51 protein-coding genes are annotated in these 57,671 nt (G+C 45.0%); 8 read left to right on the top strand and 43 right to left on the bottom strand.

Annotated elements, in window-relative coordinates:
- Positions 1 to 581 precede the first annotated feature (581 nt).
- The 12 genes from lysS to pth all read right to left on the bottom strand — a co-directional run bounded on the left by lysS (position 582) and on the right by pth (position 15,942).
- Positions 582 to 2,069 (bottom strand): lysine--tRNA ligase, encoded by a 1,488-nt coding sequence (lysS, locus tag LDK34_RS10600; protein WP_420871572.1) that lies wholly within the window; start codon positions 2,067 to 2,069, stop codon positions 582 to 584.
- A 77-nt stretch (positions 2,070 to 2,146) separates the two neighbouring features.
- Positions 2,147 to 3,160: a tRNA dihydrouridine synthase DusB gene (gene dusB, locus LDK34_RS10605; protein ID WP_161002332.1), complete on the bottom strand. Its 1,014-nt coding sequence runs from the start codon at positions 3,158 to 3,160 to the stop codon at positions 2,147 to 2,149.
- A 12-nt stretch (positions 3,161 to 3,172) separates the two neighbouring features.
- Positions 3,173 to 4,057 carry an Hsp33 family molecular chaperone HslO gene (gene hslO / locus LDK34_RS10610; RefSeq protein ID WP_178942107.1) on the bottom strand — a complete coding sequence of 295 codons (885 nt, stop codon included), beginning with the start codon at positions 4,055 to 4,057 and terminating at the stop codon, positions 3,173 to 3,175.
- Positions 4,058 to 4,196: 139 nt separating this feature from the next.
- Positions 4,197 to 6,320, bottom strand: a complete 2,124-nt coding sequence (gene ftsH, locus LDK34_RS10615; protein ID WP_178942106.1) for an ATP-dependent zinc metalloprotease FtsH — start codon at positions 6,318 to 6,320, stop codon at positions 4,197 to 4,199.
- A gap of 216 nt (positions 6,321 to 6,536) precedes the next feature.
- The gene (hpt, locus tag LDK34_RS10620; RefSeq protein WP_161002329.1) at positions 6,537 to 7,082 is read right to left on the bottom strand and encodes a hypoxanthine phosphoribosyltransferase; all 546 of its coding nucleotides are present in this window, start codon (positions 7,080 to 7,082) and stop codon (positions 6,537 to 6,539) included.
- On the bottom strand, positions 7,075 to 8,460 hold the full coding sequence (tilS, locus tag LDK34_RS10625; RefSeq protein WP_178942105.1) for a tRNA lysidine(34) synthetase TilS: 1,386 nt from the start codon (positions 8,458 to 8,460) through the stop codon (positions 7,075 to 7,077). The genes hpt and tilS overlap by 8 nt, the downstream gene beginning before the upstream one ends.
- A 242-nt stretch (positions 8,461 to 8,702) precedes the next feature.
- Complete coding sequence (locus tag LDK34_RS10630; protein WP_161002327.1) at positions 8,703 to 9,221, bottom strand: S1 domain-containing RNA-binding protein; 519 nt, start codon at positions 9,219 to 9,221, stop codon at positions 8,703 to 8,705.
- A 108-nt stretch (positions 9,222 to 9,329) separates the two neighbouring features.
- Positions 9,330 to 9,713: an FtsB family cell division protein gene (locus tag LDK34_RS10635; protein WP_161002326.1), complete on the bottom strand. Its 384-nt coding sequence runs from the start codon at positions 9,711 to 9,713 to the stop codon at positions 9,330 to 9,332.
- Positions 9,714 to 9,868: 155 nt separating this feature from the next.
- On the bottom strand, positions 9,869 to 10,144 hold the full coding sequence (locus tag LDK34_RS10640; RefSeq protein ID WP_017260487.1) for an RNA-binding S4 domain-containing protein: 276 nt from the start codon (positions 10,142 to 10,144) through the stop codon (positions 9,869 to 9,871).
- Positions 10,145 to 10,196: 52 nt separating this feature from the next.
- Positions 10,197 to 11,816, bottom strand: coding sequence for a putative polysaccharide biosynthesis protein (locus tag LDK34_RS10645; protein WP_236941826.1), 1,620 nt, complete (start codon positions 11,814 to 11,816; stop codon positions 10,197 to 10,199).
- Positions 11,817 to 11,818: 2 nt separating this feature from the next.
- A complete protein-coding gene (mfd, locus tag LDK34_RS10650; RefSeq protein ID WP_236941827.1) occupies positions 11,819 to 15,355 on the bottom strand; it encodes a transcription-repair coupling factor in 3,537 nt (1,178 codons plus the stop codon).
- 29 nt (positions 15,356 to 15,384) lie between these two features.
- Positions 15,385 to 15,942 (bottom strand): aminoacyl-tRNA hydrolase, encoded by a 558-nt coding sequence (pth, locus tag LDK34_RS10655; RefSeq protein ID WP_178942102.1) that lies wholly within the window; start codon positions 15,940 to 15,942, stop codon positions 15,385 to 15,387.
- Positions 15,943 to 16,233: 291 nt separating this feature from the next.
- Here pth and LDK34_RS10660 point away from each other — a divergent pair, with 291 nt between their 5' ends.
- Both LDK34_RS10660 and cbpA read left to right on the top strand, forming a co-directional pair.
- Positions 16,234 to 17,196, top strand: coding sequence for an L-lactate dehydrogenase (locus LDK34_RS10660; protein ID WP_017260491.1), 963 nt, complete (start codon positions 16,234 to 16,236; stop codon positions 17,194 to 17,196).
- Positions 17,197 to 17,394: 198 nt separating this feature from the next.
- Positions 17,395 to 18,033 (top strand): cyclic di-AMP binding protein CbpA, encoded by a 639-nt coding sequence (gene cbpA / locus LDK34_RS10665; protein ID WP_017260492.1) that lies wholly within the window; start codon positions 17,395 to 17,397, stop codon positions 18,031 to 18,033.
- Between the two features lie 809 nt (positions 18,034 to 18,842).
- Here the strand turns inward: cbpA and LDK34_RS10670 are convergent.
- The 6 genes from LDK34_RS10670 to LDK34_RS10695 form a co-directional block, all read right to left on the bottom strand.
- Positions 18,843 to 19,205: a type II toxin-antitoxin system PemK/MazF family toxin gene (locus tag LDK34_RS10670; protein ID WP_017260494.1), complete on the bottom strand. Its 363-nt coding sequence runs from the start codon at positions 19,203 to 19,205 to the stop codon at positions 18,843 to 18,845.
- A 68-nt stretch (positions 19,206 to 19,273) separates the two neighbouring features.
- On the bottom strand, positions 19,274 to 19,528 hold the full coding sequence (locus LDK34_RS10675) for a hypothetical protein (protein WP_017260495.1): 255 nt from the start codon (positions 19,526 to 19,528) through the stop codon (positions 19,274 to 19,276).
- 115 nt (positions 19,529 to 19,643) lie between these two features.
- Complete coding sequence (gene alr, locus LDK34_RS10680; protein WP_178942101.1) at positions 19,644 to 20,798, bottom strand: alanine racemase; 1,155 nt, start codon at positions 20,796 to 20,798, stop codon at positions 19,644 to 19,646.
- A 1-nt stretch (position 20,799) separates the two neighbouring features.
- Complete coding sequence (gene acpS, locus LDK34_RS10685; RefSeq protein ID WP_178942100.1) at positions 20,800 to 21,168, bottom strand: holo-ACP synthase; 369 nt, start codon at positions 21,166 to 21,168, stop codon at positions 20,800 to 20,802.
- Between the two features lie 200 nt (positions 21,169 to 21,368).
- The gene (gene cshA, locus LDK34_RS10690) at positions 21,369 to 22,928 is read right to left on the bottom strand and encodes a degradosome RNA helicase CshA (RefSeq protein WP_178942099.1); all 1,560 of its coding nucleotides are present in this window, start codon (positions 22,926 to 22,928) and stop codon (positions 21,369 to 21,371) included.
- 229 nt (positions 22,929 to 23,157) lie between these two features.
- On the bottom strand, positions 23,158 to 24,555 hold the full coding sequence (locus LDK34_RS10695; RefSeq protein WP_178942098.1) for a UDP-N-acetylmuramoyl-tripeptide--D-alanyl-D-alanine ligase: 1,398 nt from the start codon (positions 24,553 to 24,555) through the stop codon (positions 23,158 to 23,160).
- Positions 24,556 to 24,818: 263 nt separating this feature from the next.
- Between LDK34_RS10695 and LDK34_RS10700 the strand changes: the two genes are divergently transcribed.
- Positions 24,819 to 25,286: a low molecular weight protein-tyrosine-phosphatase gene (locus LDK34_RS10700; RefSeq protein WP_178942097.1), complete on the top strand. Its 468-nt coding sequence runs from the start codon at positions 24,819 to 24,821 to the stop codon at positions 25,284 to 25,286.
- Between the two features lie 206 nt (positions 25,287 to 25,492).
- On the opposite strand, the gene LDK34_RS10705 is transcribed toward LDK34_RS10700, so the two are convergent.
- Positions 25,493 to 26,215, bottom strand: a complete 723-nt coding sequence (locus LDK34_RS10705) for a class A sortase (RefSeq protein ID WP_178942096.1) — start codon at positions 26,213 to 26,215, stop codon at positions 25,493 to 25,495.
- 161 nt (positions 26,216 to 26,376) lie between these two features.
- On the opposite strand from LDK34_RS10705, the gene LDK34_RS10710 reads away from it, so the two are divergent.
- Positions 26,377 to 27,600: a multidrug efflux MFS transporter gene (locus LDK34_RS10710; protein ID WP_236941828.1), complete on the top strand. Its 1,224-nt coding sequence runs from the start codon at positions 26,377 to 26,379 to the stop codon at positions 27,598 to 27,600.
- Between the two features lie 98 nt (positions 27,601 to 27,698).
- On the opposite strand, the gene LDK34_RS10715 is transcribed toward LDK34_RS10710, so the two are convergent.
- From LDK34_RS10715 to LDK34_RS10740, 6 genes are all read right to left on the bottom strand, one after another.
- Entirely contained in the window at positions 27,699 to 29,108 is a 1,410-nt protein-coding gene (locus LDK34_RS10715; RefSeq protein WP_178942094.1) for a DHA2 family efflux MFS transporter permease subunit, read from the bottom strand.
- A gap of 136 nt (positions 29,109 to 29,244) precedes the next feature.
- Positions 29,245 to 29,490 carry a type B 50S ribosomal protein L31 gene (locus tag LDK34_RS10720; RefSeq protein ID WP_017260504.1) on the bottom strand — a complete coding sequence of 82 codons (246 nt, stop codon included), beginning with the start codon at positions 29,488 to 29,490 and terminating at the stop codon, positions 29,245 to 29,247.
- A 246-nt stretch (positions 29,491 to 29,736) separates the two neighbouring features.
- Positions 29,737 to 31,020 (bottom strand): UDP-N-acetylglucosamine 1-carboxyvinyltransferase, encoded by a 1,284-nt coding sequence (murA, locus tag LDK34_RS10725; protein WP_017260506.1) that lies wholly within the window; start codon positions 31,018 to 31,020, stop codon positions 29,737 to 29,739.
- 460 nt (positions 31,021 to 31,480) lie between these two features.
- Entirely contained in the window at positions 31,481 to 33,094 is a 1,614-nt protein-coding gene (gene pyrG, locus LDK34_RS10730; RefSeq protein WP_161003709.1) for a CTP synthase, read from the bottom strand.
- Positions 33,095 to 33,304: 210 nt separating this feature from the next.
- Complete coding sequence (rpoE, locus tag LDK34_RS10735; protein ID WP_017260508.1) at positions 33,305 to 33,901, bottom strand: DNA-directed RNA polymerase subunit delta; 597 nt, start codon at positions 33,899 to 33,901, stop codon at positions 33,305 to 33,307.
- Positions 33,902 to 33,945: 44 nt separating this feature from the next.
- A complete protein-coding gene (locus LDK34_RS10740) occupies positions 33,946 to 34,377 on the bottom strand; it encodes a YwiB family protein (protein WP_026017008.1) in 432 nt (143 codons plus the stop codon).
- Between the two features lie 302 nt (positions 34,378 to 34,679).
- Here LDK34_RS10740 and LDK34_RS10745 point away from each other — a divergent pair, with 302 nt between their 5' ends.
- From LDK34_RS10745 to yidA, 3 genes are all read left to right on the top strand, one after another.
- Entirely contained in the window at positions 34,680 to 35,504 is an 825-nt protein-coding gene (locus tag LDK34_RS10745; protein WP_161003712.1) for a lipoate--protein ligase family protein, read from the top strand.
- Positions 35,505 to 35,566: 62 nt separating this feature from the next.
- Entirely contained in the window at positions 35,567 to 36,940 is a 1,374-nt protein-coding gene (locus tag LDK34_RS10750) for an HD domain-containing protein (RefSeq protein WP_178942093.1), read from the top strand.
- Positions 36,930 to 37,739 (top strand): sugar-phosphatase, encoded by an 810-nt coding sequence (gene yidA, locus LDK34_RS10755; protein ID WP_178942092.1) that lies wholly within the window; start codon positions 36,930 to 36,932, stop codon positions 37,737 to 37,739. Before LDK34_RS10750 ends, yidA begins: the two co-directional genes overlap by 11 nt.
- A 551-nt stretch (positions 37,740 to 38,290) precedes the next feature.
- On the opposite strand, the gene LDK34_RS10760 is transcribed toward yidA, so the two are convergent.
- The 8 genes from LDK34_RS10760 to LDK34_RS10795 all read right to left on the bottom strand — a co-directional run bounded on the left by LDK34_RS10760 (position 38,291) and on the right by LDK34_RS10795 (position 45,994).
- Positions 38,291 to 38,659 carry a DUF3899 domain-containing protein gene (locus tag LDK34_RS10760; protein WP_178942091.1) on the bottom strand — a complete coding sequence of 123 codons (369 nt, stop codon included), beginning with the start codon at positions 38,657 to 38,659 and terminating at the stop codon, positions 38,291 to 38,293.
- Positions 38,660 to 38,758: 99 nt separating this feature from the next.
- Positions 38,759 to 39,712 carry a hypothetical protein gene (locus LDK34_RS10765; RefSeq protein ID WP_178942090.1) on the bottom strand — a complete coding sequence of 318 codons (954 nt, stop codon included), beginning with the start codon at positions 39,710 to 39,712 and terminating at the stop codon, positions 38,759 to 38,761.
- Between the two features lie 365 nt (positions 39,713 to 40,077).
- On the bottom strand, positions 40,078 to 41,064 hold the full coding sequence (locus LDK34_RS10770) for a ribose-phosphate diphosphokinase (RefSeq protein WP_017260515.1): 987 nt from the start codon (positions 41,062 to 41,064) through the stop codon (positions 40,078 to 40,080).
- Between the two features lie 91 nt (positions 41,065 to 41,155).
- Complete coding sequence (glmU, locus tag LDK34_RS10775; RefSeq protein ID WP_236941829.1) at positions 41,156 to 42,538, bottom strand: bifunctional UDP-N-acetylglucosamine diphosphorylase/glucosamine-1-phosphate N-acetyltransferase GlmU; 1,383 nt, start codon at positions 42,536 to 42,538, stop codon at positions 41,156 to 41,158.
- A gap of 12 nt (positions 42,539 to 42,550) precedes the next feature.
- A complete protein-coding gene (purR, locus tag LDK34_RS10780) occupies positions 42,551 to 43,387 on the bottom strand; it encodes a pur operon repressor (protein ID WP_178942088.1) in 837 nt (278 codons plus the stop codon).
- Positions 43,388 to 43,529: 142 nt separating this feature from the next.
- The gene (locus LDK34_RS10785; RefSeq protein ID WP_178942087.1) at positions 43,530 to 44,327 is read right to left on the bottom strand and encodes a metal ABC transporter permease; all 798 of its coding nucleotides are present in this window, start codon (positions 44,325 to 44,327) and stop codon (positions 43,530 to 43,532) included.
- A complete protein-coding gene (locus LDK34_RS10790; protein ID WP_178942086.1) occupies positions 44,320 to 45,072 on the bottom strand; it encodes a metal ABC transporter ATP-binding protein in 753 nt (250 codons plus the stop codon). Before LDK34_RS10790 ends, LDK34_RS10785 begins: the two co-directional genes overlap by 8 nt.
- Positions 45,062 to 45,994 carry a metal ABC transporter solute-binding protein, Zn/Mn family gene (locus tag LDK34_RS10795; protein ID WP_236941830.1) on the bottom strand — a complete coding sequence of 311 codons (933 nt, stop codon included), beginning with the start codon at positions 45,992 to 45,994 and terminating at the stop codon, positions 45,062 to 45,064. Before LDK34_RS10795 ends, LDK34_RS10790 begins: the two co-directional genes overlap by 11 nt.
- 603 nt (positions 45,995 to 46,597) lie before the next feature.
- Here LDK34_RS10795 and abc-f point away from each other — a divergent pair.
- Entirely contained in the window at positions 46,598 to 48,061 is a 1,464-nt protein-coding gene (abc-f, locus tag LDK34_RS10800) for a ribosomal protection-like ABC-F family protein (RefSeq protein WP_178942085.1), read from the top strand.
- Positions 48,062 to 48,150: 89 nt separating this feature from the next.
- Here the strand turns inward: abc-f and LDK34_RS10805 are convergent, their stop codons facing one another.
- From LDK34_RS10805 to LDK34_RS10850, 10 genes are all read right to left on the bottom strand, one after another.
- Entirely contained in the window at positions 48,151 to 49,083 is a 933-nt protein-coding gene (locus LDK34_RS10805) for an alpha/beta hydrolase (protein ID WP_178942084.1), read from the bottom strand.
- 37 nt (positions 49,084 to 49,120) lie between these two features.
- Complete coding sequence (gene ispE / locus LDK34_RS10810) at positions 49,121 to 50,038, bottom strand: 4-(cytidine 5'-diphospho)-2-C-methyl-D-erythritol kinase (RefSeq protein WP_431190217.1); 918 nt, start codon at positions 50,036 to 50,038, stop codon at positions 49,121 to 49,123.
- A 743-nt stretch (positions 50,039 to 50,781) separates the two neighbouring features.
- Positions 50,782 to 51,021: a Veg family protein gene (locus LDK34_RS10815; RefSeq protein ID WP_017260524.1), complete on the bottom strand. Its 240-nt coding sequence runs from the start codon at positions 51,019 to 51,021 to the stop codon at positions 50,782 to 50,784.
- Between the two features lie 90 nt (positions 51,022 to 51,111).
- A complete protein-coding gene (gene rsmA, locus LDK34_RS10820; protein WP_236941831.1) occupies positions 51,112 to 52,014 on the bottom strand; it encodes a 16S rRNA (adenine(1518)-N(6)/adenine(1519)-N(6))-dimethyltransferase RsmA in 903 nt (300 codons plus the stop codon).
- Positions 52,015 to 52,077: 63 nt separating this feature from the next.
- Entirely contained in the window at positions 52,078 to 52,629 is a 552-nt protein-coding gene (gene rnmV / locus LDK34_RS10825; RefSeq protein ID WP_178942082.1) for a ribonuclease M5, read from the bottom strand.
- Positions 52,629 to 53,408, bottom strand: a complete 780-nt coding sequence (locus tag LDK34_RS10830; RefSeq protein WP_178942081.1) for a TatD family hydrolase — start codon at positions 53,406 to 53,408, stop codon at positions 52,629 to 52,631. The genes rnmV and LDK34_RS10830 overlap by 1 nt, the downstream gene beginning before the upstream one ends.
- A 24-nt stretch (positions 53,409 to 53,432) precedes the next feature.
- The gene (gene metG / locus LDK34_RS10835; RefSeq protein WP_178942080.1) at positions 53,433 to 55,472 is read right to left on the bottom strand and encodes a methionine--tRNA ligase; all 2,040 of its coding nucleotides are present in this window, start codon (positions 55,470 to 55,472) and stop codon (positions 53,433 to 53,435) included.
- A gap of 120 nt (positions 55,473 to 55,592) precedes the next feature.
- Entirely contained in the window at positions 55,593 to 56,441 is an 849-nt protein-coding gene (locus LDK34_RS10840) for a DUF72 domain-containing protein (protein ID WP_236941832.1), read from the bottom strand.
- A gap of 106 nt (positions 56,442 to 56,547) precedes the next feature.
- Positions 56,548 to 56,868, bottom strand: a complete 321-nt coding sequence (locus tag LDK34_RS10845) for a hypothetical protein (protein WP_017260530.1) — start codon at positions 56,866 to 56,868, stop codon at positions 56,548 to 56,550.
- 79 nt (positions 56,869 to 56,947) lie between these two features.
- The gene (locus LDK34_RS10850) at positions 56,948 to 57,655 is read right to left on the bottom strand and encodes an NAD-dependent protein deacylase (protein ID WP_236941833.1); all 708 of its coding nucleotides are present in this window, start codon (positions 57,653 to 57,655) and stop codon (positions 56,948 to 56,950) included.
- Between the last annotated feature and the right edge of the window lie 16 nt (positions 57,656 to 57,671).

The raw sequence follows: 57,671 nt of genomic DNA on the forward strand, positions 1-57,671 counted from the left end.
TCTTGTTTTGTTGTTACTTGGTTATAAAGTGAATTGACTTCACAATTGTAATTGCTTCGAACTTTCGTTCAAAGACCCTACACATTTGATTCGTCGAAACGTTGTTCAGTTTTCAAAGATCTACATCATCTCATGTAATTGGTACATATCAGACGACTTAGTAATCATATCAATTTAAGTCTTTGTTGTCAACGATTAATTTGAATTAATTATTGACGTTTTTAAATTGGTATAGCTGTCATTTTGCGACTCACATTTAAGTGATCTCTTTTGACAACGTTATCTAGATTATCAGTTTCAGCTTTTATCGTCAAGCACAAATATCAATTATCATTTTTTTCTCATTTAAGCATTCAAATACACCGTTTGCCTCAGACGGATAGACCACAAAACGCCTGTGATGCGAGCCTGTTGAAAAACTAGATGGCTTAAAACCGCACTTAACATCTTACCACTACACCACTACGTTTTCCTGCAAAAAGGGGATGATCACAATAAATGTGATCATCCCCTTTTTAGCTCGCCGTTCGTCTATAGACTTAGCTAGTCACCAATACATAAGATCATGTATATGACTAAGACTATTCATTCTCACTATTATCCTCAGCGCGCATCGTTGGGAATAACAGAACATCGCGAATCGACGGTGCATCTGTTAATAACATGACCAAACGATCAACACCGATACCTAGACCGCCGGTTGGTGGCATGCCGTACTCTAAGGCCTCGACGAAGTCTTCGTCAATTAATTGAGCTTCGTCATCCCCAGCATCCCGTTCCTTAGCTTGTTGCTCGAAACGTTCGCGCTGATCAATTGGATCATTTAATTCAGAGAACGCATTCGCAAATTCATTTCCCATGATGTACAGCTCAAAACGATCCGTGAACCGTGGGTCATCTGGATTCTTCTTTGCCAATGGTGAAATTTCTACTGGATGGCCATAAATAAAGGTTGGTTGAACTAACGTGTCTTGGACTTTGTCTTCAAAGAATTGGTTAATAATATGACCAACAGTCCAGAACTTTTCATAGTGAATGCCATTTTTATCGGCCAACGCCTTTGCTTCATCCAATGACATTGGCTTCCAGAAATCAATACCTGTTACTTCTTTAATGGCGTCTACCATGTGGACACGTTTAAATGGCTTATTTAAATCAAGCTTTTGGTCCTGGTAAGTCACAACAGCATCAGGTGTTACTGCATGCGCAGCTGCCTTAAAAATACCTTCTGTTTCGTCCATGACATCATGAAAGTCCCAGTACGCCACGTACGACTCCAGCATTGTAAATTCAGGATTATGACGCGTGTCGATACCTTCATTACGGAAAACACGACCAATTTCGTAAACGCGTTCCATACCACCGACAATAAGTCGCTTTAAATGTAGTTCCAAAGCAATCCGTAAGTACAATTCAATATTTAACGCATTATGGTGTGTGACAAACGGACGGGCAGCCGCACCACCAGCAATGTTGTGTAACACTGGTGTTTCAACTTCTTGGAAGTCTAAGCCATCTAAATAGTGACGAATAGCAGTAATAATCTTTGTCCGCTTTTGGAAGCGAGCAAAGCTGTCATCGTTGGCAATCAAATCCAAATAACGTTGACGATAAATCTGCTCCTGGTTCGTTAAACCATGGAATTTATCCGGCAATGGTCGTAATGACTTGCTCAAGAAAGTAACTTCCTGTGCACGAACCGTCAATTCGCCCATATCCGTCTTGATGACATCACCTTTTACACCAATAAAGTCACCAATATCTGAACGTTTGAAAACATGATACATGTCTTCGCCAATCACATCTTTACGAACGTAAATTTGGATTTTGCCCGTACGATCCTTTAAATCCGCAAAACCAACCTTACCTTTACCTCGCTTAGAAACCATTCGTCCCGCAATGGTCACTACGTTAGCTTGAGACTCCAGCGTTTCCTTGTCTTCTTCACCAAACTGATCATGCAATTGTTGTGCTAAATGTGTCCGATCAAAACGATGCCCAAATGGTTCAATGCCTTCGTCGCGCAATTCTTGTAGCTTTTCACGACGAACCTTCATCTGGTCATTCATGCTTGCTTCTTGCTTTGCCAAATTAATCCCTCACTTCTGTCAATTTCTCACAAACACCATTCTACACTAAATAACCTTTAGCTACCGGCAATTTGTGAACTTTCACGAGCATCCCGCGCTGCTAGCTTATCCAAGAAACGATCGAAAATGTCGTTCATTTCTTCCTGTGTGTCGGCATTATTCAACGCTACCTTAGTTCGCGCCGAGTGAGAAATGCCTTTCAGATAATACGTAGCCTGTCCTCGGAACTCACGGGGGCCAACATGTTCGCCCTTTAGATCAACCAGCCGTTGCAGATGTTCTTTGGCAGTCGCCACTTTTTCAGCCGGCGTTGGTTCTGGCAAAATTTCGCCTGTTTCAAGATAGTGCGCCATTTGTCCCAATACCCATGGATTTCCTTCTGCAGCACGACCGACCATTGCTGCATCTGCGCCAACTTCTTCAATCATCTTCTTGGCATCTTGCGGCGTTTGGATATCACCATTCCCCATAAATGGAATATGGATTTCCTTGGCTACTTCATGGAGGACATTCCAATCTGAGTGTCCTTCATAGAACTGATACCGTGTTCGGCCATGCATAGCCAAAGCCGAAGCACCACCACGTTCAGCCGCTAATGCATTCTCCACCGCATAAATATGATCAGGATCCCAACCTGTCCGCATTTTAACGGTAACCGGCTTTTTGACCGCATCAGTCACATACGAGACCATCTCATACACCTTGTTAGGGTCAAGTAACCAACGAGCACCAGCATCCGTTTTAACTACCTTGTTAACGGGACACCCCATGTTAATGTCAATGATATCTGCTTCAGTATGTTGATCGACATATTCTGCCGCTTGAACCAACGTTTCCTTAGTGCCACCAAAGATTTGAATACTCATCGGGTGTTCGGCCTCTTCAACCTTCATCATGGACAGGGTTTTCTTATTCTTATACATAATGCCACGGTCAGAAATCATCTCACAAACGACGAGTCCAGCACCGAATTCTTTACAGATAAGTCGAAACGCCGAATTAGTCACACCTGCCATCGGTGCCACCACAATCTGATTCGGAATCTCAATATCACCAATTTTCCACTTCATCGTTTTCCTCCGCTACGCGTTCTTTTCGCTCAAAATCGTTTGTAGTTCCTGTTCACTAAACTGATATTTGTTACCACAAAAACGGCAAACTGCTTCAGCACCGTGATCCTCAGTGATCATATCTTTAAGGTCCTTGTCCGGTAAACTGGCCAAGTCTTTGGCAAATTTATCCTTTGAACAATCACATTGAAAACTAACGGGTACACGTTCCAAAACTTTGACCCGCTCCTTGCCAAACAGATCATTTAAGATATCTTCCGGTGTTTTACCATCACGGAGTAACTGTGACACTTGGGGCAAGTCCTTCAAACTGGTTTCAAGCTCTGAAATCGCTTTGTCGGACGCACCTGGCAACACCTGAATCATGAATCCGCCGGCAACACCGATGCTGTTATCCTTCTCAACAAAGACAGACACACCAACTGCTGATGGAATCTGTTCAGATTGTGCTAGATAGTACGTGAAGTCGTCGCCTATTTCACCACTGACCAAGGCAACTTGACCAGTGTACGGTTTATCCAAACCTAAGTTTTTGGTAACTGACAATGCACCATTCTTACCAACGGCAGCTCCAACATCAATATGTCCCTTATCGTTCAACGGTAGGTGGACATGGGGATTTACAATGTAGCCCTTAACGTGGCCATTGGCATCTGCATCAACCACAATCCCCTTTGCTGGCCCATCTCCCTGAACCTTGACAGTCATACTTTCCTGTCCCTTCATCAACGAAGTGGAAAGTAATAGTGTAGCGGTTAATGTACGCCCTAAGGCCGCCGAAGACGCACTCCATGTGTCATGTCGCTGCTGTGCTTCCGCAACAACATTGGTTGAGTTGACGGCATAAGCACGAAAATTACCATCGTCAATAATACTTTTAACTAAATAGTTAGCCATAGTTTACTCCTTGAAAAAATTCTGAAAGTTAGTATACCGCAATTACGTTAAAAACGTTAGTCAAACGCCAGTCTTCCATTTTCTAAAAACAAAAAGCACATTATCGAAAACAACCTAATTTCCGATAATGTGCTCATTATTATAACTGGTTGGAGTCTGAAGAATCATCGCTGTGATCTGCACTTGCAGCACTATTAGCTTGGCTGTTTGCACTCTCACTTGCAGATTGATCAGGTTGAGCAGAGTCTGAAGTTGACACTTCATGTTCTGCCGCACGTTCCTGTTCACGTTGTTGCAAGGCGCTCTTGGCTTGTTCAAATGTTGCCGCTTGCGGATTTTCATCTGCAGGCTGCGTCTCAGGCATTTTGCCTGTCTTGAACAAACTAAGGATTTGCTTTTCATCCAACGTTTCATACTTCAACAAGGCTTCCGCAATCAGCTTGTGCTGTTCACGGTGACTCTGAATGATGTTAACAGCTTCCGTGTAACCTTCTGTGGTTAAACGACGAACTTCTTCATCAATCAGTGAAGCCGTTTCTTGTGAATAATTTGGCTGTTGACCATATTGAGCCATCGCAGCTTGGTTTTCGCCTTCAAGTGCGACCATCCCCAATTTGTCACTCATCCCGTACTGAGTAACCATTGAACGAGCAATCTGTGTTGCCTGTTCAAAGTCATTCGAAGCACCAGATGATTCAGAGTTAAAGATGATTTGTTCAGCGGCACGACCACCCATTAAACCGGCAATCTGTTCGTTAGCATCCTTTTTACTCATCAACATTTGATCTTCACGTGGCAACATGATGGCATAACCACCAGCGCGCCCACGAGGAACAATCGTTACTTTATGAACCACACGTGCATCGTTAAGTACCAACCCAACGATTGTATGGCCTGCCTCATGGAAAGCAACGGTTCGACGCTCTTGGTCAGAGATAACCCGGTCATGTTTAGCCGGCCCAGCAATAACTCGATCTTCGGCCTCATCTAAGTCAGCCGCATCGATTTGAGTTTTACCACGACGGGCTGCTAACAAAGCAGCTTCATTGAGTAAGTTAGCCAAATCCGCACCAACAAACCCCGGTGTCTGTTTCGCAATTTCTTTCAAATCCACATTGGCTGCCAATGGCTTGCCTTTTGAGTGAACCTTCAGAATTGCTTCACGACCCTTAACGTCAGGACGGCCAACTAGAATCTTCCGGTCGAAACGACCAGGACGTAGCAAAGCTGGGTCCAAAACGTCAGAACGGTTAGTAGCCGCCATGACGATAACACCTTCGTTACCAGTGAACCCATCCATTTCAACCAACAATTGGTTCAATGTTTGTTCACGTTCATCATGACCACCGCCCATGCCGGTGCCACGTTGACGCCCAACGGCATCAATTTCATCGATAAAGATAATCGAGGGTGCACTCTTTTTGGCCTGATCAAACAGGTCACGCACACGACTAGCACCAACACCGACAAACATTTCAACGAAGTCTGAACCAGACATGGAGAAGAATGGTACGCCAGCTTCACCAGCAACAGCCTTCGCTAACAATGTTTTACCAGTACCAGGCGGGCCCTCGAGTAACACACCCGCTGGAATATGTGCACCCAGCGTGGTGAATTTATGAGGATCCTTCAAGAATTCAACAACTTCGACCAATTCTTGTTTCTCTTCTTCTTCGCCGGCCACATCACTAAAGCGAACGGTGTTGCTCTTAGGATCTGCAGGTTTAGCACGGGATTTCCCGAAGCTCGTGACACCGCCACGACCACCGGCACCGCCTTGACCTGCCTGACCCATCATCATGTAGAAGAAGAAACCAATCAAGACAATCGGTAAGATTAAACTAATCAGATTAATCCAGAAACCACTAGATTCTTCTGCCTTAGTGTCCATCTTTACGTTATGTTTAGCAGCGGCATCCGTTACCTGTTTTACACTTGCGTTATTTTCAAGAATAGAACTGGTAAAGCTCTTTGCCTTACTGGATTGATTGTTACCTAGTCCAAGTGCTGAATTACTGTTATTGGAAACTTTTTGAGCTTTCCGATACTCACCGGTAATCTTGTAAACACCACCAGCAGGTTGCACCTGAAAGTTCTTAATTTTGTTATCCTTTAAATTACGAACAAATTCACTAGAGCGAATATTCTGAGTCTGTGATCCGGAACTATTGCCAAAGAAGAAATACAAGATTCCCATAAATGACAAGAAGATCACGATCCAGAACAGGCTGTTGCGGACTGGTCCGTTTCGGCGTGTGTTCATACAGTGCCTCCTGACAGCATAATTCAGTATTTTTTGTCCAGAAAACTGAACTTAACGGGTTTATCCCCGTTGATGAATCATATCATAGCACAATTGACCTATCTTGACCAAACAAAAATAACGCTTATTTTCGCTTTTCCTAAAGTTTCTTGAGAACGCTCTCGCTGACCCTCAGTTCCACGGTCATTTCGGTTAACACACTATTTCTTATAACTATTAATTATCGTTCTCGTAGACTTCCGGTTTCAGAACACCGACGTACGGTAAATTCCGATAAAATTCTTTATAGTCTAGCCCATAACCAACCACAAATTCTTTCGGCAGTTGGAAACCGACATAGTCAGCCTTTGCCTCAACGACACGCCCTTCTGGTTTGTCCAATAAAGTACATACTTTGATGTCCTTAGCGTGACGTTCATTCAGCAAATCGATCAAGAACTTAAGCGTGCGCCCGGTGTCGATAATATCTTCCATGATAATAACGTTACGGCCCGCGACATCCGCACTTAAATCATGAATGAGCTGAATCTCGCCAGTTGAAGCCAGACCGCCGTGATAACTAGACACATCAATGAAATCGACCTCTGCCATAATGTCCATTTCCTTCATCACGTCGACCGTCCAGAGAATAGCGCCCTTAAGAACTGAAATCAAAATGGGGCGTTTGTCCCGGTAATCCTCTGTCAACTGCATCCCTAATCGGTGTGCGGCAGCCTTAATTTCTTCCGCACTATAGAGCGTTTTTTCAATGTCGTTATTCATGTTCCACTCCTTGCCTCAATCTCACGCAAATTTCGACTAACTGATGGTCCGGCTTTGTGACAGCTATGCGACGACCCACTAACCATAATGGCTCATTGTTGACCGTCGTCACAATCAACTGATGTGAACGCTCTTCCAATGGCACTTTTTGGTTGATCAATACTCGTCTAACTGATTGATGTTGACCATTCTTTAATGCCAACTGATCCGTGGCTTTAGCCTGTCGAATCAGCAGCGGTAATTCACTTGCGTCAACATGCAAATGTACGCTCAAAAAATTGGGTTGCATGGTGACTACTCGTCTTGCTTCAAACAGTCCCACTTGACACGTCCCTGTCACAGCCGTCCATTTGTTCAATGTTACCATAGTTTCCCGAACTGGTTGTTGCCGGGATGCGTTTTTTTGTTGATTATTATCAAACCGTTTAAAAGTGAATTCATCATACCGTCGGCACAGTTGCCAACCTGATCCCAAGTCAACGTTAAATTCGGACTTGGCAGACATTAGCGCAATAACGGCGTTATGCCAGGCAGCTAATTCGATTGGCGCTATCAGCGCATCAGTTACTCGTTCCGAAAACGCCTGACGTAGTAGCAACAGAGTTGGCATCGGGTGCCGTAATAAAGCATCAACAGAATGACCAATATCGACAAGTGCTAATGAGGCTTGCTGCTGTAAATATGTATTAACAGCAACTTGATCATTCAGGTTATTGGCAAAATCATGCTTGAACGACGGATTTTCCTTCGTTAACAACGGCAGAATCTGGTGGCGGAGCCGATTCCTTTTGGTTGTCAGCTGCGCATTAGTTTCATCTTCAAATGTCTGCAAATCTTGTCGACGTGCATAATCGCGGATGGACGCCTTACTAATGCCGAGTAAGGGGCGAATCAGGTCGCCTTTACCAAACGAACGTTTCCAAGCAATCCCCAACGGTTCTATCATGCTTCGACCTTCAATGAGCCGCATGAGTCCAGTTTCTGCCGTTTCATCTTCCTGATGTGCCGTTGCCAGCAATGTCGCATGATATTCTGTCATCACTTGTTCAAAAAAATCGTAGCGAAAACGGCGAGCCGCAGCTTCAATACCAGTATCGGGATGATCCTTTGGGAGCCAGTGGGCAACCACCAGTGGTACTTTAAGCTGTTTGCAATAATCTTTTAAAAAGGCTTCTTCCACATCACTTTGCTTTCGCAGTCGATGATTTACATGAGCGACCACCACGGATGGTCGTTGCTGAATTGGCAAATTCAAAAAAAGGTGTAGTAACGTCATTGAATCTACGCCTGTTGATACAGCAACAACCACCGTATCATCTGGCTGCCACAACTGATGTGCCTGATTCGCAGTCAAAAACTGCTGTAAAACTCGATCCATTGATTGACTCCTTTTAAGCCGGTCTGCAAAATCTTCATTCGTTAACTCATTCGTTAAATAGTTGCTTAATCGACACTCCCACTTGATCAATATGCAGGTCAAGTTGTGCACTAAATACTAAAAATGATCCCGTTCCCGGATTTGGGAATGGGATCATTTACGTCAAAACAAGTATTCATGATTTTGACATTTAACGTCAATCAACCAAATGCTCTTTATCACAAATGACTCGCTCTAAATTATTAGCTGCGACGGCCACCACGACCGCCACGCTTTCCTTCAGTATTATGTTTAAGTGTCGCAAGCCGCTGCTCACTATCTTTTAAGAAGCTAGCCATCATGCCATCAAAACTGTTATCAGGCTGATGGCCTCGGTTACCACCGCGACTATTACCGTGCTCATTGCGGCCATGATTGTTGCTGTGATTGTCGTGACCACCATTATGAAACTCGTGCCCTTCATGATTTTCGTGATGTTCATGATTCCCACCACGACTATGTTCACCATGAGATTGAGTCGTTGCAGGACGGTCTTCAGCAGCTTTCATGGAAAGGGCAATTTTGCCCTTTTCCATCGATAACACCTTTACCGTTACTTCATCGCCGACATTCAGAACATCATGAATATCTTTAATGTACTCATTCGAAATCTGGCTGATATGAACTAATCCACTCTGGTGTTCACCTAAATCAACAAACGCACCAAAGTTCGTGATGCCTGTTACCTTGCCAGAAACCTTGTTACCGACTTCCACTGCCATAAAAAAATATATCCTCCTGCATTAGTATGATGCATATCATAAAATTACCATGATTGTAACATAAAACAGTCGCGGACAAAGTCACTGCGGCTGTTATTCAACAAATAACTATTTAGAATTCTTCGGTAGATTGTAAACAATCTCACCATTCTTCGAATAAAGATACTTGTCACGAATCAATTGCGTAAGATAAGTATCGTTATGCAATTGTTTTACCTGCTGGTTAAGTTGACCATTTTTTTCATTTGCGGTTTTTAGTTGCCGGCTTGTCTTGGCATTTTCCGCATTAATCTGGTTAAGATTAGCGACATTTTTTTCGTATGCCCAAAAACTAAGCACAGCAATCACAGCAAACACCGCTATGATTCTTAAAGCACGCCGCCGACGACGGTGGGACAAATCATGTTGCTGCTGATTATGTTGACGTTCGCTTTCACGCAATCGTTTAACATAATCGTTATTCAGTTGATGAACAGATTGTCCGTTTTCCATCGTTTTTTGGCCACCTTGTCACAGATTCACTTTTTTCTAAGCAACTGTTTAAAGTATAGCAACGGAAAAATTGAATGTAAATGACAATTCCGTTACACATCAAGGGTTTAACTCCATCTTAATACGAACGTACTTTCGTTATGCAAGCGGCCGCCCTACTCCTGAGTGCGGTAATCCTTAGCATAGGTTTCAGACACAATCTTGTACATTTTTTCTGCGTCCTCTTTTTTTGTCGTCTCCAACAATTGTTCTACTTTTACCGTTAATGTTTTATTGCCAAATGCAATAACCAGTTCATCGTTAACATTCACGTTACTGGATGATTTGGCCTGGTTACCGTTAATTGTAATTCGTCCCTTATCAGCAATTTCTTTTGCCACTGGGCGCCGTTTGATGATTCGGGAAATTTTCAAAAATTTATCTAACCGCATCGTTAGTTCCTCGCTTTTCTTTATTTCGATTTATTTTTATCTCTCACAAGAATTAATTATTTTCAAACTGCACGATGATTTTCAATAACCGTTTGCCACCAGGTAGTGTGAGCCATTCACGTGTTGAAAAGAGCCGAGTCCACAAAGCCATGCCAACAAAGGTTATGACGCCAACGATGACACCAACTAGAGTAACCAAAATGGCGGATATTCGGCCCGGTTCCAACGACACTTGCAGTTGATTGGCAATAAAACCGGTGATGATGGCCATTACCAGGGTTGCTAATCCTAACTTGCGGACAAATCGACCCCCTGTTAACGCTTCACGCATTTCCGCTGGGCTGCCAAGCCAGATCACCACCAGCATGACAAACAGACTAATGACTGTCATCCAGCTGGCACCATTGATTCCAAACGAAATGACCGCCTGATAGTTGAATAGTGCCTTTGCCAACACTCCGGCCAATAAGGCCATTAATGACAAGCGGTACTGGTTCATGCTTTGCAAAATACTATTATACGTGCTGATTAAACTGGCGAAAACGATACTTAAACAATAAATGGCAAGCGCCATACTGCCTGTCATACTGCCAAACAAAACCAAGTTGATCATTGGCATTAACACGATCAATCCCGCAGTCGCCGTTACTGATAACGCTACACTAACATGAATCAATGTCGTCAAAGTTGTTTGCACTGCTTTTTCTCGTCGACCATTAAGTGCCGCACTCAATGTTGGCAACAATGTTGCAGAAAAGCTGGTTGCCACGACCAATCCCAATTGAATCAACGGCTGAGCTCGGTCATAGACACCTTTAAGTGACTTGGCACCAGCTTGCGTCATCCCTGCGCCAACCAAGCCACGTTTGACCGTGAATGAATCAACCAATTGAAGTAACAGGACAACCGCTGCAAACAGGCAGATTGTGCCACCCTCGCGCAATAATCTGCGAGCCAACACTAACCAATCATAGTCTCTTGACAGCGCGACTCGGTCTTGTTGGCCAAATAACTGTTGATAAAAAGGCACAAATACAATCAGCGCCGCTACTGCACCAAACAGCGCACCACTCATTGCCCAAGCACCCATGCGATACACAATCCAGTGCTGAGAAGCGGCCAACCAGGCAACCACAATGATAATGGCAACCCGCAGCACCTGTTCAACAACCTGAGAGATTGCTGTCGGTCTCATGTCAAAGAGCCCCTGTGCGTAACCGCGACCAACCGCCAGGCCTGGCATGAATAAAGCCATCCCCGACACTACTTGAATCAACGGAATCAACCCGCGATCACCCATCGCAACAGCAATTGCTGGAGCACCGAAAAACAGGAGTCCAAACAAACAACCACTAAAGACGGCTAAAATAATCAAAACCCGTTTGGCAACTTGACGACGAACCGCCGCCTCATCGATTTCGGCAATAAGCTTTGAGATAAATACCGGTAACCCGCTCAACGCAAACGTCATCGCGATTCCGTAAAGTGGGTACACTTGCTGGTAGACATAAAAACCAGTATTGCCGACCAAGTTTTGCAACGGAATCCGGTAAAACGCACTCAACACCTTTGCAATCAGCGCAGCAAAGGATAACAGTAAAGCGCCATTCACCAGCCCACGTGACTGCCGATGCCGTTTAGGGTGCGACGATGTGGCTGCTTGCTTGCGCATGGCTACTCCTTTCGTTCAGCCGTTGATGCCGTGGCTAATTCTTCTGCCCTATCCGCCAAGGCACTAACAAACGCAGACAGAGATGCTAACCACTGGGCCTCGGTCATCTTCGGTTGAATCACAAGTTTGACCATCATCTTACCATCTTCGTCACTGACTGTCGCCCGTAATTTAGTGCTAGCCAACGCTTTAAAAATATCTTCACCATTGAACAACACAGACCCTTGTTTGGACAAAGTCACGTTAATGTTGTCGTCCACACGCCGAATTTTACTGATCAGAGCTTGATCAGCCACCATCTTAAGGTGACCGATAGCTAAAAGATTGGCAACCTCAGTTGGATAATCGCCAAACCGATCAATCAAATCTTCGTCGACTTCCACGTACTGGTCTTCATTTTCCAATTCACGAATTCGTTTGTAAATTTCAATTTTCTGACGTTGATCCTCAATGTAGGTTGTTGGCAAGTATGCCTCGACACCTAGTTCAATCTCGGTGTCAGAACGAACCTTCACTTCTTTACCACGTTTCTTAGCGACCGCCTGCGACAACATTTGCGTATACAGGTCATAGCCAACGGAGTCAATAAACCCGTGCTGCTGCTGACCGAGTAAATTACCGGCACCACGAATTGAGAGATCACGCATGGCAATCTTGAAGCCAGAGCCTAACTCAGTGAAATCACGAATCGCTTCAAGTCGTTTTTCACTTTCTTCTGTCAGTACCTTATTCGGTTGATAAGTGAAGTACGCATAGGCCACACGATTACTCCGACCAATCCGACCACGCAACTGATAAAGTTGAGACAAACCCATTCTGTCGGCGTTTTCCACAAACAGCGTATTAACGTTGGGAATATCCACACCAGTTTCAATAATCGTCGTCGTTACAAGTACATCGTATTCACCACGAATGAAGTCGTAAAGCACACTTTCCAACTGGTTTTCACTCATCTTACCGTGAATATATGCAACCCGCGCTTCGGGCACTAGTTGCCGTATTTGTTCAACCACCCGCTCGATGTCGTCAACACGATTATGCAGATAAAATACCTGACCACCACGAGCCATTTCACGGGCAATGCCATCTTGTAACGCAGCCGGACTAGATTCCATCACGTACGTTTGGATCGGGTAACGATTGGCTGGCGGTGTTTCGATAACTGATAGGTCTCGTACACCAATCATTGACATATTCAGAGTTCGTGGAATTGGTGTGGCCGTCAGTGTCAAGACATCAACTGAAGAACGCATTTGTTTGATTCGTTCCTTATGTTTGACCCCAAAACGCTGCTCTTCATCTACCAATAATAAGCCAAGATCCTTGAATTCAACGTCTTTTGATAACAAACGGTGCGTCCCGACAACGATATCAATATCACCGGCTTTTAACTCAGCCAAGGTTGCCCGCATCTGGCTTGGCGTATCAAACCGTGACAGAATGCCAATTTTAATCGGAAAACCTTCAAATCGTGACACCATAGTATCGTAATGCTGCTGAGCCAAAATGGTCGTTGGTACCAAAAAGGCCACCTGACGCCCATCTTCAATGGCTTTAAACGCAGCCCTGAGTGCAACCTCCGTTTTACCAAAACCAACATCCCCAACTAACAGACGATCCATTGGCTTGTTACGTTCCATATCATGCTTAATTTCATCCGTGCTTCTAAGCTGGTCCGGTGTTTCCACATAAGGGAAGGCCGCTTCAAACTCCTCTTGATAGGCATCGTCCTTCGGGAAAGCATGGCCTTTTTGCGCTTCACGAGCGGCGTAAAGATCCACCAGTTCATCAGCAATGTCCTCAATCTTGCGAGCCACACTGCTTTTAGTCTTGGCCCACTCGGTCCCGCCAAGTTTATTGATGCGCGGAGTTTTGTCTTCAGATGAAACATATTTCTGAATCAGATTTAACTGGGTGACCGGAATAAAGATCTTCGCATTGTTTTGATAATCAATCGTGATGTAATCCTGGTGCACACCATCCACTTCCATGGTCTGCATGCCCTCAAAACGACCAATCCCGTGGTTGACATGAACCACGTAGTCACCCGGCTTCAATTCCGTGTAACTACGCAACCGCTCAGCGTTAGCCAAAGTCTGTCGACGTGCACGTTTTTTGGTCACCTTGGCAAACATTTCGGTTTCTGTAATGACCACCAAGTTAGCACTCGGTAATTCGAACCCACTTTGCAATGTAGCAGGCACAACCTGAACACTTTCCGGCGTCAAGTTAGTTGCCTTATCCAGCGAAGCGGCAATGCCAAAATCGTGAAGCGTATCGTTGACCTTACTGATCCGGTCCTCATTGTTGACCATAATGACAACCGTTTGCTTCTGTTTTTGCCAGCGTTCAACCTCACCCTTTAATACAGGCAACTGACCGAAAAACTTTTGCATTTCACGACTGACAAAATTTGTCAGCTTGTTAAACCGGACGTTACCCATCCCCTTCTGAAACAGTGAGAAGAAGATTTGTGGGCGCTTAACTTCCCTCACAACTGTTCGGAAATCTAGACTTAGGTCCTGATCAGGTAACATTTCGTGAGTTCGCAAACGGTCGGTGATCCAGTTGGCCTCGTCCTCATCAATACGTCGATCAGTATCTAGTAAACGACCATAGTCATCAACCAATACCACCGCATCTTTGGGCAAGTAATCCATCAGCCCAGCCGTTTGGTCATAAAATAAGTTCGCATACAGTCCTAATTCAGGGGTGGCACTCGGTGTCGCATCATCAGCTAGCAATACACTAAAATGAGCTAACAAAGCTTTCTTATCTTCGCCAGTCAACGATTCGGCCTGTTTGTTAACTTGCTTTTGCAGTACTTTCTTACCAGCAGCTAATTGCGCGTCACTGACCAAGAATTCAGTTGCCGGCAAAACCGTCACGTTATCAATCGTATCAATACTGCGTTGGTTCTCTGGATCAAACGTCCGCAAAGAATCCACTTCAGTGTCAAAGAAATCAATCCGTACCGGATAATCCGCATCCAATGGGTAAATATCCATAATTGAACCACGAATCGCGTAATCACCAGGCCGGGCCACTAACTGTTCGTGACCGTAACCCATTTGGTGTAACTGCGTTTGCAAGTTGGCCATATCATAGTTTTCGCCTGTTTCAATTACCAAACTAGCCTGCTTAAAATCAGCAGGTTGCGGCAAGAAACGCCGTAATCCGGCCAGATCTGTCACTACCATGACTGGCTGATCAGATTGTAACGCGTGCAAAGCCTGCACGCGCTCCGCCCGTGATTCTGGTGAACTGGTGGCAATTTCAGTAGCCAACATTTCTTCTGCAGGAAAATTGAAAACTTGGTTGTCAGGTAATAAATTTTGTAAATCATTTACCAATTGACCAGCATGAAATGCCGTATCCGTTATCATTAGCTGTGTTTGTTGTTGATCCATAAACATGGTCGCCATCAACAACGTCCGCGCTGAGCCGTTAATACCAGTTACTAATTGTCGTCCCATATTAGTTGCGGCAACAATTTGCTGATATTCGGGCGCACGGCGCATAAAATCCTGAATTTCCATAAATAACCTTTCTAGTAGTACGTGCTAATTTAATTAAATTCGTTCATTACTTCGTCAAACTTTGTTCCTTCAACCCACTTCTCAATTGCTGCTTGAGCTTCGTCCATACCACTACGAATACCAATCGTTTGAGTAGCAGTGAAGTGACCAAGTACATAGTCAACAACGCTCATTCGCGTTGGGTGGTCGATGCCAACACGTACCCGTTTAAAGGCTTGGGTACCAACGTAAGCAATGATGCTCTTAATACCATTGTGTCCTCCCGCGGATCCTTTTTGGCGCAAACGAATTTTGCCAATTGGCAAGTCCATATCATCATGGACAATCATGACATCTTCCAACGGAATGTCGTAATAATCCATTAACGGACGCACTGCACGCCCCGAATCATTCATGTATGTCGTCGGTTTAACCAGTAAGACCTTTTCACCACTAATCAACGTGCTACCGATCAGCGCTTCTTGTTTAGCGCGTTTGAATGTCACACCATATTCTTCCGCAACATGGTCAATCACCATAAAACCGACATTATGTCGCGTACGATCATACTGTGGTCCAATATTTCCTAAACCAACAATCATTTTCATTATTCAATAACCTCAATTTATTTGTAAACTTAACCAACGTTTGAAAACATGCAAAAGTGCTGGTAAATCACAATCACGTGATCTACCAGCCACTTTTGCGCATTGGTTAGTGTCATTAGCGCCTGCCTTGTGCGGCAAACGCCCTGCTCTTATCTAGGCATTAATTATAGCACAAACGTTGTCGTACCACACTCATTAGAACCTCATGACAAACGACTTAATCCTGTATTTCACAAAGTTCCCTATGATATAATGACAGTGGTTTCAAATAAAAATTTATTAAGTGAAGGGATGATTATTTTGGCTGCAAATCATCAAAAAGTTGTACTAGTCGGCGATGGCGCTGTTGGTTCTAGTTACGCATTTGCCATGGCACAACAAGGACTCGCAGAAGAATTTGTCATTGTTGATATCCTTAAAGACCACACTGAAGGGGACGCACTCGATCTTGAAGATGCGCTTGCCTGGGTTTCACCAAAGAAGATCTACTCTGGTGAATACAGCGATGCTAAGGATGCCGACCTAGTTGTTATCACAGCTGGCGCACCACAAAAACCAGGCGAAACACGTTTGGACCTGGTTAACAAGAACCTCAAGATTTTATCAACCATTGTTAAGCCAATCGTTGACTCAGGCTTCAAAGGCATCTTCTTAGTTGCTGCAAACCCAGTCGACATTTTGACTTATGCCACTTGGAAGTTCTCCGGTTTCGACAAGAGTCGTGTCATCGGTTCTGGTACTTCTTTGGATACATCACGTTTGCGTGTTGCTTTGGGTAAGAAGTTTAACGTTGACGCACGTGACGTTAGTGCCTTTATCATGGGTGAACATGGTGACTCAGAATTCGCTAACTTGGACGAAGCAACAATTGCTGGTAAGCCATTATCAATGATTGCTAAAGACCAAGGTGTTTCTCGTGAAGAACTTGAAAAGATCGAAGACGAAACTCGCAACAAGGCATACGAAATCATCAACCGTAAGGGCGCAACTTTCTACGGTGTTGCCACTGCTTTGATGCGGATTTCACGTGCCATCTTACGTGACGAAAATGCAATTTTACCTGTTGGTGCAGCATTAGACGGCCAATACGGTTTAACTGATACCTTCATTGGTACCCCAGCCGTTATTAACGGTGAAGGTTTAGACCACGTTGTGGAAGTACCATTGTCTGATAGTGAAATGGACAAGATGCGCAAATCCGCAGCAACCTTAAAAGAAGTTCGTGAAAACGGCTTTAAGGAAACTGGTTTGTAATCCACATTCTTTGAAACATATAAGGCGTCGACGCTTGTATATCCGGGCATCGGCGTTTTTTTATCCTAAAGGGTTTTGCCGTTAACGGTCAGATCATTGCAAACGAATTATAAATTTACGAGTCCCCTTTTGGGGCCCTGAATGTGGTATGATGATTGCAACTATTCTTATCATTTTTTAATTTTTGGAGGAACACCTATGTTATTAAAAACACTCGTTAAACCCTACGAGAGCATCACGACCGTCCGTGAAGATGTGTCATTGGAAGAAGCACTGAAGGTTCTTGAAGATTCAGGCTTTCGTTGCGTGCCCATTCTAGATGAAACTGGCAAAATTTTCCGCGGTAACATTTACAAGATGCACATTTACCGTCATAAGTCTCGTGGTGGTGACATGAGCCTACCTGTAACGACACTATTAAAAAATGCGACTAAGTTTATTTCCATCAACGATGCCTTCTTCAAGGTGTTCTTTTCAATTAAAGATTTGCCTTACATCGCTGTTTTGGATGAAAATAACTACTTTTACGGTATTTTGACCCATACTCGACTACTGGACATGCTGTCACAAAGTTGGAACTTCAACGTTGGTAGTTATGTTTTAACTGTTGTCTCACAAGGTGAACGCGGTGATCTGACAAACATGTCGAAGATCATTACTAAATACACATCCATCGCTTCATGTATGACCCTGGATGTGCAGGCTGGCGAACTCGTTCACCGGACGTTGTTTACCCTTCCTGCCGATGTGGACGAAGAACGTTGCGAGAAAATCATCAAGGCGTTGAATCGCAAACAGTTCCGCGTGTCGGAAGTTGAAAACTTAAAAACAGAATAGCCGCCTGTTGGATGACTATTCAATAAAATCAGGTAACAGATTGACGTTCTCGTCAATTTGCTGCCTTTTTTTGTTGAAGGTTACTCCCTAAGAATTTAATTGCAGTGTTTTACCCGTCCGCTTCCAGTTGTCAGTTTTTGAAACCTCCTGTGGGGACCGGTCTCAGCCTGCTCCGCAGTCTTCAACCTCGACTTTAAGCCTTCATAACCCGAAGTCTCAAAGCTCGTCCGCAGCCTAAATTCGGACAGTTCACCGAATTAACGCCGCCTTCACAGTCGTTTTCAACACTGACGCCTTCCAGCTACTAAAGTTAAGTAACTTCACTACCCCTTTTGCAATCATAAAGAACCGGCAACAATTTCAAAAGCGCCATTAAGAAAGAGCGCCATTTTTAGAACGTCATTTGATAAACGTCGGCAATTGTCACTCAGCGTTGGGAATATAGCGACAGTCTAGTCGATGCACAGCTTGTAATTCGCATTTGCGTGCAACGTTAGTCGTTTTAGTGGCAAACTACTGTTACATCAGCCGGAGGGCGGCCGCATTGAAACCGATTGTGAAGGTGATGTTAATCCGAATGCATTTTTCGGGTTTACATCACGGACGGTCGAAATGACTCGGCCTTTCACGAGGCTTTTCGGCGAGGTGAAAGACGGTGCACTTCCGGCCTGAACCGGTCCCACAATCAGTTTCAAAAGCGGCCAACCGAAGGCGAAAGCCATGCTCTAAACCAATACCACGAAAAATTTCCCCGAATACAAAACGAGCACCCATGAGAATTTGAAACTCATGAATGCTCGTTTTTAAATTTAATTTCGTTCGACTAAACCAACACTGATACCAAGTGCATGATCAACACGCTTCATGGCGCCATTATCGAGATGCGTCACACGATCGCGTAAACGCTGCTTGTCAATTGTGCGAATTTGTTCAAGCAAGATAACTGAATCCTTGCCCACTCCGTTTTGATCCGCCGGAATACCGATATGTGTCGGCATTTTTGGTTTACTGATTCTTGCTGTAATAGCGGCGACAATCACCGTTGGACTGTAATGATTCCCAATGTTGTTTTGCACAATTAAAACAGGGCGCATGCCGCCCTGTTCAGATCCCACGACTGGGGATAAATCTGCGTAAAATATGTCGCCCCGTTTAACTTCAACTGCTGCCAATTGGGACACCCTCTTCAAAATATGTAGGCGGAGCATTCAGCTCCTAAACCAATGTTAACCCGTTACGGCTATTGGTCAAGTCTGGAGGCCTCTGCCTCAGACGCAGAAAACTCATCTGCGATTTCTTCATTCAGTTGACCCATAGCTAAGTAGCCCTGAGCTAACTTGTTTAAATCAGCAGACTCATGGTTTTCTAAAAAATGGCACAAGACAGTGTTAATTAGCTGGTCCTGATCAACACTAAAAAATTCACAATATGCTTTAAGGTCCGTCAGTGTTGTATCGTTAAAACTCACTGGAACCTGATGTGCATCACTTGCCATGGCTAACTCCCCCGCATCTTTACAACTACCAATCAACTTGGTGAACCCATTCTATCATGAAGCCCACAGAATGTCGTTTGCAATTCAGAAATGTAATATTCCGTTTTACCAATACTTACCGGTTTTCATACACCCGCGGAACCCGCATACCTAAGGTGGTGGCGATTTCATAATGAATCGTTCCAGCATAATCAGCAACGTCCTGCATTGTAATCGTTTGTTCACCATCCTGACCAATTAACGTTACACGCGTGTCAACTGGATATTTATGTGGCAAACGAACCATCAACTGATCCATACAAACACGGCCAATAATTTCACAAGTTTGACCGTCAACAAGCACGTGAAATCCTTGCATTCGCCGTGGATACCCATCGGCGTAGCCAATTGGCAAAGTGCCGACCCACTCATCTTCCTTAGCTGTATAAGTAGCGCCATAACTGACTGATTTGCCCGCCGCCAGATGTTTGACAAACGCAAACTGAGTCGTCAACGACAATGCTGGCTCCAATGAATAAGGCGCAGTGATTGAGCCGCCAGACGGGTTCAATCCATAGATGCCCACGCCAAAGCGAATCATGTTTCCGTTACAAGCATCGTGCCATAATGACGTAGCTGTATTCGAAACATGAACATAACGGGGCTTTTCTGGTAGAACTGCCATAAATGCTTGCCAGCGTTGACACTGCGTATTGAAGTACGTCGTATCCTGTTCATCGGCCGTTGCAAAGTGTGTGAAAATCCCCTCAAAAATAAACGCATCTTCATGGTCCTTCAAGAAGTCGACAGCCGTTTTTAAAGCAGCCGGTTCTTGGAAACCGATGCGGCCCATCCCCGTATCTAAACCGAGATGAATCTTCAATGGTGCAGCCTGGGCTTCCTCTAGCAGCGGCAAGGCTGTCGTCAACCAGTCTAAATCGCCTACTGTTAACGAAATTTCCTGTTCAGCTGCGAGACCGGCCCACTGGGGCTGAGTGATACCGAGCACTAAGATGGGCACAGTAATTCCTGCCGCCCGTAAAGTCAGTGCCTCATCCAAAATAGCGACACACAAACCTGTTGCGCCTGCTTCCAAACATGCCTGGCCGGCCTCAATAAGGCCATGTCCGTACCCGTTCGCTTTTACAACCGCAAACATTTCCGTACCTGGCTTAGTCCGTTTTAATTCTGCTTCTACATTATGACGAATGGCCGCTAAATTGACGTGGGCCACTGTTGGTCGGTGTAAACCAATAATCTGTGCAGGTACCGTATTAATCGCTTCTTTCATGTTACCGTGTCGAATCCACGGTTTCTAAAATAACTTCTGTCATGACCAGCGTTTCAGTGTGCGAAATGGAAATATGAGCTGGCCCGTCAAACGGCTGTTTGGTCAGATGCGGCCTGCCCTCATCATCATCCAAAATTTCAACATCTTGAAAGCCAACGGCACTGCCTAAACCAGTTCCATAGGCCTTGCTATAGGCTTCCTTAGCAGAAAAACGGCCAGCCAAAAATTCATTTTGACGCTGACCCTTCAACTTATTCATAACGTCTTGCTCAGCAGGTGTTAAGACTTTAGGAACAAATGCCGCAAAACGTTGCCTTAGTGTTTGAATCCGATTAATTTCTGTTAAATCAATGCCCGTTCCGTAAATCATCCGAACCTCCGCAAAACTTAATCACACCACAACGCGTGGTTAAGTAAAATCACTGTTCATGAACGTCTAACCGAAATTATAGCATACTGACGCAGCGAAAAAACGACCTATGAAAAAAGGATTCAGCTCCACGTGACGTGTCGCTGAATCCTCACCCTGCAATGAATTAGCCATTCAGACTAATTCATGCAGTTATTAGCTTATTTATGGTTGATTGAGTAACCATGTTTGTTGCCACCATGATTACTACTTCCACCGTTCCGGGAACTATTACTGCGTGAACTGTTGTTACGGGAACCTGACTTGTGATCAAAACGACCACGGTTACCATTTTCGCGTTCATGTGAGTTCCGGTTGTTACGGCCATTGCGGTTATTACCACGATAGCCACCGTGACCACGACCACCACGGCCATTGCTCCGACCGCCACCATGACGATTAGGCAATGGGCGTTCTGGCGTAATGTGAACAGGTGTGTCGTGTTCGTCACCAGGTGTCAAGTTACTCAATAAAGCAGCAACCAATTCTTCTGCATCATAACGATCCAGTAATTCAGTAGCCTCTTTATCAAACTTGGATGTATCTGTTTCCTTAACCAAGTCCGCAACCTTGTTTTCAGCAGCTGATAATTGACCAGCAAAAGCTTCGGCAACTGACGGTGGCTTTAGGGGCAGCATCCGCACCTTAGTGAGCTTTTCAATCTCACGTAAGTAATCCATTTCGTTTGGCGTAACAAACGTCAAACTTGTCCCATGATGACCGGCACGGCCAGTACGGCCAATCCGGTGAACATAGCTTTCTGGATCTTGTGGAATATCATAGTTATACACGTGAGTGACACCGGAGATATCCAGACCACGGGCCGCAACATCAGTCGCAACCAGAATGTCTAGCTTACCGTCACGGAATTGTTTAAGAATCTGTGAACGACGCTGTTGTGTCAAATCACCATGAATCCCAGCGGCATTGTAGCCACGGGCTTCTAATCCTTTAGACAATTCGTCAACTCGACGCTTCGTGCGACCAAAGACAATGGTCAAGTCCGGATCCTGCACATCGAACAGATGTGTCATTAAATCGAACTTTTCGTATTCCTTTGATTTCACGTAGAACTGATCAACTAGGTCAGTGGTCAGTTCCTTCGCCTTAATCCGTACTTCATGAGGTTCCTTCATGAACTGAACCCCAATCCGTTTGATCTTATCAGGCATGGTAGCTGAGAACAGCAATGTTTGGCGTTGTTCTGGAACTTGCTTGATGATACTTTCAATATCATCCACAAAACCCATATCAAGCATTTCGTCGGCTTCATCCAACACTAATGTCTGAACGTGATCCAAACGAATTGTTTTCCGGTTAATATGATCCAGTAACCGACCTGGAGTCCCCACAACAATCTGTGGGTGGTTCTTCAAGCTGTTAATTTGACGGCGAATATCTGCACCACCATAAACAACTTGAACACGGGCATGTTCATGCTTACCCAAGCGGTAAAGTTCCTCTTGAGTTTGAATCGCCAACTCACGCGTTGGTGACACAATCAATGCCTGGACGTTTGGATTTTCAGTATCAATCTTGTCCAAGATTGGTAACCCAAACGCAGCCGTTTTACCAGTCCCTGTTTGGGCCTGACCAATGACATCCAATCCCTGCATAACCAACGGAATGGTTTCTGCCTGAATTGGGGTAGCTTCTTCATAGCCACTGTCATCAATGGCTTTTAATAGCGCCTTGTTAAGGCCTAGTTCTGCAAACTTCAAATTAGTTCCTCCTCAAATCAAAAGGTTTCATCGACACTAGCAAAAATCCGTCTGCTAACGCGTGGGGATGCCCGTTTTGATTTGTTATTCTTGTGTGTGTTATTCAATTTTCGTTCATATACGCTAAAAAACGCAACTGTAATAGTTTAACGCGTGAGCGCGCGTTTGGCAACTAAGAGTATTAACTCAGCCATTAAACTTAATTAACAAACCTGGCAAATTCGCCCACCTAAGCCTGTGTCACGCCGTTTTGCAACGCATTTAGAACAGTCTCTAAATGCTCGCCATGACTTGCTTTAAGCATCACTTCATCACTTTCAGTTAAATCGGCCATTAAATCGGTCGTTAGTTGCGCTTTCTGATCATTCTCATAATAATGCAGTTGATCAGCTGCATAGCGATCAGCCACCGTGTCTGCCAGGGCCTTCATGTGTGGTCCAATCAGATACAATGTTTGAATCTTTGTCGGATCTAACGCCTCAGCAACCGAGGCGTGTAACTCATCCGCATTATCGCCAAGCTCCAACATATCCCCTAGAACAGCAACATGACGGCCAGCTGCAGGTGTGTCACCAAACATTGTCAGAACATCCTTCATCGCCGTCGGGTTGGCGTTGTAGATATCGCTCAAGATAGCTTCCCCAGCTAATCCCGTCAACCATTCTGTTCTGTTAGACGTTAAGTTGACCTCGGCAAGTCCTTTGACTAAGTTAGCCGTCCGAATATGAAACAGCTGCCCCACCGTTAAGGCAGCCAATGCGTTATTGACGTTATAATCACCCAACAACGGAATCTTAAACGTTTCGTCTGGCCAGGCATTGACCTTGAACGTCGTTTGGTGAAACTCGTTGTCCTGTTCAATGCTGGTCGGATATAAGTGATTGGAACTCTGTTGGCCAAACGTCACATGTTCGTTAGACACATTCTCTGCCCGTTTCGTCAACAATGGTTCGTCACCATTAAAGACAAACCGGCCATCATCCTTCAGACCGTGCGTAATTTCTAGCTTGGCATCGGCAATCTTGTCCCGAGTGCCAAAGAATTCAATGTGCGCTTCACCAATCATTGTGATCACAGCAACATCTGGTTGAACCAGCTTGCTCAAGAAATCGAGCTGACCGAACCGATCCATGCCCATTTCAACGACTAACACTTCAGTGTTGGCATCCATTGATAACACAGTGAATGGCACACCGACTTCATTATTGTAGTTAGCATATGTTTTGACGACATTAAATTCCGTTCCCAAAACGCTGGCAGTCATGTCCTTTGTCGTTGTTTTGCCGTTACTACCCGTAATCGCAACCACTTGTGGATTGATTTTTGACAGCCAATGCTTGGCTAATTCCTGCATTGCAGTCAACGGATCGTCCACCAACAATACCGGGAAGTCAGCCGGTGCTTCAGCAGCTCGACTAACTGCCCATAAACTGGCAACGGCGCCATGTGCACGCGCTCCAGCAATAAATTCGTGGCCATCATGTTCGCCAGGAAGTGGCACAAACAGAGCTCCCGCCGTTAATTGACGACTATCAAAGTGGACAGAAGTCACCGTTACTGATGACCAATCGCCCAATTCATTTTGTGCATCCACCGCCGCTGCGATTTCAGCTAATTGCATTTTCATCTTTTACCTCTCGTTGCGCACACTAGGCGCATCTCTGGATACTAACGTTGATGTTATGGAACCCATAATTACTTAATTCATTAAATTGCGTTAATTATCAACTTGTTTCTGCAAGCTACTGTTACAGTCGAATCAGATTATACCATGTGAGCGACATAATCAAAAATTCACTAAGCTTGCATTAGTTGATTAATCACGGCAAAATAAACGCAGGAACTACTATAAACAAGCCATTTAAGCACGTTATTTATTTGGAGGACCCTATGCAAAATGTATTATTTGTCTGTTTAGGCAATATCTGCCGCTCCCCGATGGCAGAAGTGATTTTTCGCCATTTAGTGGCGGAAGCCGGACAATCTGAGAAGATTAATGTTGATTCTGTGGCAACAAGTAGCTGGGAAGAAGGTAATCCCCCGCATCCTGGGGCCGTTCATATGTTAGCCGAACACGGCTTAAGCGCAGAGGGCCTTCATTCACGACCAATCACCGCTAAAGATTTTGCTTGGGCTGACTGGATTATTACGATGGATCGTTCAAACTTAGCTAACTTAAAACAGCTAACGCCCGCTGAAGATCTGTCAAAGGTCCACATGGCCTACGAAATCGTTCCCGGTAAGGCTGGCCAGGAGATTCCGGATCCATGGTATTCCCATAATTTTGCGTTGACTTACAGACAGCTCAGCGAGGTCCTTCCTTACTGGCTGGACAAGGTTGTCGCTGCCAATCACTAACCCAACATCATTTTATTACTGACAGAAATGACGCTGACTCTCTAATTTGAGAATCAGCGTCATTTTTCGTTTGCATATTTTTTAGAGGGACGGATATGAACCTAGCGCCTACGGTTGGCCAGCACTGAAATTCTGGTATGGGACCGGTCCCACGGAATGACGGTTCTCACTGACGCAGCGGCAACTTCAACAGTTCTTATCACCCTTTATGATGCAATCGTTTCGACCTTTTGTTTGTAACTGAACCCTTTTAGTGCCGCCTCAGGAGCGTCTTTCCATTTATAGCTGTGAACTAAGGAACCGCGGACCATCAAACGATTAGCCCCCGTCGCATCACAAGTAATTAGCGTAACCAGCTTTTTACCGGGCACATCGTTCACAACATCAACGCGAGTCGCTTTAATAAACTTTCGTTCCGTAGTCTTGTATTCATAAACATGGGTCAAGTCCGTCAAATAAATTTTTTGGCCCACTCGGCTCTTCCAGAATAACGGACTAAACATGGCGTCCTTCTGATCCATACGGTGACCAGCAATGGCATAGTTACCCTGTCCCATTACTTGGTCTGGCTTCAGGGTCCCGGTAGCTAATGCTAAATCAGCGTCTGACACACCATTAACAATTTGCAAATTTAGTTTGATCGACGGAATGGCCACTAACCCAATTGCCTTAATTTTATGGTTGGCACGGGCTTGGGCAGCGGTCTTCAAATCTAACGAGTTCACACTGCGAAAATCATAATTACCCTTAGTTTTTTCATTCTTTTTGACATCTGTGCGTGTGATCGTTGGTCGGTATGTTTTGACCAACCAATTGGTGATGGGCCCATTAAAAATGAGAACCAGCGACACCGCGACTAGCAGAACAAAAAGTATGCCGCGAAGCCACCGCCAAACAGATGATCCTTTTCGATGCTTTTTTTGAGCCATTAAATTTCCCTTCACATAACATCTGTATTTACCACCCAAACGTTTGGCATCATGCCTAACAAAATAGGTGTAAAATATTATCTTGTTATTTATTTGCTAACGAAAAAATACCACATTACCCATCTAAGTTAAAGTAAAGTGCCACTCAAGGAGGAAATCGATTGATCAAACATCTAAAACAACAACTTTTCCGTAAACGTCTACCATGGGAACAAAATATCTTTGTCCTTTGGTTCGGCACGTTTATTGCTGGCATGGCCTTTAGCGAAATCATGCCATTTATGTCTCTGTATATTGATACACTTGGTCATTTTTCAACGGCCCAGCTTAATTTCTATTCCGGGATCACTTTTTCCGCTACATATTTAGTTACCGCCATTGTTTCCCCATTATGGGGCCGACTCGCTGACCGCAAGGGTCGCAAATTAATGATTCTGCGAGCATCACTGGGAATGGCTATTGTGCTTGGTGCTATGGGACTTGTAACCAACGTTTGGCAACTGATTGGCCTTCGGTTTATTCAAGGTGTCTTCTCTGGTTACATTTCAAACGCCAATGCATTAGTAGCCACAGAATCGCCAAAAGAACACTCTGGTCAAGCGTTGGGAACACTCGTTACCGGCTTTACTGCTGGCAACCTACTGGGGCCATTGCTCGGCGGCACATTAGCAGCCAGTTTCGGTTATCGTTTAACTTTCTTTATTACAGGCGGTTTGCTACTGATCGTCTTTTTCTTAAGCTGGTTGTTTGTACACGAACACTTCACACCTGTTGAAAAAGGCGCCGCCAATTCAACAAAGGACGTTATTCATTCCTTCAAACATCCCCAAATCATTTTAGGCATGCTAATTACCACCATGATCATTCAAGTTGCCAACCAGTCTATCAGCCCAATTCTTAGTTTGTACGTTCGGCAATTACTCCACGGTCAAGGCTCCGTTTCCTTAGTAGCCGGACTAGTCGCCGCTATCCCCGGCATTGCAACCATCGTTGCCGCACCACGTTTAGGCGTGTTAGGTGACCGTATCGGCACGGAACGTATCTTAACTATCGGATTCATCTTTGCCATCTGTGTATTCATTCCCATGGCGTTTGTCCGAAATGTTTGGGAACTAGGCGGCCTTCGTTTTCTGATTGGTATTTCCGACGCCACGATGATGCCGGCCGTTCAAACGTTATTAGCAAAAAATTCCCCTGTTTCTACCACTGGCCGGGTATTCTCATGGAATCAATCATTCATGGCCATGGGGAGCATCGTTGGTCCCATGATTGGGTCAACTGTGTCTGGCGCGTTTGGTTACGGGGCCGTGTTCCTGTCAACCGGCGTGATTGTTGCGTTAAACCTAGTTTTGTTCAGGTTTAACACCCGCTCATTACGGGATTAAACCATTAACTTAATAATTCTAAAAATCCCGACAGCCGTGTTTTCACGGTTGCCGGGGTTTTTTATTAAACCGAAAAAATAACGAACTTGTTAAACGGATTAAGCTTTTTTATCCTGCTGCTGAAATTTGAAATTAAAACTAGCTAGTACAATCATGATAATCGTGAGCACTAACAAAATGATGAAATCGTGCAGGCCGCCACGTGCCGTGGCCTCAACCGAAGACAGTTTGCCCGCCTGGTTTTGACTGATCGCCACAACCGTTGCCATCACGGCGGTCCCAATAGAACCAGCGTACTGCTGAATGGCATTAAATGCCGCATTACCATCCCCAATAAGTTTAGGCGACAACTGTTGCATGCCGTTTGCCAACGTATTACTAAAGGTCGTCGAGAATCCGACACTATAAATAATGTAAATGCCGATGATCCAGCTCACGGACAGGTGGCCGGCGCTCAACACAAAGCCAGCCATCGCAATCATCAAACATACGAGTCCCGTTAAAATCGGCACGCGTGGTCCACGACGATCCAGTAATGAACCACCAAGTGGCATCAATATTGTCCGTAAAACACTCCCTGGCAGTAAGAGTAGCCCGGCTGTCATCGCGTTTGCCCCAATAACCAGCTGCGCGTAGTTTGGCAAAAGAAAGCCCAAGCCAATGTTGCTCAATTGAAGACTCAAGTAGGTTAAAAAGCTGAGCACGAAGGTCCGTCGCTTGAAAATCGCAATATTGATCAGCGGTTGAGCTGTCCTTGTTGCCCACCAGCCATAACTAGCCAAAGCAATTATCCCAACAAGGACTAAACCCCAGAATCCGAGGCTACTCCAGCCATGTTTGGATGCATCGTTGAAGCCTAAAGAAATGGTAATAAATGCCACCGCAATCAGCGTAAATCCTAACGTATCGAAATGCGCCGGTTGAGTGCCGACACGTTGGCGAATGTTGAAATATCCAAACAGGAACGAAACGGCCACAATCGGCAACACGATCCAGAAGATCATTCGCCACCCCATGTAGTACAGCACCAAACCACCATATGTAGGTCCCACGGTTGGCGCAAAACCCAAAATCATGCCGCCAATCGACATGTAACGGCCCATCTTAGCGCTGGGAACAAACTGTGTAATAATGCCGAACATCACGGGCGTACACAACCCGGTCGCAATCCCACCAATCAGCCGTCCAATCAACAAAACTGGAAAAGATGTGGCCACCGCACAAACCACCAAACCAACGACAAACAATACAAGTGCCGTAACGAATGTCGCTTTGAATGTAAACCGTTTGTGGATATATGACGCCATAATCATCACTAACGAGGCAATGAGTAAATAGCCTGTCGTTAGCCATTGAACGGCACCAATAGAAATGTGAAACTGCCGCATGAGCGTTGGGAAAGTGACGTTCATTGAGGTTTCTGTTAAAATCCCACAAAATGAAAGTAACGCTGTCCCTACAATTGAGAACAACACGAAGCGTGGTACTTTAGTTGTCGTTGAATCCATAACTACCTCTTTCTGAGTTAAATATTAGTGCCTTTTTATCTTATCCCTACAATTTTTAATTTGCACATGGAAAAATAAAAAAAGCCCTTATCAGCGTAAAGTCGCAGACAAGAGCTTAAGATTGATTCAATTTTGCTTACTTCAAACCATACTTCTTGTTGAACTTGTCAACAGCACCGTCGGCTTGAGTGAACTTCTGCTTACCAGTGTAGAATGGGTGTGAATCAGAAGTGATTTCAACACGGATCAATGGGTAAGTGTTGCCGTCTTCCCAATCAGTTGTTTCTTGAGAAGTAGCAGTGGAGCCAGAAATAAATTTGTAGCCAGTGGTTGAGTCCATGAACACAACCTGGTGGTAATCTGGATGAATGCCTTGTTTCATTGTAATATCTCCTTTGCCATGAGTCATTTGCTGAGTCATAGTTACATATAATCAACTTTAGTAATATAGCATGGATTAAGCGTATGCGCAAGTCAGCGACAATAATAATTGTGAGTTGGTTTGACTCAATAATTTATAATTGTAGCAAACAAATTTGCGTTTGAACGACGCAATCGTTGCTCAAGATTGTCATTACCAAGCTTGTAAAAACAACGATAGGACGTCTTTAACGAAGCCCAAATCGGCCTAGTATTCGAAAACACCTGCATCTGTATCTTCAATAATCTGTATATGTCCGCCCAATGCCTTAAGCTTATCGGAAATGCGATCATAACCACGCAAAATATTTTCTGCGTTGGTAATGGTTGTACGTCCTTCGGCCATTAAGGCAGCAATTACCAATGAAGCACCTGCACGAATTTCGCCAGCAGCGACAATGGTCCCAGTTAAATCATCACAGTGGTTGACAACAATCATGTTGTTTTCCAACCGAATGTTTTCGCCCATTCGGTTTAGTTCAGGAATGTGCTTTGTTCGCTCAGGATAAATGGTATCAATAATGATGCTGGCACCATCTGCCCGACCCATCAGCGGTGTGATTGGCTGTTGCAAATCAGTCGCAAAACCAGGATAAGGCATGGTTTTAACCTGAATTGGCTTAAGCTTTTCGGATTTATGCACATAAATACTGTCTTCACTGATGTCCATCTTGACGCCCATTTCAATTAACTTAGCGGTGAAAGCCTCCAAATGTTCAGGAATGACATTTTGAATGTTAACACCTGCGCCAACGGCAGCCGCCATCGATAAGTACGTACCTGCTTCGATACGGTCAGGAATAATCGTGTGAGTGTTAGTCGCCTTTAATTGTGACACACCCTCGATTCGAATAACATCTGTCCCAGCACCGCGCACCTTAGCACCCATGTTGTTTAAGAACGTTGCCAAATCGATGATTTCTGGTTCCTTAGCGGCATTTTCGATCACCGTTAAGCCATCAGCTTTTACGGCAGCCAAAATGATGTTCATCGTAGCACCGACAGACACAATATCTAAGAAGACACGTGCGCCGTGAAGACCCTTGCTGGCATCAATATGAACAGAATCGTCAATCTCTGTAACCTCTGCACCTAAGGCCTTAAAGCCCTTGATGTGTTGATCGATTGGCCGGGGGCCGATATTATCGCCGCCAGGAAACGATACAGTGGCCCGTCTAAAACGACCCAGTAAGGCTCCCATAAAGTAATATGACGCACGCAAACTCTTAATTGCCTTACCTGGTAAAACATTTTCTTCGATATGCGTTGGGTCAATATCCAGCACACCATTTTCAAAATGTGATGAAACGTTCATTGATTCGAGGATGGCCATCAAGTTATGTACATCCAAAATGTCCGGAACAGAATCAAATTGAACCGGGGTATCAGCCAGGATAGCAGCGGGAATTAGTGCAACCGTACTGTTTTTGGCGCCGCCAATAGTAACTTCGCCTGACAGTGGGTTGCCTCCTTGGATGATCATCGATTTCATGCGTTATTCCTCTTTCATTCATGCAACTAATTCGTATTGAGATTTACCATGGCTCAACCATAAAGGGAGCACAATTATCTTCCATACTAATGAACGAATGGCAAAAAGACAACACTGTTTCTGGCTTCTCAGTATATTTTTAGAAACTTTTTTATCACTGCTCAATCATTTACCAGTCAAATCGTTTAATAATTGCCTGTTTAACGGCATTTTGGTTCCACTGTTGACTTGATGGAAACAGCGAGAAAAATTGTGCAAAATAAAAAGTTTGTTGGGGACGTATCTGTCCCTCAACAAACTTTCTCGAAGTGCTGTGCCTATCTGGCCCTGTCAGTTTTCCGTAATTTGCATTATCCGGTTGTCTTCACTTTAATTTTTCAGCGTGGTGAATATATACTTTCACCGAGCAAACAGCCTGTTATGAAAACTACACACGTGATTATAAACCCTTGCCTACTGTTTACTGACGCGAAATGTGTTCATCATCAGCAGCCTTCACAAACGCCTTGAACAACCCTTCGGGACGGTTTGGCCGTGACAAGAATTCTGGATGATATTGTGCGGCAACGAAGAACTTGTTGCTTGGCAATTCAACCACTTCTACTAACCGGTTATCAGGTGACGTCCCAGAGAATACCAGCCCCTTGGCAGCTAACTGGTCGCGGAACTTGTTATTGAATTCATAACGGTGACGATGACGTTCGGAAATCACTTCTTCATTGTTATAAGCTGAGGCAGCCAAAGTACCTGGCTTCAACTTACATGGGTAAGCACCTAATCGTTGTGTACCACCAAGATCATCGATGTTTTCTTGATCAGGCATCAAATCAATAACTGGGTATGGTGTGTCAGCATTAATTTCCGTTGAATTAGCATCTTTCAAGCCAACCACGTCACGGGCAAATTCCACACAAGCCATCTGCATTCCCAGACAAATGCCCAAGTATGGAATGTCATGTTCACGTGCATACTTGATGGCCAAAATCTTGCCTTCAATACCACGATTACCGAAACCGCCGGGAACCAGAATGCCATCTGCTTCAGCCAAAACGGAATCAACGTTATCTGCGTTAATTTCTTCTGAGTTGAAATGATTAATTTTAACATCAGCATCAACCACATAGCCGGCTGACTTTAGGGCTTCGTTGACAGAGATATAAGCATCTTGTAGGTCAGTGTATTTCCCAACCAAATCAATGGTGATCGTCTTGTGCAAGTTTTGAACATGTTGTTCGAGCTTACGCCATTCACTCATATCTGCTTCCGGAGCGGACAACTTAAAGTGGTTTAAGACAATGTCGTCCATGTGTTGGTCTTGTAAAGCCAATGGCACCGTGTAAACCGTTGGCACATCCATCGATTCCACAACAGCCTCAGGATCAACGTCACAGAATGACGCAATCTTGTTACGCATCGTTTGGGTGATGTGCTTTTCCGTCCGGACAACCAACATGTTTGGCTGAATGCCTAAACCACGCAGTTCCTTAACACTGTGTTGTGTTGGCTTTGTCTTCATTTCACCAGCAGCCCGCAGATAAGGAATCAAAGTTGTGTGAATGTAGAAAACATTGTCACTACCAACATCAGTCTTCATCTGACGTAAGGCCTCAATAAATGGTAAGGATTCAATGTCACCCACCGTACCACCAATTTCTGTGATCACTACGTCCGCGTCAGTCGTTTGACCAGCACGCATGATCTTTTCCTTAATTGCGTTAGTGATATGCGGAATGACTTGAACCGTCGCGCCAAGGTAGTCTCCATGACGTTCTTTTTGTAGAACTTCTTGATAAATTTTCCCCGTCGTGACGTTTGAGTATTTATTCAGGTTAATGTCGATAAATCGTTCGTAGTGGCCTAAATCAAGGTCCGTTTCGGTCCCATCATTTGTCACAAACACTTCACCGTGTTGGTATGGGCTCATCGTTCCTGGGTCAACATTGATGTAAGGATCAAACTTTTGAATCGTAACCTTGAGCCCACGGTTCTTTAACAAACGGCCTAAGGACGCAGCAACGATCCCTTTCCCAATTGACGAAACCACACCACCGGTGACAAAAATGTATTTGGTCATCTAAATAAACGCTCCTTTTGTTTTTTCGGGGAAGCCTTAAACAAAGAAAAAGCCCCCAATTCATCTGAATTGGGAGCAACTAAAGTCTTCATTAACGTGCCCGTTCTGCTGAACGGTGCCCAAAAAATATAATACCGACTTCAAGTCATAACGTCAAGGATTTTATCCGGTAATTTTATTACTGGGTCAAACGAACAAACAACGCGTTAGTTATTCGTCGTCATCATCGTTTTCTTCATCCTCATCGTCATCATCATCTTCATCACTTAACTCTGCTAATTGACCTTCGATACCATCTGGCAATTCTTCTTCAGTAGCCTGATTCTCAGTATCGTCATCATCGCTGTCCTCATCGTTATCTTGAGTGTCAGCACCATCAACATCGTCATCAGAATCTTGACCAAAGTCATCATCTTCAGGATCATCATCATCGTAGTCGATAACATCATCGTCGTCGGCAGCGTCAGCCAGAAAGGCATTAACCTTACGGCGTTTCTTACGCTTTGGCTGATCCTCGTCTTCTTCACCATTAATAGTGGCTTCGTCGATGGAGTCAAACGCGTACCAAGTACGGAGTCCCCATGTGTTGTCACCAAGTGAAATGAAACTACCGTCGACATTTAGGTCCGTATAGAATTGTGCAAAACGATCACGAATTTCTTCGTCACTTTTGCCCAAGTACTGTTGTACCTGGTTAGTTAAGTCGGCAAAGCCCATGGCTTCTCCGTGTTGTGAGAGAATTGCGTGCGCAACCTCAATCATCGACAATTCTTTCTTATTTTGACCTTCGAAAATTTTAAGTTCCAAAATCAGGCCCGTCCTTTCGAGAGTGTACATCTTATCATAAGGTCTTAAGCTGTAAAATGCAATCTAATTTGATAATCACCGATTAATTGTTCGCCGGCCAGCAACTGGTAATCGATGGCAATTCGGCCTGCCGATAAATCATCACTCAACCTGACACTAAGATCAGTTGTTGCAACTTCGACGGCCATAATCCCATAAGGCGTCCGATATTGAGTCGTCACTGCCTTGCCGGTTAGAAAATGAAATTTGAGACCATTTTCACCAGAACGCGTCAAGACTACATCGTCTTCACCATTCAGCTTAAACGTCACTGGTGTTGACTGACCATTATCATCTTCAACATAACGTAAATAAATGTTGTCATTCACAATCACCAAGCGGCCTGGCAAATCAAAGTCAAATTGCTCGGTGTCATCATCTTGTGTAATGTTGGTCAATAAATGAACGGTGACAGCCTGTTCAAATTGTTGTGCCACAAATCTACCTCCCAGTGTTATTTGAAATTTTCCATAAAACGCATTGAATATCAGTAAGAAATTATAACGCTTTTTAGATAAATTACCATTAATGAAACCTTGGTCCCTTTCATTTTGAAAATTGGGCTCAATGTCTTTCAATAATGCAGACCCCAGCGCGATTCGGTATAATGAAAGCAGTTGCTTTTAGCTATTCTTATAAATGAGATCGATATAGATAATAAATTAGCAAACGGACTCACTAATATGAGCCCATTCATTTCGTTTGCAATCCACAAAACGTTAAGAAATCAGGTGATTACATGATTGACGCACTTGCTCTTGCGCCGACAACAATGTTACTGTCGCAGCACTTCAAACAAGCTGACGGTTTAGCGACATTTTCAAACATGAATGCGCTACTTAGTCTTATTGAACATGAAAATCAGCCCTTACTCCACTTTTGGTTACTCGATAACACGGTGATCATGGGGCTTCGCGATGCGGATGTGCCGCATTTGTCTGCTGCCCACAAAGTGCTCACAGATCATGGTTACAGCGGATTCATCCGTAATTCAGGTGGGTTAGCTGTGGTAGCTGACGCCGGCGTTCTCAACATCAGCCTTTTTTTCCCACCCAGTTTGGTCAAACTAGGCGTCGATGATGCCTATGAACAAATGAAGTTGCTTGTTGACCGGGCGTTTCCTGAACTCCCCATTGATGCTGGCGAAGTCGCTCGTTCCTACTGTCCGGGCACCTACGATCTGAGCGTAAATGGGCATAAGATTGCCGGCATGTCTCAACGCCGCCGGAATGGTGGCACCGTCATCATGTTATATCTGAGCGTGAACGGGAACCAAAATGCTCGTGCTCAATTAATTCACGATTTCTACACCGTGGGATTAGGACACGAAGAAAATAAATGGGATTTCCCTGATGTCGATCCTGGCACCATGATGAATGTTGGCGACTTGTTACCGCAATCTTTAACTATTGAAGCAGCCCGTCAACGTTTTATTGACGCGGCACAGCAAAGTGGCACGCATCTTGCTAAACAGCACTTGGCCACACTTATGCAAGAACCAGAATTTGGTGCTCACCTAGATTTTGAAGCCAAACGCTTGAGTCAGCATCAACCGAGTTTTTAAAGTCGCTACCACGGTCCTAGGAAAATTGAGTCGTATCCGTCACATATTTCAAGGAGGATTTAATGGATTATCGTCATCAGTTATTACCACGTGAAAAAGTATTCCGCGATCCCGTTCACAATTATATCGCCGTTTCTTACCAGGTCATTTTGGATTTGATTGACACTAAAGAATTTCAGCGTTTGCGACGCGTCAAACAACTGGGTGTGACCGAAGAGGTTTTTCATGGGGCAGAACACAGTCGCTTTGGGCATTCCTTAGGTGTATACGAAATTGCGCGACGAATCTGCGATAACTTTGAACACGACTATCCGTCGCAAACGCCTGGGGACGGTCTGTGGGACGACCACGAGCGACTCGTTACGCTATGTGCGGCACTCTTGCACGATATTGGGCATGGTGCTTACTCACATACGTTTGAACACATTTTTCACACGGACCATGAAGCAATTACTGCACAAATTCTGACTTCCCCCACTACCGAGGTCAACGCAGTGCTCAAACGGGTGTCGCCAGAATTTCCACAACAGGTTGCCAGCGTCATTCAACATACGTATCCTAATCCGCAAGTTGTTCAGATCATTTCCAGTCAATTGGACGCAGACCGAATGGATTATCTGTTACGTGACGCCTACTATACCGGTGCTGACTACGGTCGTTTCGACCTCACTCGTGTGTTGCGCGTGATGCGACCCTACAAAGACGGGATTGCGTTTGATATCGACGGCATGCACGCTGTCGAAGATTACATTCTCAGTCGTTTTCAAATGTATCAACAAGTATACTTCCACCCTGTCTCCCGTGCCATGGAAGTCATTTTGGATCATCTTTTGTTACGTGCTAAGGACCGTTATGACAACCAGCCAGTCCGTGAAGACGGCTTTCGTCCCTTACTGCTTGAACCATTCTTTAACCACGATTGGACGCTAGCTGACTACTTAAAATTAGATGATGGCGTACTTAACACTTACTTCCTACACTGGGCTGACAGCGACGACGCCGTGTTGTCGGACCTAGCCAATCGTTTCCTAAATCGCCGGCCCTTTAAATCTGTGGAATATACGAGCGAAACGGAAGATTTGTTGACGATTCTACGCGCCAAAATTGAAACGGCCGGCTATAACGTCAAGTACTACACTGCCACAAACGACAGTTACGATCTGCCATACAATGCAAACAGTCGCCAAACTCGCAAACCAGCTGCCGAAATTCAACTGATGAAAAGTGACGGCTCCACCATTGAGTTATCATCACTGAGCCCGCTAGTTGCCGCCATTACTGGTCGTGAATTGGGTGATCAGCGTTTCTTCTTTCCTCGGGAAATGTTGACCAAAAACGCAGAAAATGATTTATTTAGCCCAATTTACATTGAGTTTCAAAATTACATTCATAATGATCAACTTATTCACCCTCAAGGAGAATCCTATGACAATTAAAATGATTGCCATCGACATTGATGGCACGTTACTAAATGAAAAGAGTTCACTGAACCCAGCTACAATCAAAGCCGTTCAGGCAGCTCGTGATGCCGGTATCAAAGTTGTCCTATGTACTGGTCGCCCACTGACCGGTGTTCAAGATTACTTGGACCAACTTGGGCTCAGTGGTGACGACCAATACGTCATTACTTTCAACGGTGCATTAGCACAAACAATCAGTGGCAAAATTCTTGTTCGCCACACGTTGAATTACGATCAGTACCGTCAATTACAAAGTCTAAGTGAAACACTTGAAACACACTTTCACGTAGAAACTGAATCACACATTTATACAGCTAACAAAGACATCAGTCCTTACACCATCGGCGAAGCCTTCTTAGTAAAAATGCCGATTCGTTACCGTGCCGTTGAAGAAATGCCAGCTAACATCACATTATCTAAGGCAATGTTCATCGACGACCCAAAGATTATCAGTAGCGCGGTCGAAAAACTGCCTGACGATGTCAAACAAGACTTTTACTTTGTCCGTAGTGAACCCTACTTTCTTGAAGCCATGAATAAAGCGGCTTCTAAGGGCAACGCAATCACCGGATTAGCGAGCGATTTGAGCTTTTCAATGGACGAAGTTATGGCTTTGGGCGACCAAGGCAACGATCTTTCCATGATCAAGGCTGCTGGTTGGGGTGTTGCAATGGGCAATGCCATTGACGAAGTTAAGGAAGCTGCCCAGGCTGTTACACTGACCAACAAAGAAGACGGTGTCGCCGCCGCAATCAACAAATACGCACTAAATTAATCGGAACAATTTAATCTAAAGCACAAAACGCACTGCATTCCAAGTTTTAAGGAATTGCAGTGCGTTTTGTTATGTCTGTACCGTTCCGCGGACCAGAAACGCCGTTCCGTGGGACCGGTCTCAGCCTCCTAAAACCCGGAGTCTTTAACCTTGATTATGAGCCGAAAAAACCGTCTCATAAGTCATCCCGCAACACTAAGCGGCCAAATTCATGCCGCTAAATGTTGCCGACACGAAACTCTGTTTCTGGTCCGCTCCACTCTTCTCACAATTATTCTTTTGGGCTCACAGTCAAGCCACTGTCCTGTCAAAAATGTTGCCACAATAGTAGCTGGAAGGCGTCAACAGTGATACCGAGCCGTGAAGGTAACGTTAATTCGAGTGGTTTGCTCGAATTTAGGTTACGGACGGCCCGTAAAGACTCGGCTCCTCACGAGGCTTTGCGGCGGGGTGAAAGACTCCGAACTTGGGAGACTTGAACCGATCCCACAGCGAGCGTGTCACTGTTGCTGTTGACAACTGAAAGCACACAGCCAACTAAAGTGGACCACTCAGAGCGTGACTACAACGGCGATGATAATGAGAATGGCACCATCGATCCAGAGCCACCGATTCCAATCGGAAAATCGAAGTGGTTCATTCTTTTTAACGGCAATATCACGTGTGTTCATCTTAGGCTCAGGTTTCTTATCCGCCTTTTCTTTATACGTTTGTTTACGGCGTCTGCGAAATCCGGCAAACAAATGTGCATGACTCAATTGCATCACCACGCCAATAACAATTAGCACCAATCCAATCATAAAAAATATATCGGACAGTTTAACTAATGAAACGCCACTTGCCCAGGCGATGCCACCAATAATGGCACAAACGATTAAACCAATCGCTGAACATATTGTTGGTCGTTGTTTTTGTCGCATCTTTTACGTCTCCAAACTAATCTTTGTGATAAATCTGTTGTAACTAAAAATACCGCAAATGTCTGCGGTATTAAAGTCCAAATTATATTTAGCTAATCACTAATGGTTTGACTGCGTCGTTGAAGTACTGCTGTCGGTTGTTGGTGTGTTAACCGTGTTAGCCCCACCATTGCCAGCATCGGCTCCAGAAAAGACGGTGGTTACTTCTTTGTTTGCTGGTGTGTAAGTGTAAACACCGGAAAGATTGCTGATGTTTGCATCAGGAGCTTGGGTTCGAACGTCGATTTGGTAGGTGCCATTCCCGTTGTTAATAACGGTGTATTGACGACTGCCATTTGTCTCGTTGTAACCCATCTGGCTTCTAAAGTTTGACAGAACCCCGTTCGTGGAAGTTGCAGTTGAAGTGCTACCCTTCGTCGTACTGTTACTGTTCAATACAGGCTGTTGTGTTGTTTCACTGTTTGTCTTCGATACCGAAGAAACGCTACTCTGTCCGTTTACATTGCCTGTAACTTGACTAACTTGTTGGCTATTAGTTACACGACTGCTGTCTTGTTGACCGCTCGTAGAAACAGTTCCCGAAGCGACTTTGCTCAAACTGGTTTGAGTTGCGTTACCCTTAACAGAACTACTCTGTGTTGAACTACTTTGTGTTGAATTGCTCTGAATCGAGCCGCCTCGAACAGAACTACTTGGTACTACACTGCTTTGAACGCTAGTAGTCTGCGCCGAACTCGTCGATGCGGTGCTTACATTAGATGATGCCGTGTCCGAATCAGAAACAGCACTAGTCTCGGAAGCAGATGAACTTGTCCCCGTTACGGCTAATGAAGACTGATCACTAGAAGAACTGGTTGTAGCAGGTGCGACCGTTGTAACATTCGACGTCTGGGTAGGAACCTTTACGTCGCTCTTACGGCTGCTACAAACACTATCTGAATGATGCCCCTCGCTGACTGTCGTCGCAGAAGTACTTGCACAAGCAGTCAACAGAACCGTACTGACCAAAATTACACTACCTGTCATCATTTTCTTAAATGTTTGAATGCTCATTTTATGTACCCCCGCTCTGACACGTTTCAAATCTCCTGTGCCTTTTGATACTTAAAGTATATCACTTGTAACAAAAATTACGTGATTATGTCATTATTGTTACATATCGAAAGAAAAGCTTAATAACTTCAACATTTTATGATATAGACGGTGAAATAATGGGATTGGAACCTAACAACTCAATTTAACACTTGGTAAAAGTGCCGCAACCGCGAGCCAGAACGCTGTCATTTACCCGTTTGACACAAAAACGACGTTCATGGAAAGGACCATGAACGTCGTTTTTACCTGAGCAAGTCACCCTAGTACACCTTGCTCTCGTTTATTCGAAGCTAATTAAATTAGACTATTTAACTAATCGAAAATCAGTTGTTACGGCCGTCCCGGTGAAAACGGGTCCGGAACAACGGGCTAACAGCCTTGTTTTCATTGATCCGGCGAATTGCATCCCCAACCAGTGGTGCAATGGACACTTGAACTAACTTGTCGAAATGTTTCTCTTCTGGCAAGTTAATTGAGTCGGTCACAACCACTTGTTTAAATGGCGATGCTTTCAAACGGTCAACTGCTGGGCCAGACAACACAGCGTGTGAACAACAAGCGTAAACTTCTTCTGCACCTGCATCCATCAATGCCTTGGCTCCCAAAGTAATCGTACCGGCTGTATCAATCATGTCATCAATCATGATACATTTCTTACCCTTGACGTCACCAATAATGTTCATAATCTCGGCCACGTTGGCACGAGGGCGACGTTTGTCAATAATCGCAATTGGTGCTTTAAGGAACTCTGCCAAGGCACGCGCACGTGTCACTCCACCGTGATCCGGTGAAACCACCACTGCATGTTCAGCAATGTGATTCGTAATGAAATAGTCAGCTAACAATGGTGCTGCCATCATGTGATCAACCGGAATATCAAAGAATCCCTGAATTTGAGCAGCATGCAAGTCTAACGCCAATAGTCGGGTCGCACCAGCTTTTTCAAGCATATCTGCGACCAGTTTAGCGGTGATAGGTTCACGTGAACGCGCTTTACGATCCTGACGGGCATAGCCATAGTAAGGAACAACCAAGTTGATTGTATTAGCACTGGCACGACGTAGTGCATCAATCATAATCAACAATTCCATCAAATTATCGTTAACAGGTGCTGATGTGGACTGAATCAAATAAACGTTGTCCCCACGCACACTTTCTTCGATATTAATGCGAATTTCACCATCACTGAAACGATCCACAGAAGTTTTACCTAATTCAACACCAACTTCATTAGCAATTTTTTCTGCCAGGGGGCGGTTTGAATTCAGCGCAAAAATCTTCAGTTTGGGGTCAAAATATTGAGTTGACATGTTCCCTCCACAAAGGATAATTTAATTTTTTCATACTCATTTGTTATAGCTCAATGGTACTCATTAACGGTCATTGACGCAACTATCTGCACTATTTGTCTTCCGGTTTGTGCGGTAATTTTGACCAATAATCCGGTTTGTTAGTTTGACGTTCACGGGCAATCGCCATGTCATGACGCGCAACATCCTTTGTAATCGTTGAACCAGCAGCAATAAACGAGTGATCCGCGACGTTAAGCGGCGCAACCAAATTGGAATTACTGCCAATGAAGCTGTGGTCGCCCACAATAGATTCATGTTTGCCAACACCATCGTAGTTAACAAACACAACGCCACAGCCGACATTAATATCCGTTCCTAATTGAGCATTCCCGACATAGGTCAAGTGGCCTACTTTAGTCCGTGCACCAATAGTCGCTTTCTTAATCTCAACAAAGTTGCCCAGGTGAACGTTTTCACCAATATGAGCATCTGGCCGCAAGTGACTCATTGGACCAATATCAGAGCCATCAGCCATGTCACTATCCTCAATGAATGAAGAAGTAACCGTGACACCATCGTGAATCACACTATTACGAATTTCGGAATTGGCGCCAATCATACAATCCTCGCCAATGACCGTGTGCCCCTTTAACTGAACATTAGGTTCAATAATAGTGTCAGCACCAATTTTAACGTCCACATCAACGTACGTATGATCCGGATCGATAAAGGTCACACCATTTGCCATGTGTTCCTCATTGATGCGGCGTTGCATAACTTTTGTCGCTGTTGCCAAAGCTTTGCGGTCATTAACACCCATTGATTCACTGAAATCACTCATGCGGTAAGCGCCGACCCGTTGACCGGCTGCCTTTAAGATTTCGATGACATCAGTTAGGTAATACTCACCTTGGGCATTGTCGTTTTTAACTTGGTGGAGTGCATTGAATAAGGCTTTGTTATCGAAAACGTACACACCGGTATTAATTTCCTTAACAGCCTGTTCTTCTGATGTAGCGTCCTTTTGTTCCACAATTTTTTCTACAAGCCCAATATCATTTCGGATAATCCGGCCGTAACCAGTCGGGTTGGGCGCAATCGACGTCAGGATCGTACCGACATCGCCCTTAGCTTCGTGATAATCAAACAGTTTTTGAAGTGTTTCAGCCCGAAACAACGGTGTATCACCACTGACAATCAGTGTGACACCATCGACGTCGCCTAGTAACGGTTCTGTTTGTAACACGGCATGACCCGTACCCAATTGTTCTTTCTGCATTGCATATTGCGTGCGGTCACCCAATTGTTTGCGAACATCATCTGCCCCATAGCCAACAATTGTCACGATCCGGTCCATGTTGGTCGATTCCACCTGGGTCAACACGTGATCGACCATTGTTTTACCACACACCCGGTGCAGAACTTTGTACAGCTTCGATTTCATGCGGGTTCCTTTACCAGCCGCAAGAATAATGGTATTTCTCGAACTCATTGAAAAACTTACCTACCTTTCATTGCCAAACACACGGTGCATATAGTTCCCGGGTGTGGCCCGAATTGGTTCCGATTCACTCTGTAATGTTTCAACATGCAGTAATGATGTAAAGTTTTCAGATTGACGTTCGCCATTAAAACGGCCTTCGCCAAACACGGTGATTCCGGCAACCTCACAATCCAGTTCACGAACTAAGCTAGCAAGACCAGAAATGGTGCCGCCACCCTTAACAAAGTCATCCACAATCAATACCCGTGAACCAGCTGGCAGGGCACGTTTGGAAATCTGCATTTTTTCGATGGCCGTCGATGAGCCAGATACATAGTTCACACTGACCGTAGCACCATCTGTGATGGCACCGTCTTGACGAGCAATGACAAATGGCACGTTCAATTGTTCCGCAACAGCCTGGGCTATCGGAATCCCCTTCACAGAAACCGTCAATACCATATCAATGGTTTGGTTCATGTATTGAGTCGCAATCAAACGCCCGATCTGGCGCAATACCTCTGGCTGACCCAACAGGTCAGATAAATAAACATAACCACCAGGCATTACCCGATGGGAGTCCGAAACTTCTTTACATAAATAATCGATGTATTCAGAAGCATCTTCCTTCAGGATATACGGAATAAACCGAGCACCACCCGCAGCACCGGGCAGAGTTTCTAACAAACCGGTTCCACGTTCCTGAAAGGTTCGTTTTAAAATGGTTAAATCTTCACTAATCGATGATTTGGCTGACTCATAACGCTCCGCAAAAAAGGACAACGAAACCAGTGTCCGTGGTCGTTCCAGTAAGAAGCGCGTCATGTCAATCAATCGATCTGATCGTCTAACTTTCACGTTTAGCTACCTCAACTCATTTTTAATTTCACAATGAACGACAAAAAGCGTTCTTTCCTTGGTTAATAATAGCACAACGTTCGTAATTACTGGGCGCTTCTCACAAAAAAAGCGCCGTTTCCGACGCCGTTCTCATACCACTTTAATTTCGTGCTGTGAAGCGATTAAAAATCAGGCCAATAAAGTAAAACAGGACTTCAATGACGGCAATGAAGAAAGAAACCGGCCAGTTTGTCCAGTAGCTCAGCGCCAAACCGAGCCACACACCAATCAAAGCAAATAGAATGGCTAGACCAATCATGCTGCCAACGCCGTGCGCAAAATATTTTGCCGCAGAGGCAGGTAAGGTAAGCAAGATAAAGATTAACAGGGAGCCCACGATTTGAGCGGCCACACTGACTGAAAATGCTAATGCAACCAGAAAGATAATGGCCAGTGTGGTGCCGTGAATACCGGCAACCCGCGCTCCGACAGCGTCAAACGAATCAAACTTCAAACTTCGGTACACCGCCATAATTACCACAATCACGGCCAAGGCTAACATAGCAACTTGTACTACCGATGTCCGGCTGATTCCAATGACAGAGCCAAACAAAATGTTTGTAGCTGAACTAGCATTTTGGTTTGATAGTGAGAGAAACAGAATCCCCAGCCCAATTGCTAACGCTGAAATCGACGTGATGGCAGCTTCACGTCGGGACGCCTTGCTACTCAACTGGCCTACCGCCACAGAACTGACACTGGTAAATAACAGCATCCCCGCCAATGGCGTCCAGCCAACAAACAATCCGAAGGCTGCCCCAGCGAAGCCAATTTCAGATAACGTATGCGTTAAAAAAGACATGTTTCGAGCGACCACAAAGACCCCAACGATACCGCTGACAATTGCGATTAATGTCCCCGCCGCAAAAGCATTTTGCATAAATGGATAATTAAGCATGAGCCGCCTCCAGTACCGTTTCGTTCAATTGGTCAATCGTGCCCAGTTGATACGGGCCCGGCTGCATTAACAAAAAGTTGGTCGAATACTTTTTTGTTAACGGCAAATCGTGCGTTACGAAGATAACGGCTGCCTGTGTTTGCTGCTGATATTGTTTAACCAAGTCCAGCAATTCAAACTTCATATTATTGTCCAAACTGGCAGTCGATTCATCCAAAATCAGCAACTGTGGCTGTCGAATCAAAGCTTGGGCCAAATAAGCCTTCTGTAACTCCCCACCAGAAACACGGCCAAGCGGTGTGTGTGCGATCCGCGTCAAATCTGTTTCGTGCAACACTTGATTCAAGCGTTGCTTTTCATGTTTGGACCACCATGGCGTTAAATGATCATGTAGCGCTAAACCCACAAAATCTTTCACGGTCAACGGATACTCGGTATCAACGTTTCTAAATTGTGGGACATAACCGATCGTGACCTGAGAACGACTTGGCAAAAACGAAACTTCGCCAGCCGTGGGCCGCAGTTGTTGGAGTAAAATTCGAATAAGGGTTGTTTTACCAATCCCATTTTCGCCAAGTACGCTAAGGAATTCGCCACGCTTTAACGTAAACGTGAGTCCTTGAAACACCGTTTTTTGGCCAAACTTCATCCCTAGTTTATCCACGGTCATAATGGTGTCCTCGGTTAGTTGACTGTCAGGTTGACCATTGGGATCAATCTTTGGATGCGTTTCATTACTTGCCATGCTGATTGTCCTCCTCTAACGCAGTTTTGACTTGGTTCAATTCGTTGGTCATCCAGTGTGCATACGACTGATTGGACGGCAACGTTTCCGTCACTTGAACCACTGGGATGTGGTAGCGACGTGCTTGTTTGGTCATTGAGTTCACAATCGGCTGTGAGTTTTGTGTGTTCACAACCCATAAAGCAACCCTGTGTTGTTTAAAATCACGCGTTAGTTTGGCAATGTCTGCTGGTGATGGATCGGTTCCCTCTTCAACAGCGCGAGCAAAATGATTATCAGTGACTTTTAAATTTACCGCCGACAATGTGTCATTGAACACCGGCTCACTAACAGCGACCGCTTGATGATGGCTCATGCGTTTTAACTGTTTAATCGTCTTTTTCCACGATGACAGTGTCTCGAGGTAACGGTCGGCATTCCGTTTAAAAGTCGCTTTATGATCAGGTTGCAAACGTGAAAAGCGTGTTACCATCTGTGCAACTAAGCGTGGCATCGTCTGCGGATTGTACCAAATGTGAGGATTCTCGCCAACCTGTCGGTGCATCAGATCTGTACCAACATTAATGGTGCGCTTCTCCTGACCATTCGCCGCCACAACTTTTCCCAACCAGTCATCATAACCCAAACCATTTTCAATGATCACATCAGCCTTAGCAACCTGCTTTGCAGTGTGCGTCGTTGGCTCAAAGCTTTCCGCATCAACGCTAGGACTGTTAATAACAGCCGTCACCTGACCATATTGCCCTAGCACTGCGCTGGCGGCCTGAGCATAGAAATCCAATGAACTTACCACGCGAATTTTTGAGGTCGGTTTGGCTCGCGCAATCATTCTTCGTTGATCCACTACTAAGCTAACAATCAATGCGATTAAGAGTAATGCTATAATACTGAAGATATGTAAGCCACGTTTATGTTGTCGCAAGAGAATGTCCTTTCTGCAATGAATATGTAAAAAGTAATGATTACCGTTTAATAGTTTACCGAAACTCCAAAAAAAATGCAATCGGTAAACTTCAGAACGTAACCACTTCTTAAGAGCATAAAATTAACCTTAAGCATCCATATCCACATTTGATAAGAACTTTTGGAGATCAAAATGACTGAACAACACTTAGTATTTCACCATATCCTATATCATGAAAACCAACGCTAAAGGCATTCTTTCTTGACAGTCGCTCCAAAAACCGTTACATTATTTTCGAAATGATTTATCAATACTAAAATTTTTAAGGAGATCCGCCGATGCGCAACTAATAACTGTTTTGGAACTAAGTGAACTCATAATTTTATCTACGAAATATCCAGAAGACAACAGGAATTGGCCTCGTTTGCCCTCTGTGAAGAAACTTCAATAGATAATTGTGAATTCATTCAGTGCCAGCAGTTACATGTTGCGGGGGTGGACTCTTTTTTTGTGCGCTCCCCCACATGTCTGGACTGTCTTGGCACGTTCTTGGGAGGTTATAAAATGAAATATTTTCTTCTCGCTTAACACCTATCTAGTTAACTTGTAAGGAGTGATTTCATGTTTGTTATTCAAGCACAAAATATTGCCATCACACGGCATCAACAACAATTATTTAATATTGAGCAACTCGTCATTAATCCTGGTGACCGCATCGGTCTAATTGGCGCTAATGGTGCTGGTAAAACAACGCTGATCGATATTCTGACTGGCTCGCTGACCCCTGATGCTGGCATCGTCGACCGCCAAACGACGCCTGTTGTCGTCCACCAATTGCACGATATTTCCACGCAAAGTGGTGGTGAACAGGTTAAAAACGCTATTTTAACGGCTTTACGTCAACAACCCGAATGGTTAATTTTGGATGAGCCCAGCGCTAATTTAGACGAGACAAACCAGCAGTGGTTGATTGACCAGCTCAATCGATTTAAAGGCACCTTGCTACTGATTTCGCATGATCGAACATTACTCAATGCTGTCACGACCACAACTTGGTCGCTCGCTGATCATACCCTGACAACGTTTGCCGGCAATTATGATGCCTTTACGGCTAATGAGACGGCCCAGCGAAATAATCAGGCAGCTGCATTCCGAAGCTACCAGCAACAAAAGCATAAGCTGGAAGTCGCCGCTATCAAACGCACTGAACGGGCAGCCAAAATAACAAAGCCTAATCCTCACAATCATAGTCGTAACGAGCTTCAGGATATGAAAAGCTCACTGCGCCGTAATCAAGGCAAAATGACCAAAGCCGCGCGCGTTATAAAGGATCACGCTGAACATCTGACACCAGTTGCCAAACCCACTGAGCAGCCCTCGGTTACCTTACGGGCGGAACAGTTCGCCACTTTAGGCAGGCATACGCCGATCAACATTCAGCATCTGGCCTTGAAAGCTGGCAAACGAACATTGGCAAACGATGTCAACTTCGTCCTCCACACCGGTGACCGTGTCGCCATCACCGGGCCAAACCAGGTCGGTAAAACGACACTGCTTCGCGCCGTTTTAGCCAACCAAAATCAGGCCATTAGCGTCAATCCCGCGGTTAAATTTGGTTACTTTGCTCAGAATATGAGCCGCTTGGATCTAACCGCCACCATTTGGCAAAACGTGACTGAACATACGCGTCAGGACAACGCTATTGTCCGCACAGTTTTGGCTGAATTTGGTTTTAAAGCGACTGCCTTAGATATTCCTGCCCAAAACCTAAGCGGTGGCCAACGTGTTAAGGTTTCACTGGTTAAAGTTCTGCTCAGCGACGCCAATGTTCTTATCCTTGACGAGCCAACGAACTACCTTGATTTACCAACGCTCACAGCACTCGAACAATTTTTAACCACCTATCCTGGCACCGTTTTGTTTGTCTCACATGATGAAACATTTGTGACGCACGTCGCGACTCGCGTCTTAAAGCTTTCTACTCACGGTCTGGTTGACCCCAATCAGGTGGCTACCAAACGGATTACGGCAGCGCAACGTCAAGCTGCTGATGAAGCATTGCTCGCTCAGTTTCGTGATTTGTAGTCGTCTTTTCAATCTCATTCACCCCATCCAAAAAGGGACTGCTAGAACAAGTAACACTTGTTCTAGCAGTCCCTTTTTAGTCACACATCTTATTTCACATAACGATTTAAAAAATCCGTTAGCGTTTGACGATATTTGCTCGGTTGCGTTCGAATACTTGAGATATGCGCAGCCTCGTCATCAATAATCAGCTGCTTAGGTTCATTTGCTCGTGCATACAGCTCGTAAGCGTCCCCAACCGGCACCGTTTGATCCTTAGCACCATGAAACATCAAGATTGGTAAATGATTTTTAGCCACCTCTGCTAAAATGTCACCATCTTTAAAGGCATAGCCGGCCTGACGTTTGGCGAAGTCATCAGCGATTGGCATTAACACGCTGCTGGGCACATGATACTTATGCCACAACCGAAACTTGCCTTCCTGAAAAACATTTCGAAAACCGCTATCTTCAACAATGGCGCGCACGTTATGCGGCAACGTTTGACCACTTGTAGCCATCACCGTTGTAGCACCCATGCTAATTCCCATTAACACAATGTTAACTTGCTCACCTTGATTAGCAATAACCGTGTCGATCCACTGCTGGTAATCATTTCGATCCAGCCAACCAAAACCGATCACGTTACCATCACTACGCCCATGTGCACGTGCGTCCGGCATTAACACGCTGTAGCCCGCATCCATGAACAACCGGGCGTACGGAATCATTTGTTCACGTGAGTGATGCAACCCGTGAGCTAAAATAGCTACTTTATTGGTATTGTGGGCGTTTGGCATAAACGTCGCCCGTAAAGTTAGGCCGTCAGCCGTTTTAATCGCCCACGGTGACTGTTGTTGATGCTTGAACCACTCATTTTCAATGTCTGTATTGGCCTCAAGCGAGGCCTGTCGACCAGCCAATTTTTGCTTGTTAGACCAACCGGTTGCGAGCAAATAAACTGCGTAGCCGGCACCAATCAAAGTCGTGTAACTCGTGGCAACGGCCAGTGCAGTACGTTTGATTAACGTTTTTTTATTCATTCAACCACTCCAAACCTGATTCTTCTTTAAGCTACCTTCAAACGGATGCCGATGGTTGCGCAAAATCGGTGTGCAAACTAACGGGACGCACAACATGGACTTCCCGACAAAAACCTGACAAACCGTTAGCTACGTGTTGAGCCCGTGATTGTTTACGGCAGATGCCAAACACCGTTGGACCAGTGCCACTCATTTCGGCCACATCTGCACCAAAACGAACCATCTGCTCCTTAAGATGATTAACCGTTGGGTAAAGCCGTGACGTGATCGGCGTTAATACGTTTTCCACGGAATCACAAATTTCATCATAGTCGCCCCGTTGAATCGCAGCGACTAGTGCGTGCGTATCCGCATGCTGAACTTCGGCATAGTTAATGCGCCGCAAAATCGATGGTGTTGACACGCTGATTTTGGGTTTAGCTATCACCACCCACATCGGAGGCAGTTTAGGTAATTGCGTGATAATCTCACCGCGTCCCGTCACATGCGCTGTTTGACTACAAACGCAATACGGCACATCTGCATCAATCTGTAACCCTAATTGACACAAAGTTGCTTGATCTAAGTTGAGCTCCCAGAGTCGGTTCAGTGCTCGCAATACCGCCGCTGCATCCGACGAACCGCCGCCCATTCCGGCCGCGACCGGAATATGCTTTTCAATGTGGATGTTCATCGCCTCTTTACGACCATATGTGGTCGCCAATAAGTGAGCAGCCTGATAAGCAAGATTACGATGGTCATTTGGTAAAAAGCCACTATTTGTGGTGACTTTAATGCGACCATTGCGGCCCAGTGTTTTGACGGCGACATAATCCGCCAAATCGACGGACGTTAAAACCATGTCCCATTCTTCACTGCCATCATGGTGATGAAAGGGTGTATCGAGGCTCAAATTAAGCTTGGCCGGCGCCTTTTCCAGTGTCTCCGTAAAATCACCTCCGCTACCACGAAATATATAACGTAAGTATATTACAGTCCCCCCATAATCGCCACCAGCTCGCGGTAAAATCCAGCGAGGTACTTACCGTTATGCTTTAGCTTCCGCTTACGGTCGTTTGCTTTTGAAATCGCCTGTGCGGACCGGGTCAAGCCTCCAAAGTTCGGAGTCTCTCACCTCGACTGAAAGCCACACACCCCGTGTCTTTCAGCTCGCCCCGTGTTGTAAATTCGGAAGCCCACCCAATTAACAACACCTTCACTGGCGATTTCAACGCGCACTCCCTCCAGCTCATATTATTGAATAGTCAGTACACGTCACTGCATAGATCAGAGCACGATGTTGTTTCTGCAAAAAAAGTCATCTTTTACATTTCACCAAGTATGAAATGCCGTCTATCAACTTAAATCTATCCACAGCTGTAACTGCACCACTTTGTGTAATTTACATTGGCAATTACTTATACACGCTGGATGGAAGGGCGTCAACATTGATACCGATCCGTGCAGGTGGTGTTAATTCGAAAGCTCCTCTCGAATTTACACCACGGACGGTCGCCAAGACTCGGATTTCCACGAGGCTTGACGGCGAGGTGAAAGACGGTGTACTTCCGGCTTGAACCGGTCCCACGGCGAGCGTATCAATGTTGACAACCGGACTACCCGCCCACATCTGAATTGTAGTGTGAAATCTAACCCAAACAAAAAAAGCCCCAATTTCCACACAGGAAATGAGCTCCATTCGTAAAATTAAGCTGACGATTATTCTTCGTCGAACGCAATTTCAATATTTTTAGTTAACACATCAGTGTAACTGTAAGAGACTCGTTCAAATGAGTTCTCCTCTTGGTCGAGGTCAACCACAAAAACAGCCGGATACGTTTCCTTAAGTGTGCCGCGGCGCTTAGTCACCTTTTTGCGACCTGCCTGAGCTACAACCATCAACTTTTGACCCAATTTAGCGTCCAGTTTAGCCTTGATACTTTGTAATGTTACTGGCATGCAATTCACCTCACATGCATAACAGTATATCATGGTCAAGTACTTTTTGCAATTGTTCCAATGAGGAAACTCCGTACATCTCCCAAGCAGTTAAAACAGATTGTGCGTGTGTAAAACGTTTGTTAGCGCGATGAATCCCTCTAATGATAACCTTTCGGCACGAATGGACTGGGCCAATTCCATTTCATCCAAACTCGCTTGTAATTCAACTTTTGTAGCTGGTGCCTTGCCGAAGATACTTTGTAAATTGTTCCAAAGACTCTTGCGGCGGTGAGCAAAACAACCACGAATCAACCGAAACAACGCATCATCGCTGAATGGCTTTTCAATTAGCGGTTCACGCGGTGTCAACGTCACGATGGCAGAATCCACGTTTGGCTGAGGAATGAACGCCGTCCGTGAGACGGTAAACGCTAGGCGTGCTTGCATCTTATATTGAACTGCGAGCGTTAACGCACCGTACTCCTTGGTTCCAGGTTCAGCGCTCAACCGTTCTGCCACTTCCTTCTGCATCATGACAACAATGGCAGCAAAGTCGATCGGTGCACTCACAAGTCCCATTAAAATGGGCGTCGTGATGTAATAAGGTAAGTTGGCCACTACTTTAACAGTTTCGGCATCCGGCAGATGTTCGGCAATTTCGTTGGCCAAATCTACTTTTAGAATATCAGCATTGACGATGTTGACATTTTTGTATGGTGCCAACGTTTCCGCCAATACAGGGATCAAATTCTGGTCGATTTCAAATGCCAGAACGCGCTTAGCAGACCGAGCTAATTGCTCCGTCAACGCGCCAATCCCAGGTCCAACTTCGATGACATCATCGTCATCTGTGATGTCAGCTGCACTCACAATGTTGTGCAAAATGTTAACGTCTGACAGGAAGTTCTGACCTAAGCTCTTCTTCACTGCGATCCCATACGTATTCATAATTGCCCGCGTACGAACGGGATTAGCAATATCGGGGCGGTCGGCCCGTTTTGATTCAGTCATCTAGTCTCCTTGAACACTTCAATATTTTTAACGTGTGACACTCAACAACGTGATTTATCAACATTACTGATCTAATTGTTGAACTGCTTTTTCAAAATCTGCACGGCTCACTTGAAAAAGTTGAAGTCGTTTGAGCAGTTGCTTGCCATTGACGTAACCCAAATTCAACACTTCACCGAGTTTCTCCCGACGTTGCCGCGAATCAGCTTGCCCGACTAGGCCAGCTGCCAACAAATCCTGCTGAAAGATCAGCGGCTTATCGTCTAACGAACCAGCAGACAAATGTTGCAAAGCTGATTTAATGACAGCAGGGTCAGCGTGTTCGACACCCAGGCTACCGCCCGCATTCTCTGGCACACCTTGCTTGCGCGTAATAAAAGCATGCTTAGCATCTGGCACCGCTGCACTAATTAGTTTACGCAGCCGCTCGCCATTGAAATCAGGATCAGTCAACACAATAACACCACGCGTCGCCTGCAATTGTTTAATTTGAGCCAATTTCGTTTTGTTGAGTGCTGACCCATTCGTTTCAAACGTATCGGCATTTACAGCCTGCTGAATGCGTTTGGTATCATCCTTGCCTTCAACAACCAGCACTTCTTTTAATTTGTCCATTAATCTTCAATCCCAAAGAATTGGTTCGCGTTAGCAAACGTCGCATCCGCAATTTCCAACTCTGGCTGCTCACGCAGTTTAGCAATGGCTTGTACCGTGAAGGCCACATTTGCCGGTTCATTCTGTTCGCCGCGATGTGGTTCGGGCGTCAGGTACGGCGCATCGGTTTCCACTAACATCCGATCTAACGGCGTTTGTTTAACAGAATCGTGAACCTCATGCGCATTTTTAAAGCTGGCAACACCAGAGTAAGACACGACCATGCCAAGATCCAAAAAGCGTTTGAGCCACTCCGGATCACCGTTAAAACTGTGCATCACCCCACCGATGTCACGAATATCCGCCGCTTTTAAAATAGCGTACGTATCCGCAAACGCATCACGGTTATGAATAATGACCGGCTTATCCAGTGATTTAGCAATATCAACTTGGCGAGCAAAAATGCGCTTTTGGTCGTCCACGACAGCATCCAGATTATCCACGTGATAATCTAAGCCAATTTCGCCGAGTGCCATCACCCGACTATCCTGCAGTTGACCAATCATGGTCTCCTCAACCGCATTGTTATAGGTCGCAACCTCTTCCGGATGCCAGCCAACTGCGGCCCACATATTTGAATAACGGTGCGCCAACTCAATCCCGCGTTCATTCAGTTTGGCATCAGAGCCTACGTTCATGATCCGCGTAACATGGGCAGTTGCCGCATGTTGGTTATATGAGGCTGCTTCTTCATAAAAGGTATCGTCATTCAAATGAGTGTGTGAATCAAAAATTTCCATCTTTATCTCCGTATTGAGATCGTCCTATCCTAGGACATCCCCGTTGTTCAAACTATCCGGCACTGTAACCAACGTCACCTTGCCATCACGCTCAGTGGACAATAACATCCCCTGGCTGATTTGACCACGCATCTTCCGTGGTTTCAAGTTCGTAACAGCCAGTACTTTCTTACCGGTTAATTTTTCATAGTCGGGATACCATTCGTGAATACCTGAAAGAATTTGCCGATTTTGTTGATCGCCGGCGTCCAAACGGAATTGGAGTAATTTGTCTGCGCCCTCAACTGGTTTGACCGACTTGATTTCAGCGACCTTAATTTCTGTTTTATCAAATTCATCAAACTTGATCTCAGGTTTCGTCAAGTTCAGTGTGACATTTTCTGGTTCCCATTGAGAATCAGCAGCAGCCGCCATTGCAGAACGGCCTTTTTGCTTATCTGTCTTGGTCATTTGTGATTGGATAAAGTCGACTTCTTCTTGTGCATCCAAACGTGGGAAGATTGGTGTTCCCTTTGCAACAACGTGACTGTTAACCGGCAGATCGGCCATCTTTAAGCCTTCAATCTGCATGCTGTCAGCATCCGTTGGCAACCCCAACTGTGTCAAAATTTCTTTTGGTGCGTGTGTCATGATTGGTTGAATCAACAACGCAATCACCCGCAGGCTGGCCACTAAATGACTCATAGCAGCAGCCAAACGTTTATCATCACCATCATTAGCCTTTTTAGCTAATGTCCATGGTTCTGTTTCATCAATGTATTTATTTGTGCGTGAAACGAGCTTCCAAACCGCTGACAAAGCATCCGCAAAGTGCAATTTTTCCATCAACTGGTGGTATTCAGCAATCGTATCCACAGCTGTTTGTTCCAAATCGGCATCTGGTTCGTTGACGTTGCTTTCAAAGGCCGGTACGACCCCGTCGTAATACTTATTAACCATGGCAACAGTCCGGTTCAGCAAGTTCCCTAAATCATTGGCCAGATCATAATTAATCTTGTCAACGAAGTCTTCCGGCGTGAATACACCATCGTTACCAAACGGCATTGCCTTCAACAAGTAATACCGTAAAGCATCCAGTCCGTAACGGTGAACCAGGGTCTCTGGGTAAATGACGTTCCCCTTTGACTTACTCATCTTGCCGTTCTTCATCAACAGCCAGCCGTGACCGACCACGTGCTTTGGCAACGGTAAGCCAAGTGCATGTAAAATAATTGGCCAGTAAATGGTGTGGAAACGCACAATTTCTTTACCAACCATTTGAACATTAGCTGGCCAGTACTTCTTGAAGTTGCTATCGTCATCAGTACCGTAGCCCAGCGCTGTAATATAGTTGGACAGTGCATCTACCCAAACGTAGATCACGTGCTTTGGATCTGTTTTAACTGGCACCCCCCACTTGTAACTCGTCCGAGAAACAGACAGGTCTTCCAAGCCAGGTTCCAAGAAGTTCTTCACCATTTCATTCATCCGCGTATTCGGAATAATGAAATCTGGGTGTTCTTTGTAGTAGTTCATCAGCCAGTCGGCGTACTTACTCATCTTGAAGAAGTACGATTCTTCATCAGTCCACACGACTTCGTGACCAGATGGGGCTTTCCCGCCGGTCACTTTGCCATTTTCATCACGGAAGACTTCTGCTAACTGGGATTCCGTAAAGAATTCCTCATCGTCCACAGAGTACCAGCCTTCATAGTGACCCTTGTAAATATCCCCTTGTGCTAATAACTGATCGAAAATCTTCTGAACAGCGGCTTCATGATAATCATCCGTTGTCCGAATGAACTTGTCGTTACTGATTTCCAGCAACTTCCACAGTTCTTTAATCTGGTCAGCCATGCCATCGACATATTCTTTCGGCTGTTTGCCCAAAGATTCAGCCTTTTCTTCGATTTTTTGACCGTGCTCATCTGTTCCAGTCAGGAAGAAGACGTCGTTACCCATTAACCGCCGGTAACGCGCCTCGGCATCGACTGCGATGGTCGTATATGAATTCCCGATATGTAACTTGCCAGACGGGTAATAAATTGGCGTAGTAATGTAGTAAGTCGGCTTTTTTTCTGCCATGAACAAATCTTCTCCTTTAGTTCGCGAGCCCGCAATGTTTGGCATCACGAACACCTCGTTAGTCTGAATAAGTATACCATAGCACTTTGCGTGGCTACGGAGTTTATCAAACAGAATTTCTCAAAATAAATCTAATTGGGTGGGCCCCAATCCATTAAACGTCAATCCCAGTTGATCACGCAGGCTTTCTGCATTAGCTGCAGCGTCTCGATGCCCATTATTATTGAAGATCACGTACGTTTGGTCAACCTGTTGGCTAACTGTTTTAACAGCCTCACCTAAACGAATCAGCTCATCATCTGAATACCGGTAATTGGTACGATCCTTGCGCCAGTCTCCCTGGTGATCTAACCAGCCACGCCGGTTCTGACCGTGAAATCGGAAGTACGCTGCTGTTGGCGTTGTGACGACCGGTGTAAATGGCACGCCACGATTGCCATCACTAGGTTCATCCGCAATTACGTAAGTCATGTTAAGACTCGTTAAGTAATCAAACACGTCCTTGCTCAAACTGCCTTCATACCAGCTGGGATCACGAAACTCCACCGCAATCGGTAAATCGCCCATGTGAACCCGCACGTCACGCAGATAACGAATATGGTCTAAGTTTCGGGTGAAGTACGGCGGGAACTGAAATAACACCGTTGCCAACATCCCTGCCTTGACTAGTGGAACCACCGCACGACGAAATTGATTAAACGTTTGCCAGCGCTCGTCATCACTGACTTGTTCAGATTTTGCATCATCATGACGCGTCATCACCTGATGTGCCTTCAAAATGTACTGAAAGCCATCTGGTGCTTGATTGCGCCAATTGGTAACGGTCTTAATACTGGGCACACCATAAAAAGACGTATCCAATTCAACCAGTTGAAACACGCCAGCATACTCAGAAAACAGCACATCACGCTGTTCATCGTGAATTAAATGTGGATGCCGCGTCCATGTCGATAATCCAATCGTAATCAATTCGTTGTCCCCCTTTTGATCTATTCTTGCGTTCTTGCAATAATTTCTAACAAAAACGGTGCCACCATTATGGGCACCGTTGAATAATCTTCAAATATGGTTTGCGTTACTTAAACTGACGAATAACGTTGGTTTCTTCTTCAGATAAGGTCTTGCCCTTCAATGTGCTGATCAGCATCAATCCCTGACGCCGGTAATTGCTGCGAATGGCAGAAAATGACCAGCTGATCATCGCAAACAGGAAGGTCACCATCGCGGCATTCGTTCGTGGCATGGCGACCCCAAACAGCATTGCTGGTTGGGCACCAAAGAACACTTGCCAAGCACCGTAAAACATTAAGAAATCAAATAATAGTTGTAGTCGATTGACCCACTTCATCTGTGACAGTAAACTCCCAAGCCGGGCAAAAATATCATCACGATTCATCCTCTGTCACCCACTTTCTTTATGGCACCTGCATTTAATACATTAATTGTAAGAAAGTCCGGCCCAAAACGCAATTGATTTAACCTTTTAGATCGGCAAAAAACGTTTCTGCATCGCCGGTATATTGAGCCGTTACGCTGCCTGCTGGAATCGGTTCATTGTTCACCACAATAAGCTTAGCATTGGGCTGACGATAATTAATCAACCCAGCAAACGGATATACCTTAAACGAAGTACCAACAATCACTAATAGGTCCGCCGCTTCAATAGCAGCCATTGACCGCTGTAGTGCAGACTCCGAGATAGACTCACCATACAACACAATGTCTGGACGAATAATCCCGTGATCAGTGTCATGATACATGGATTTCATATAGTCGTGCCAATCAACCTGTTCTCCGTCCTTACTACAATAACAACGATATAAATTTCCATGAAACTCAATGACTTGGTCATTGCCAGCCGTTCTGTCCAGATTATCAATGTTTTGTGTAATCAACGAGGCTTGACCTGATCGACACAACGCTGCAATTTTTTCATGAATGACGTTTGGCTTGGCATCTGGAAAATACAAATTCTCTTTCACAAAATCATAGAACATTTCAGGCTGCTCAACGAAACAATCATGACTCAACAAATACTCTGGCGGTAAGCCCTTGAACTTGGCCGAATACAGCCCAGACTTGGACCGGTAATCAGGAATGCCTGATGCGGTCGAAACACCCGCTCCAGTCATAAACGTAATGTGCTGTGCTTGATCAAACAATGTTTGCAAATCCTCTGTCATCACGAACCACCTTCCG

The organism is Furfurilactobacillus milii, from assembly GCF_021654115.1.
GTDB classification, from domain to species: Bacteria; Bacillota; Bacilli; order Lactobacillales; family Lactobacillaceae; genus Furfurilactobacillus; species Furfurilactobacillus milii.

What these genes read in the sequence shown, in the direction of transcription:
- lysS (WP_420871572.1), bottom strand. Translation starts at nt 2,069, where the DNA reads ATGAATGACCAGATGAAGGTTCGTCGTGAAAAGCTACAAGAATTGCGC.
- dusB (WP_161002332.1), bottom strand. Translation starts at nt 3,160, where the DNA reads ATGAAGTGGAAAATTGGTGATATTGAGATTCCGAATCAGATTGTGGTG.
- hslO (WP_178942107.1), bottom strand. Translation starts at nt 4,057, where the DNA reads ATGGCTAACTATTTAGTTAAAAGTATTATTGACGATGGTAATTTTCGT.
- ftsH (WP_178942106.1), bottom strand. Translation starts at nt 6,320, where the DNA reads ATGAACACACGCCGAAACGGACCAGTCCGCAACAGCCTGTTCTGGATC.
- hpt (WP_161002329.1), bottom strand. Translation starts at nt 7,082, where the DNA reads ATGAATAACGACATTGAAAAAACGCTCTATAGTGCGGAAGAAATTAAG.
- tilS (WP_178942105.1), bottom strand. Translation starts at nt 8,460, where the DNA reads ATGGATCGAGTTTTACAGCAGTTTTTGACTGCGAATCAGGCACATCAG.
- LDK34_RS10630 (WP_161002327.1), bottom strand. Translation starts at nt 9,221, where the DNA reads ATGGCAGTGGAAGTCGGTAACAAGGTTTCTGGCAAGGTAACAGGCATC.
- LDK34_RS10635 (WP_161002326.1), bottom strand. Translation starts at nt 9,713, where the DNA reads ATGGAAAACGGACAATCTGTTCATCAACTGAATAACGATTATGTTAAA.
- LDK34_RS10640 (WP_017260487.1), bottom strand. Translation starts at nt 10,144, where the DNA reads ATGCGGTTAGATAAATTTTTGAAAATTTCCCGAATCATCAAACGGCGC.
- LDK34_RS10645 (WP_236941826.1), bottom strand. Translation starts at nt 11,816, where the DNA reads ATGCGCAAGCAAGCAGCCACATCGTCGCACCCTAAACGGCATCGGCAG.
- mfd (WP_236941827.1), bottom strand. Translation starts at nt 15,355, where the DNA reads ATGGAAATTCAGGATTTTATGCGCCGTGCGCCCGAATATCAGCAAATT.
- pth (WP_178942102.1), bottom strand. Translation starts at nt 15,942, where the DNA reads ATGAAAATGATTGTTGGTTTAGGAAATATTGGACCACAGTATGATCGT.
- LDK34_RS10660 (WP_017260491.1), top strand. Translation starts at nt 16,234, where the DNA reads ATGATTATTTTGGCTGCAAATCATCAAAAAGTTGTACTAGTCGGCGAT.
- cbpA (WP_017260492.1), top strand. Translation starts at nt 17,395, where the DNA reads ATGTTATTAAAAACACTCGTTAAACCCTACGAGAGCATCACGACCGTC.
- LDK34_RS10675 (WP_017260495.1), bottom strand. Translation starts at nt 19,528, where the DNA reads ATGGCAAGTGATGCACATCAGGTTCCAGTGAGTTTTAACGATACAACA.
- alr (WP_178942101.1), bottom strand. Translation starts at nt 20,798, where the DNA reads ATGAAAGAAGCGATTAATACGGTACCTGCACAGATTATTGGTTTACAC.
- acpS (WP_178942100.1), bottom strand. Translation starts at nt 21,168, where the DNA reads ATGATTTACGGAACGGGCATTGATTTAACAGAAATTAATCGGATTCAA.
- LDK34_RS10695 (WP_178942098.1), bottom strand. Translation starts at nt 24,555, where the DNA reads ATGAAAATGCAATTAGCTGAAATCGCAGCGGCGGTGGATGCACAAAAT.
- LDK34_RS10700 (WP_178942097.1), top strand. Translation starts at nt 24,819, where the DNA reads ATGCAAAATGTATTATTTGTCTGTTTAGGCAATATCTGCCGCTCCCCG.
- LDK34_RS10705 (WP_178942096.1), bottom strand. Translation starts at nt 26,215, where the DNA reads ATGGCTCAAAAAAAGCATCGAAAAGGATCATCTGTTTGGCGGTGGCTT.
- LDK34_RS10715 (WP_178942094.1), bottom strand. Translation starts at nt 29,108, where the DNA reads ATGGATTCAACGACAACTAAAGTACCACGCTTCGTGTTGTTCTCAATT.
- LDK34_RS10720 (WP_017260504.1), bottom strand. Translation starts at nt 29,490, where the DNA reads ATGAAACAAGGCATTCATCCAGATTACCACCAGGTTGTGTTCATGGAC.
- murA (WP_017260506.1), bottom strand. Translation starts at nt 31,020, where the DNA reads ATGAAATCGATGATCATCCAAGGAGGCAACCCACTGTCAGGCGAAGTT.
- pyrG (WP_161003709.1), bottom strand. Translation starts at nt 33,094, where the DNA reads ATGACCAAATACATTTTTGTCACCGGTGGTGTGGTTTCGTCAATTGGG.
- LDK34_RS10745 (WP_161003712.1), top strand. Translation starts at nt 34,680, where the DNA reads ATGATTGACGCACTTGCTCTTGCGCCGACAACAATGTTACTGTCGCAG.
- LDK34_RS10750 (WP_178942093.1), top strand. Translation starts at nt 35,567, where the DNA reads ATGGATTATCGTCATCAGTTATTACCACGTGAAAAAGTATTCCGCGAT.
- yidA (WP_178942092.1), top strand. Translation starts at nt 36,930, where the DNA reads ATGACAATTAAAATGATTGCCATCGACATTGATGGCACGTTACTAAAT.
- LDK34_RS10760 (WP_178942091.1), bottom strand. Translation starts at nt 38,659, where the DNA reads ATGCGACAAAAACAACGACCAACAATATGTTCAGCGATTGGTTTAATC.
- LDK34_RS10765 (WP_178942090.1), bottom strand. Translation starts at nt 39,712, where the DNA reads ATGAGCATTCAAACATTTAAGAAAATGATGACAGGTAGTGTAATTTTG.
- LDK34_RS10770 (WP_017260515.1), bottom strand. Translation starts at nt 41,064, where the DNA reads ATGTCAACTCAATATTTTGACCCCAAACTGAAGATTTTTGCGCTGAAT.
- glmU (WP_236941829.1), bottom strand. Translation starts at nt 42,538, where the DNA reads ATGAGTTCGAGAAATACCATTATTCTTGCGGCTGGTAAAGGAACCCGC.
- LDK34_RS10785 (WP_178942087.1), bottom strand. Translation starts at nt 44,327, where the DNA reads ATGCTTAATTATCCATTTATGCAAAATGCTTTTGCGGCGGGGACATTA.
- LDK34_RS10790 (WP_178942086.1), bottom strand. Translation starts at nt 45,072, where the DNA reads ATGGCAAGTAATGAAACGCATCCAAAGATTGATCCCAATGGTCAACCT.
- abc-f (WP_178942085.1), top strand. Translation starts at nt 46,598, where the DNA reads ATGTTTGTTATTCAAGCACAAAATATTGCCATCACACGGCATCAACAA.
- LDK34_RS10805 (WP_178942084.1), bottom strand. Translation starts at nt 49,083, where the DNA reads ATGAATAAAAAAACGTTAATCAAACGTACTGCACTGGCCGTTGCCACG.
- LDK34_RS10815 (WP_017260524.1), bottom strand. Translation starts at nt 51,021, where the DNA reads ATGCCAGTAACATTACAAAGTATCAAGGCTAAACTGGACGCTAAATTG.
- rsmA (WP_236941831.1), bottom strand. Translation starts at nt 52,014, where the DNA reads ATGACTGAATCAAAACGGGCCGACCGCCCCGATATTGCTAATCCCGTT.
- rnmV (WP_178942082.1), bottom strand. Translation starts at nt 52,629, where the DNA reads ATGGACAAATTAAAAGAAGTGCTGGTTGTTGAAGGCAAGGATGATACC.
- LDK34_RS10830 (WP_178942081.1), bottom strand. Translation starts at nt 53,408, where the DNA reads ATGGAAATTTTTGATTCACACACTCATTTGAATGACGATACCTTTTAT.
- metG (WP_178942080.1), bottom strand. Translation starts at nt 55,472, where the DNA reads ATGGCAGAAAAAAAGCCGACTTACTACATTACTACGCCAATTTATTAC.
- LDK34_RS10845 (WP_017260530.1), bottom strand. Translation starts at nt 56,868, where the DNA reads ATGAATCGTGATGATATTTTTGCCCGGCTTGGGAGTTTACTGTCACAG.
- LDK34_RS10850 (WP_236941833.1), bottom strand. Translation starts at nt 57,655, where the DNA reads ATGACAGAGGATTTGCAAACATTGTTTGATCAAGCACAGCACATTACG.